The following is a 57,671-nucleotide window of genomic DNA, read 5'->3' as shown; positions in this document are numbered from 1 at the left end:
AGAGCCTTTGCTAGTTGGGTTTTTCCAGAACCGGCATCGCCTTCCAACAATACGTTGAAAATTTTCATTTCGGGATCGTGCCAATTTTCTTTGATTTCAGAAGCAATCCGTAATTCCTCTTCGCTATCCTGATGACTTTCAGGTTTCTGCCAAATCATTTGTTTTTCTAACTTTGAAAAGAGCCGGTCCGCTGTTACTTCGTAGGGACTATTCATTTTTTTCACCCCTTAATAACCTAAATCATCTAATAACCGTTTTAAAATTTTGAAACGCTCACCGATTAATTCGCCGTCTTTTTGTAAAGTATCATAATATAAAAGAATATCTTCATCAATCATTGGATTGTCAGTATCCACCTCGACTGTCATTCGGTTGCCTTGCAGACCGATGATATCAATCAGTGGATTTTCGGGATCGTAAAATTTTTCATGACGATACGCATCTTGAAAATAAAGACTTGCTTGACTGACTAAAATCGCTAAATCCAGAATTCGCGTGATAGGCAATTCTTCGGATTGTCGCGACCATTTTTCACCGGTATGACGCCAAACTTTTCCAGAAATTTCGACCTTTCCTCTATCATTCCATTGTGCCAAGCCAAGAGAAAGACCTTTTGCATCGGTATTTAGGGCATTTTTTCCATCTACCTTATCGTAGTCTTCCACCACGATCACGGGTTTATGTTTTAAATTTGTTGGTATTTTCATTTTTTTCACTCCTTCTATCCTTCCACTAATTTTTTTGAAAACGAAGAAAGGACAGTTTTTAGTAATTTACTAAATTACTGCTTTACTAGAGTATAAAAGAAGCCTGTCCACCTTACAACTAATCTGTTCAAAAAAACAGCACCCCTCATTACGAGGCGGTGCTGCCGGTTACTTTCACTTCATAAATTAAAAAAATTATTGCGCAGAAATTGCGATTCCAATCGCTTTTTCACCTAGATGGGTGCCGATGACCGGACCAAAATGACCGATTTCAATCGTAGCTTCTGGATATTTTTCCTGTAGCCGTTTTTTCTCTTCTTCGGCAACCGTTAAATTGTTGGCATGAATCACGTAAAATTTAGTGGTGGCAGTGATTTCCTGATCTCGTTGTCCAATAATTTCTTCTGCCCGATTAAAAGCTTTTTTACTAGAACGGATTTTTTCAAACAAGACGATTTTTCCTTGATCAAAGGTCAGGACTGGTTTGATTTTTAAGAGTCCACCGATTAATGCCGCTCCGTTGGTTAAACGTCCCCCGCGAACGAGATTATTTAAATCATCAACGATCATGTAGGCATAGGTATTGTCACGAATCAAATCCAAATGCGCGACGATTTCTTCTAATGATTTTTCTTCCTCATTCATCTGCAAGGCAGATTCTACCATGTGACCCATCGGCATACTGGTAATTTTTGAATCATAAGGAAGGATCGTGACCCCTTCAATGTCTTCTTTGATTCCATGAAGAGTAGAAACAAAACCTGAGATTCCACCGGACAAATGAATACTTAAAATCGTATCATAGCCCTTGTTTTTCAGGGATTCATACAAACCCATCACCTCACCTAAAGCTGGCTGAGAGGTAGTGGGAAATTCTTTGCTGTTTTTCAATAAATCATAATAAGCATCTGCTTCAATATCGATTCCTTCGTTATAAATCTTACCATCGATGATTACGGGAATCGGAATGATGTACAGGTCTTGGTGACTACGGACCGGCTCAGGCAGATAGGCTGAGCTGTCAGTTACAATTGCTAACTTCATCTAACTTCCTCGTTTCAAGAATTTTCAAGCGACATAATAAATATAGCATAAATGAAAGTTCATTCAAACTAGAAATCGGTACTTATTTCGCTAAAAATTCTGTGATTGCTTTTTTATTCATGTCTTGGTCGATAACTAAGACACTGCCGGCTTCCCAAGTATTACCATAACTCCAAGAATCATCAACAGGAACGGTCAAACGATCGATCCCTCCGGCTCCTTTTGCCATGGATAACGTATTTTTTAGTAAAAAGCTCATCGGCAGATCAGTTGCCGCATACCCCATAACTTTTCCTGCGGCGTAAGGCAGTTTTGCAATCGCCAAAGGATTTTTCAATTCACTAAAGATGCCGTTCATCACCTGTTGTTGTCTGCGAACACGACCGAAATCTCCTTCTTCATCCATTCGGAAACGTGCGTATTGCAGCAAGGTCAGACCATCCATTTTTTGAGGTCCTTTTTTGATGGCAACTTCGATATTTTTGCTCATATCTTTTTCTGCATCGATTTGAACACCGCTAGGAAATAACGTATCGATTACTTTTTCAAAGGTTTTGAAATCGACCATCGTGTAATATTTACAGTCAATTCCAAAATTTTGAGAAAGTGTTTTACGCACGAGCTCTGCCCCGCCATAGGCATAGGCGGCATTCAATTTATTCTGCCCAACGCCGGGAATATCGACATAGGTATCCCGCATAAAGGAAAGGAGTTTTGGTTTTTTGCTGGGACCATCCAATTGCAGTACCATGATGGAGTCCGAACGAGCGTTTTCCCCCTCTCGGCTATCACTACCTAGCAGTAAAATATTATTTGATCCGTCAGAAGAAGCAAAACCGTTAAAGGTCTCGGTTTCTTGTGTAACAGAATCGTCATTGCTGGCAACCATCTTCCCCGCAGCAAAAGCAACCCCTGAATAAATGGCTAGAATTAAAATAAGTTTCAATAAAAAACTAAGAATGGGGTGCTTGCGCTTGCGTTTTGGTTTTTTACCCTGTTTTGGTGCTTTGGGTAATTTGGTTTTCTTTTTGTTTTTGTCTTTAGCAAAGGAAGGCTGGGTTTGAGGTCTTTCTTGGTAAACCGGCTCCTCCCATTCCTCTTGTTCAGGGGGGAATGCCTGCTCCGTTTCCTGATGATGAATCTCTTTTCGGGCAAAAATATTTTTCTTTTCTTCTGATTCTTCATGAATATGCTTGTAGCGGTCCATTCGACTCATAAACGATCCTCCAAATTTCTTCACTCTCGTTTTAAGGATACCTTAGCATAAAAATAAAGAAAGAACTTCCTAAAAAATTTAAGAAGTTCTTAGCCTTTTTAGCCTAATCAAAATATTTTACGGGATAGCCGCCCAGATTTTGGACTTTGCCCCCTAACAATTCGATTTCGGTGATGGCGTTGTCGATCAGTTCATAGGGGCGATCCAACAGTAAATCAATCACGAAGAAATATTCTCCCAAACTGGTTTTTAATGGTCGGGATTCGATTTTACTTAAATTGATTTCCCGCCAGCCGAAAGCCGCCAACATTTTATGGAGCATTCCCGGCTGATTCGCAGGCAAGGTTAAGATTAAACTCATTTTTGAAGGTGTTTCTTCTAAAAAGTGAGTGGTTGGTTTTCCCAACAGCCAAAATCGCGTTTGATTGAGATCGTTGTCTTGGATATTTCCATAAAGAATCTTCAAGTTAAAATAAGCGGCCGTTTCTTCCGAGGCGATTGCCGCAACGCTTTCTTTGGGATGATTTGCTACATATTCTGCTGCAGCCGTAGTGGAAGGCATGGGAACCAACTCAACCTCCGGATAGTTCTCTTCTAAAAAAAGTTGTGACTGAGCTAACGCTTGAGGATGAGACAAGATTTTTTTGATTTCTTTGCCATCAAGAAAAGGATGAATCAGAAATTGCTGCTTGATTGGCAAAACGACTTCATTTTTCACTTGCAGCTCTGGTTCATGGGAAAGCAGATCAATCGTATGATGGACCGAACCTTCCAAAGAATTTTCGATAGGAACAATGGCTAAATCTACTTCATCCTTCAACAAGGCCTTCAAACAAGCAGGAATTGAGGCATAGGCAAATAAATTCGTTGAAAATTGTTTTCTTGCGGCTTGATGTGTAAAGGAGCTTTCTGGTCCTAAATAACCGACTTTCATAGGTCACCCAGCCTTTCAATAATTTCTGAAACGATTTCCTCTGGTGTCTTATTTGTCGTATCTAGAATATGCCTGGCACTTTCTTCGTAAAAAGCAATCCGCTGGTCTAAAATTGCCGCGATTTCTGCAGGTTGTTTATTTTCTGCTAACGGTCGAATATTTTCTGTATCTTGTTGGATTCTTTCAATCAAGACCTGCGTGTCGGCGGTCAAGTAAATGACAGCGGGCTGCTGTTTTAGGAGTGTGCGATTTTCTGGACGTAAAACAATTCCGCCGCCGGTTGCTAAAATTCCATCTTTTGTGGCTAGCTCTGCTAAAATAGCAGTTTCCTGTTCTCGAAAGGCTGCTTCGCCAAATTGATCGAAATAATCTGCGATGGGCATGTGGATGGCTTCCACGATTTGCGCATCAAGATCAATCAATTCCTTTGATAGACGCCGAGCCAACTGCCGACCAATTGTTGATTTTCCCGCACCCATGAAGCCAATTAAAATAATACTAGACAATTTATTTCCCTCCTGTCACCAAGTCGGCTACATCTTGGAAAAATTGTGGATAAGAAATGGCTACCGCTTCTGCGTCTTCCAATTCACAAGGTTCATCTACTAATAACGCCGCAATCTGCAACATCATCCCGATTCGATGATCTCCGCGACTGGAAACACTGGCAGCGTGTAAAGGCGTGGGTCCATGGATAATCAAGCCGTCTTCTGTTGGCTGGATATCAGCACCCATTTTTTTCAATTCCTCGGCAGTTGCATCGATTCGGTTGGTTTCTTTGACCTTCAATTCTTCCGCATCCTTAATGATTGTGGTTCCTTTTGCCTGAGTAGCTAGTAATGCAATAATTGGTAATTCGTCAATCAATCTAGGAATAATCTCTCCTTCAATCGTTGTGGCAGTTAAAGAGCTGAAACGAACTGTTAAATCTGCTGCTTGATTGTGGGAATCTTCGTTGGTTTGTTCGATCACCGCACCCATTGCCTGTAAAACATCCAAAATTCCTGTTCGCGTGGGATTGATGCCAACATTTTTCAAAAGCAGCTGACTGTTTGGTACCAAAACACCAGCAGCCAAAAAGAAAGCGGCGGAAGAAATGTCACCTGGGACAGTGAGCGCTTGACCGGTAAACTGTTGTGGTCCGGTAATCATAATTTCTTTTCCTCTAACGGAGATGGAACCGCCAAATTGACGAATCATTTCTTCTGTATGGTTGCGGGAAAGTTCTTTTTCGAGAATCGTTGAGGTTCCTTTTGTCTGCATTGCTGCAAAAAGAATCGCTGATTTGACCTGAGCGCTGGCAACCGGCATTTCGTAATGAATCGGAGTCAAATCTACCACACCATCAATCGTAATGGGAGGAAATTCTGTTTCTTCATCCCCATGAAGGCGCCCACCCATTTCGCGCAAAGGAAGCATCACCCGATTCATTGGCCGTTTGTTTAAAGAACTATCCCCATAAAGCTGGGTCTTGAAAGGTTGACCGGCTAAAATCCCCATCATCAATCGGATCGTTGTGCCGGAATTTCCGATATTAATTGGCGCATCTGCAGCTTTTAATCCAGAAAAACCTTGTCCATGAACGGTGATGATTTCACCATCATCTTCGATTTCTACACCTAGTTGTCGAAAGGCATGGAGGGTGCTTAAACAGTCCTCCCCCCGCAAAAAATTTCTGATCGTTGTTGTTCCGTTTGCTAAAGCACCAAACATAATACTGCGGTGAGAGATTGACTTATCCGCCGGAATCGTCAACGTTCCTTTTAGACCGTGATTATTTTCCACTAATTTCATTTTTTTCCTCCCCGATTATTTGGTCCAACAATGATAATCCGTGTTGGTTTCGATACACTTTTGTGCAGCAAGCAAATCTTTTTGATTTTTAAAACTGATTTGCAATACACCGATAATATCTTCTCTTGTTTCCTGAATTTTCAGATTAATCAAGGACAACTTCGCAGCTCCCAAAAGTCCGGTAACCTCTGCGATGACTCCCGGCACATCCGGTACATCAATCAACAAGTCATAAAATGCCGGGATTGCTCCATGCTGATGAACGGGTAATTGATCCCGAGTATCCTTTGCCCGATTAAAAAAAGCAAAAATTTCTTGTTGATTATCTTCTTTGAGCCATCCCGCAATTTGTTCCATCTCCTGCTGCCATTGTGTCAGGCCTTCCAGCAAAAATTTCTTGTTGCTTAGAAGAATATCTGTCCACATGACTGGATCAGAAGAAGCAATTCGGGTAATATCCCGAAAACCGCCGGCAGCCAATTGTTTTGCCCGTGGATGTTCCTGATTAAAAAGATCTGCTTGATTCACTAAACCGGCGGCAATGATATGGGGCAGGTGACTCAACATTCCTGTAATGCGGTCGTGTTCTTCTGCTGAAAGCACTACATATTTTGCCCTTGTTCCTTGAAAAAGTTCCTGCAACAAAGCGACATCTGAGCTTTGTTCTTTGACCGGGGTAAAAATATAATAGGCATTTTCAAAAAGATCACTGTCTGCCGCCTGCACACCGGATTTGTGGGAGCCTGCCATCGGATGTCCTCCGACAAACCGAAATTTTTTCGTTTGGGCAGCATGAACGATTTGTTGCTTGGTACTGCTGACATCGGTTACCAGCAAATTTTCTTTTACCGGTAATTGCTCCAATTGATCGAGAAAATTTCTAGCTGCATTGACGGGTACCGCAAGCAAAATAAGATCTGCCTGCGTGGCTCCCTCAGCGAAATCGGCTGGAATCAAATCCACGATTTTTTTTTCTTTTGCAATGTTGCGGGTGGTTTCAAGTTTGTCCCACCCTATCAGTACCGTTTGCGGATGTTGCTTCTTGATACATAATGCCATCGAAGCGCCAATCAATCCCAGACCAACGATCAATATTCGTTGTTTCATTCTCAGCGCCTCCTAGTAATTTTTCAAGTACTCCCGATATTCTGTAACACTGGTTTTTAGTTCGGCGAAGGAATCGCTTGGAAATTTTTGTAAGAGTTCATTTGCCACGACAGTAGCGACGACGCTTTCAGCAACGACGCTGGCAGCCGGAACAGCCGTACTATCAGATCGTTCAACACTTGCTTTATAGGGTTCTTTTGTATCGATATCGACACTTTGCAAGGGTTTATACAAAGTTGGGATTGGTTTCATCACTCCTCGAACAACGATCGGTTCTCCGTTTGTCATGCCCCCTTCAAATCCACCAAGGTTATTACTCCGGCGAGTGTAGCCATCTTGCTCATCCCAAAGAATTTCATCCATGACTTGTGATCCGGGCAATGAACCGGCTTCAAAACCAACACCAAATTCCACACCTTTAAACGCGTTGATACTTACTACGGCTTGTGCGATTTTAGCATCTAATTTAGTATCCCATTGCACATAACTGCCCAATCCAGCGGGAACACCGCCGACAAGGACTTCGACGATGCCGCCAATTGTATCCCCTTTTTTCTTCGTTTCATCAATGAGATCCTTCATTTCTTGCTCTACATCGGGATCGATTACTCGAACATCAGAAGTATTGGAGATTTTTTGTATTTCTTGAATACTCAAGTTTTCCGGTAATTTCGCATGGATACCGCCAAGGCAAGTAACATGACCCGCAACGATGATTCCAAGTTCTGAAAGAATCTTTTTGGCGACAGCACCGATTGCTACCCGCATTGTGGTTTCTCGTGCAGAGGAGCGTTCCAAAACATTCCGTAAATCGTCGTGATGGTATTTCATGCCACCGACAAGATCGGCATGACCGGGACGTGGGCGGGCAACTCTTCGTAATTTTTTATCTTTTTCAGGGACTTCTGCCACGGACATTACCGTTGTCCAGTTTTTCCAATCGTTGTTTTCAACAACCAGAGTAACTGGCGAGCCCAGCGTTTTTCCGTGACGAATGCCAGAGGTGATCCGTACTTGATCTTTTTCAATTTTCATTCGTCCACCGCGACCATAACCGGTTTGTCTTCTAGCAAGTTCAAGATTAATATCTTCTTCTGTCAAAGGTAGTCCGGCAGGTAAACCTTCAATAATTGCAGTTAACTCAGGACCGTGTGATTCACCAGCTGTTATATAACGCATATTAATTTCCTCCTAAATATTCCTTGATGTCGGCGATGGGAATCGGGTGAATCTTAGCTTCCCCGATTTTTTCTAATAAAATAATTTTTAATTGGTTCCCACGAGCTTTTTTATCATGAGTGATCGCATGATACAGTTGATCTGTCTGCCAGTTATCATAATGAATTGGCAAATGAAATTTTTGAATCATTGTTATTAGTTGTTGTGTACTTCCGCTAGGAGATAAACCGATTGCTTCGGCATGACGATTGATAGCAACCATTCCAATAGCTACCCCTTCTCCATGACTCACGATACCATAGCCGGCGGTTTTTTCGATGGCGTGACCGATTGTGTGCCCAAAATTTAGAATCAAGCGATTGCCTTGATCAAATTCATCTTCTTCCACCACTTTACGCTTGATTTTCAAGGTTGCGGTAATAATGGCTTCAGCGTGAGCCAATAAATCTGCTTCGTCTTTCAAGGAAGAAAGCAGTTGCCATAAATCGATATCGGCGATTGCGGCGGATTTGATGATTTCTGCGATGCCTTCCCGAACACGGCGAGGTTCTAAGGTTTTTAACACCAATGGATCAATCAAAACAGCATCCGGCTGACTGAAAGTTCCCACCAGATTTTTTGCGTTCGCTGTGTTGACGGCTGTTTTTCCACCAATGCTAGAATCCACCTGTGCCAAAAGAGTCGTGGGAATTTGTACAAAATGAATGCCCCGCATAAAAGTTGAAGCAACAAATGCTGCCAAATCACCAACAACACCTCCTCCTAAAGCTAAAACACCATCACTGCGGGTAAAACCATTCTCTGCTAAAAAATCGTAAAGCAACGCTGCTTGATCAAGGGATTTGCTTTTTTCACCGGCAGGAACCACGGTCAAAACTGGGTGAAATCCACTTTTCTCTACTTGTTGCATAACTATTTCTGCATAAAGAGGAGCGACATTGCTATCGGTAATAACCGCAACTTTCTGAGGTTTCCAGATTGTTTTCAGCCATTTTCCTGTTTGTTGTAGTGCTCCTTGATTGATAAGAATATCGTATTGATGATTTGCTAAATGAACCGTAAGCATAGCTTCCACTTCTTTCCTAAATTAGAAATTATTTTGATAAAGCCTTGATTTCCTGCATGGCTTTTTCCATGATTCCCACTTCTTTCATCATGCGCAGGTAAGTTTTTTCATTTAAGGATTGGGGACCGTCTGACCAAGCATTAGCAGGATCAGGGTGGATTTCAACGATCATACCATCTGCTCCGCTGGCAACTCCTGCACGAGCCATAGGTGGTACTAAATCCCAAATGCCTGTTCCATGACTTGGATCGACGATAATCGGAAAGTGACTAAGTTTTTTGATCAACGGAACAGCACTTAAATCAAACGTATTTCGGGTAGCTGTTTCGTAAGTACGAATCCCACGCTCGATGAAAATCACCGGCGATTTGTCCTCTACTGCAACGTATTCTGCTGCATTCAACCATTCATCAATTGTTCCTGAAATTCCTCGTTTTAAGCCGATTGGTTTACCTGTTTTCCCCACAGCAGATAATAATTTAAAGTTTTGCATGTTGCGGGCACCAATTTGTAAAATGTCACTGTATTCGGCAATCATATCGATATGCCCTTCATCCATAACTTCCGTAATTACTTTCATGCCAAACTCATCGGCAGCTTGACGAATGTATTTCAAACCTTCTTCTTCTAATCCTTGAAACGCGTAAGGAGAGGTGCGAGGTTTAAATGCCCCCCCACGTAAAATTTTTGCTCCGCCGGCTTTTGCCATTCGGGCACATTCTCTGATTTGATCCAGTCCTTCAATCGAGCAAGGTCCAGCCATTGTAACAAAACTGCCGTCACCGATTTTTACTCCGTCAACATCAACGACGGTATCGCCGGGATGAAATTCGCGAGAAGTTAATTTGTAAGTTTTAGAAATTTTAACGGTATTCTCTACACCTTCAAAACTATTGAATGCCACGTCCTGCATGCCGCGAGTATCGCCTTTTAATCCAATGACGATGTGTTCTGTTCCTTGATCAATATTCACTTCTAAGCCTTCTTTTTTGATACGGTTCACCACGGACTCAACCTGTTCTTTGGTGGCATCTTTCTTCATAATCACGATCATTCTTTTTTCCTACTCTCTTTTAATTATTTTCAACGATTGGTTTAATTTTTTCTACCGGCATCTTTTGTCCGGTCCATAATTCAAATGAAGCAGCACCTTGATACAACAGCATGCCCAAACCGTTTGCGGTTTTTAATCCTTTTTCTCTTGCAAGTCGAAGCAATTTTGTTTCCCGGGGTTCGTAGATGACATCATAGACTGCTAATTCATCGTGTAAAAAGGAAACATCCGTTAATGCCATTGCACCATCATTTGGTTTCATTCCTACCCGTGTTGCATTAACCAAGAGAACACTGGTTGCGATAGCCTGCTGTAATGCTGAATGATCTTCAAGGTCTGCTAAATGAATCTCACAGTTGGTGTGACGACTGATTTCTGCTAATTTTACGGCAATTTGATCATAAAAGGCATCTTTTCGATTAAAGACGTGAATTTTTTTGACTCCGTCTAAAGCCGCTTGAGAAATAATCGCTGTCGCTGCGCCGCCTGCCCCCATCAGGGTAATTTCTTTGCCGATAATCGAGATACCAGCATCGGTTAAACTGGCCATAAAGCCAATTCCGTCTGTATTGTGACCAATCAATTTTCCTTCATGGTGGACGATTGTGTTGATGGCACCAATCAATTGTGCGGCTTCGCTTAATTCGTCCATCAAAGGAACAGCCGCCATTTTATGAGGCATTGATAAATTGACACCCAATAACTGCAATGTCCGAATCGCTTCAACGCTGGTTTTAAGATCCTCAGGTTCTACATCAAATGCAAGATATCTGGCATCGATTCCTTTTTCAATAAAGGCTGCGTTGTGCATCATTGGTGAGATACTGTGGCGAGCAGGCTTGGCATATAACCCGGCCAAATGGGTGTGTCCTGTGATTTCCATTTTTATTCCTCCTATTTTTTACAGCAAAACCAACAAAAAAAGATGTTGACTGTAGTAAATCATCCCTCTACAGTGAACATCTTCTAAGGAGCCTGAAAAGCTCGGTAAAATTAAAATAGCCACTATAGATTTCTTATCTACGTGGCTGTAAGTCGTGTCAAAAATCTCTAGCCATCATAGATACAAACTTGGTCTGTTTGCACCCATGAAATCATGAATACAAACCTATCTAAAATAGCTAAAGTAATAATTATTCAGTTGTGCGTGTTGTACTAATTTCATTAGAATCGCTCCAAGCTGATGTAAGATTGTTCTTAGTATAGACATAAAAAAAGTAGCTGTCAATTATTTTTTGAAAATTTTTTCAATTTTTCTGAGAGCTTACAACTCTTCTTCAAAAAATAAAAGCAGATCGTGTAAGGTCAGTTTCGCTTTTTCTGCAGCATTCAGGTCTTTGACGATTTTTCCTTTTTGCAAAAGAATCAGACGATTTCCATAATGCAAAGCATCTTCCATTCGGTGAGTAATCATCATGCAGGTCAATTGCTGCTCGGCTACTCGTTGTGCTGTGAGGGCCATCAATTGTTTGGAAGTTTTGGGATCAAGGGCTGCTGTATGTTCATCCAACAAAAGCAACTGTGGCGGGCGAATGGTTGCCATTAGTAAGCTCAATGCCTGCCGTTGTCCCCCAGAAAGATTACCGGTCGGAACATCCAGATGATTTTCCAATCCATTACCGACTTGTTGACAGAGATCAAAATAACCAGCTTTTTTCTCATTGATTTTTCGTGAAACCAAGCGTCGTTGAACACCGCGTTTCTCTGCCAGCAAAAGATTTTCCGCCACCGTCATCCGAGGAGCCGTCCCCATTTTCGGATCTTGAAAAACTCGTGAAATATACGCTGCCCGTTTTTCTTCGGAAGCTTTGGTCACATCGACACCGTCAATGGTGATGCTGCCGGTGGTTACAGGCAATGTTCCAGAAACTATATTAAACAAGGTACTTTTTCCGGCACCATTTCCCCCTAGAACCGTAACAAAATCTCCCGCTTGTAAGGTTAGATCAATCTGATCCAAAAGTATTTTTTGTTCATTGACGCCATTTTTGATTACTTTTGAAACGTTTTTGATTTCTAAAACACTCATTTGGACGCCTCCTTTTCCAACCCGGTTTTCAAATTCAGGGCTTGTCTGAAACGAGGAACCATCAGACAAATAGCTAGAATTCCAGAAGAAATAATTTTTAGATAAGTTGTATCAAAGCCAGCCCAGATGATGACAAAAATCAATAATTGATAAATGATACTGCCAATCACCACTGCTGCCAATCGTTCAGCAAAACTTAGTTCTCCAAACAATACTTCACCAATAATAATTGAAGCCAAACCGATGACGATGACCCCGATTCCTTTTGAAACATCCGCATAGCCGTCATTTTGAGAAATCAAGGCACCGGATAAAGCAATCACACCGTTTGACAAGGTCAATCCAAGAATCTTCATGCGATCGGTCTTGATTCCTAATGAACGAGCCATTTCTTCATTATCACCGGTGGCAATATACGCTTGTCCAAGTTCTGTGTAAAAAAACAATAGCAATAAACCAATTGTCACCAATACCGCAACAACTCCCAGCAGCACGATATCAAAATAGTTTGGTAAATGTAGCCCTTGAAAAATATCTTGAATACGGGGAAATTTCATCAAGCCTTTATTGGGGCTTTGCATAACGAATAAAATCACGGAATTTAAACCAGACATAACAAGAATACCGGCTAAAATCACTGGAATTTTGCCCTTAGTGAAAAGCAGACCGGTCACTAAACCAGCTGCCATTCCCGCCAAAACACCCAACAATGTTGCCAAAATTGGATGAATTCCACTGGTGATTGCAGTCACACAGACCGCCCCTCCCAATGGGAAAGAACCTTCTGTGGTCATATCAGGAAAATTTAAAATACGATAGGTCATAAAAATTCCCAGTCCCAGCAACGACCAAAGTAGTCCCTGCCCAATTGTTGAAACAATCATTTATTCTTCTCCTCCCGTCGTGACAAGGGTTGCTGTGTCTGCTTTATCGCCAAGATCGATATTAAACCGTTTTGCTTGATCCGTATTGATGATAGTATCCCCATCGGTAAAAGTGTAAACGGGGGTGGTCGCTGGTTCTGCTTCGCCTTTTAGGATTGCCGCAGCCATTTTTCCGGTTTGGATACCTAATTCTTTTTGATTGATACCGACAGTTGCTAATCCTCCTTGCTGAACCATAGTGTCAACAGAGGGAATGATCGGTACATTATTTTTATCTGCTTCGGAAACCACTGTCTCCATTGCACTTGCAACCGTATTATCTAATGGAATATAAATGAAATCAACGGATTGAGCCAAAACTTGAACTGCTTGAGCAATTTCATTTGTAGAAGAAACAGCTTTTTTTTCTGCCGTCAAACCCAGACCGGTGACTGCTTCTTCTGCCTGTGCTACTTGGAATTTTGAATTAGCTTCCAACGAAGAATACAAGATGCCGACTTTTTTTGCTTCTGGTAATAATTCATGGGCCAATTTGATTTGAGCAGCAACGGGTGGTTGATCCGAAACACCGGTGATATTTCCACCAGGTTTTTCATTGCTCTTTACTAAACCGGCACCTAAGGGATCGGTAACTGCACCAAGCAGAATCGGTAGTTTATCTGTTGTGTTGGCCAATGCTTGGGCCGCAGGTGTTGCTACCCCAATCAGAACATCGGATTTGTCCTGCACTAACTGTTGACTCATTGTATCTAATTTACTTTGATCGGCTTGCCCGTTTTGGAAGTTGATTTTTAGGTTTTTTCCTTCTTCAAAGCCTTCTTTTTTCAATCCTTCTTTGATTCCTTCAGTGATTTGATCCAATGCCGGATGACTGACGAACTGTAAAATACCTACAGATTTAACGGTTTCTGCGGTCTTTTTTTCCGGTTCTTTGTTCATTCCTTCAAAAATAGCAAAACCTGCCAAAATAATTACTAATCCAATAACTGTTGCGATTAACCCTTTGTTTTTTATCATTTTCTTCATCCTCCTAATAAGTAAAAAGACTAGCCATCTCCCTGCGGAAATTGCTAGTCGCAACTAAAAAACCGCATAGAACGTTTCTATGCGGCAATAATTTCAAAATTATTTGGCATAGACACAACATTAGAATGTTCTCTAAAAAGTTGTATCTATGGATTTTTTTCCATCAATACAACTATCTACGCCAGTTTTGCCAACTCTTCAATTGTCCTTGAGTTTGTAATGTAAATAGTTTCATGATGGTCACCCCTTCGTTTGTGTTGAAAATAGAATACCTGATTGTTTTTTATTCGTCAATAGAAAAATGACTGTTTTCTGAATTTTTTCTATTTTTCCTCAATTTCTTTGATGCTCCACATTGGTAGCCGATTCAACTCAGGAATAAATTCTTCTCCAAAATCAGTCAATTGCTCTACGACAAACCGATTTTTTTCTTTTCCTTTTTCAAAAAAGACAATTGTCACCTGATCGGGATTGACGCCGTACTTTTCTTGAATCCCCGCTGTATTATAGACAATCGGATAATAGAAAACTTGCCGATTAAATTCTTGCGCTTTTTCACTATCCAAAAGATCAAGGACCTGTTGATAGGTTTTTCCCTGGGGTTTGCTGAACATAACAGAAATCGCCTGTGACTTGCTGATTTGATGATCTCCACTTTGATAGCTCAAAGGCTGGATTTTTTTTGACGGAAGCGCGGAAAAAACCAGATTTTCGTATTCTGATTGGCGAATATGCCGTTGCGACCAAAGCATGCCGCCGGCAAAGAGTAACGAACAGGCAAGCAGACTGGCTCCCGTGAGCATTGCTCGTTTTGGTTCTCTGTCTACCCAGTCAGCCAGCTGATCCCAATGATCAAGAACCTGTGTTTTTATAGTTTCAAGCCATTTTTTTACCTCCAACGCTTTTCCCCCCTTTCCGTCACTTCTACATGGTTTATATCTATTATCCCATACTAGCAATTAATCACTATTAACGTCAAGAATCTTTCCATCTTTTCAAATCTTTTGTATGATAGAGGAAACGACTTTTAATAAAAAGCTTTCCCTATTTTTTTCTTTTACATAGTGGATGGACTTGAGTCAGAATCAGCAAAAAAAGGACACAGGAGGAACCCGATGATTCATTTAAGTGACAATATTATGGAGATTTTAACCCCGATTTTTGAAATTATGATCCTTTGTTTAAATTTTCTCTCCATTATCGTTTTAGTTTGGGGTGTCATTATCTCCGGATATGATTTCATCCGATCAGAATCGACCCATATCGATCACGTTCGTGCCGCCCGCAACAACAATTTCATCAAAAACTTTTTAGGCAGTTACATCCTGCTCAGTCTGGAAATTTTGATTGCTGCAGATATCATCGAATCAATCATCAATCCTACGACCGAGGATATTTTGCGTTTGGCTGCTGTCGTCGTCATTCGCACGGTGATCTCCTTCTTCTTGCATCGAGAATTGCAGGATGCATTGGATGATGAGGAAGAAAATAAAATCAAAAAAATCAAACGCTAGTGTTATAATAAGCATTTAACAGGTAATTTATGAAAAGAGGAAAAAAAGATGTCATTTGACGGCGTATTTACTCATTTAATGATTGAAGAACTTTCGAAAGAATTAGTGCGGGGACGCATTTCAAAAATCCATCAGCCTTATACAAACGAAATCATATTGGTGATTCGTAACCAAGGAAAGAATAAAAAACTGCTCTTGTCCGCCCACCCCAGTTATGCCCGGGTGCAACTGACCAACATCGCATATGCCAATCCAGATACACCGCCGAATTTTATTATGATGCTGCGAAAGTATCTGGATGGCGCAATTTTGGAACGAATCCATCAGATTAACAATGACCGGGTAATTCATTTCACTTTTAGTCGTCGAGATGAATTGGGAGACTTGCAAAATATTGTATTGATCGTCGAATTGATGGGACGTCACAGCACGATTTTATTGATGAATCAAGAGACTGGAAAAATTTTAGATGCCATCAAACATATCGGTGCATCGCAAAATACGTATCGTTCCCTTTTACCGGGAGTCGATTATGTTGAACCGCCAAAACAGGACCTTTTGAATCCTTTTACCACAAGTGATCCTGTGATTTTCGACCGGCTTTCAAAAGCCCCAGAACTGACAAAAAACTATTTGCAACAACAATTTCAGGGATTGGGGGCCGATACTGCAACAGAACTTGCTTTTCGCTTGAACCAAGCACCAAATGAAAAATTGCGTGTCTGGCATGATTTCTTCCAAACCCTAGAGGAAAAGCTTTCCCCCACGCTCGTCTTACAAGAAAAAAAAGATTTCTTCACACCTGTTCCCTATCAAACGCTGATTGAAGATGCAGAAATACAAACCACCGAAACCCTCAGTCAGCTTTTAGATCTTTACTATCATGACAAAGCGGAACGGGATCGAGTTAAGCAGCAAGGCAGTGAATTGTTACGAAAAATGGAAAACGAGCTGACTCGGAATAAGAAGAAATTGATGAAGCGTGAAAAAACACTGGCTGATTCAGAAAACGCAGAAGAATTTCGACAAAAAGGCGAATTGTTGACTACCTTCATGACTCAGGTACCAAGAGGCGCAACCTCCGTCGAGTTGCCCAATTATTATGAAGAGGACCGTCTGATGACAATCGCCTTGAATCCGGCATGGTCACCCAATCAAAATGCTCAAAAATATTTTCAACGGTATCAAAAATTACGGAATGCGGTCAAACTGATTGGTGAACAAATTCGAGAAACCAAAGAAGAAATCGCTTATCTTGAATCTGTGCTGGCGCAATTGGAAATCGCCGGACCGATGGATGTAGAGATTATTCGGGAGGAACTCCAAGATCAAGGCTATTTGAAGAAACCGGCAAAGCGTCAGAAAAAAAATAAAAAATCACAACCAGAAATTTTTTACGCAACTGATGGGACAGAGATTCTGGTTGGTAAAAACAATTTGCAAAATGACCAACTAACCTTGCGTACTGCCCGCAAAACGGATTTTTGGCTTCATGCCAAAAACATTCCCGGTTCTCATGTCATTATCCGCTCCAATACGCCTTCAGAAGAAACCATTTTGGAGGCTGCCGAGCTGGCTGCTTATTTTTCAAAATACCGTTATTCTGCCCAAGTTCCGGTGGATTTGGTACAGGTCAAATACATCCACAAGCCAAATGGGGCAAAACCTGGCTACGTGATTTACGAGAATCAAAAAACCTATTTTATCACGCCAGAAGAAGAAGCCATTCAGGAACGTACAAAAAAACCAACTGCCTAAGCGGTTGGTTTTTTGCTGTTGATGATGAAGGTCCGCACATCGAAAAAAAATTCTTCTGCGATCTCCGAAAGTTTTGTTTGTTTTGGATAAATACCATAAAGATGATTCAGGGGTTCTTCTGCTAATGGGATCAAGCGGATTTGTTCTTTCGTTCCCCGATCGACGATGCCAGAGCCGGATGCATACGCATCACTGGTTCGTAAAATATTGGTTAAGGTTCCCCGATCATTGGTAACGATACAGCTTTTTGTTTGATTTTTCAGAGGATCTTCCTCAAAATAATCAAAATTACCCCCCTCTTGATTAAAACGAACTTGAGAATAGTCTTTCAACTGTGTCGTTGCGATTTCTTTTTGCTCGGCTAACGGATGCTGTTTACCGACAAAAATATGCGTGCGAAAAGTACCGAGATCAACTTTTGCCAAGCCTGCCTGTTCTAAATAACGTTCCAGCCCATTTTGATTTTTTTCATTCATATACAACAAGCCGATTTCGCTATGGCCTTCAGCTACTTCTTCAATTACCTTAGCAGTCGTTGTCTCCATGATCCGGTACTCTTCGTACTGAGGAAAACGCTGGATCAGACCGCCGATAATCGAGCCCAAAAAATCATAATGCTGGGAAGCAATAGAAAAACGTTCGGTGGGTTCTTTTTTTTGATAACGCGTCTCCAAACGATCCATTTGTACCAGAATTTTTTCTGCCCGCGCCAAAAAATCCTTTCCGTCGGCTGTCAAGACAGCACCTTGGTTGGTACGGACAAAAAGGCTCAATCCTAGTTCTTTTTCTAATTCTTTGATGCCGTTTGACAGGCTCGGCTGAGTGATAAACATTTTCCGAGCAGCTTCGCGAAAACTGCCATTATTCGCGACTGCTACCACATAACGCAACTGTTGAAGATTCATTTGTTCCTACTCCTCAAAATAGAAAATTCCCCGATCCAATTTTTCTTGTAGTGGACGATTGTTATTTTCTAAAACTTCTTCTCTAAATTCTTCAATAAAACGTCGGGACATTTTCCCCACTTCATCAAAAACGAACCAATTGATTGGTCCCTTCGTAGGTGGTGTGGTCAATGAACCGACATAATGAAAGTGACTTCTTCGACGTGGTAAAAAAATCGTTGGATCAAAAATCTCCAGATGATTGTCAAAATCCCACGAATCGCCTGCTTTAAAAGGCATTTCTTGTTCACACAATTGAAATAAAACGCCAACGACCAGGTTGTTTCCTGCTTTATCCATATGGACCAAATGAAATTCGATTTCCTTTTGTTCTCCATCAAGCCAATGTTCACTAGGCATGTGGTAATGAATATCTGTCAGCAGATATTTTTTTTCTTCAAAAAGGACATAGCTGGTGCAATCATAGGGAACGAAATGAATCGTATTTTTAAATTCTTTTTCCGTAAAACGTTCTTTTTGATAGTGAAAACTGATTGGCTTAATTCCTTTTTGTTGCGTCTCTGATCGAACCAATGAAATTGGTGATTGAAAAGGAAATTCTGCTCCTTCCTGATACCAATCACATAGGGTGTGCCAATATTCTGGTCCATTTTCTCCTTGATAACTCCAAGGAACATCCATGTTTCGCTTCAACCTGTTACCTCCTAAGTTTAAGAAATAAGGATTTCATTGATTTCTTCTAAAAATTTCTGATCACCGTAAAAGCGCTCATCCAGTAATTCTGGAAAAATGTTTTTAAAGAAATATTCGACACTTGGACGATGTTGAAACTGCTTAATCGTCTGTACCGATTCTAAAAACATTTCTTCGAATACCTTTTCCGGATTATTTTTATTGATTTCTTCAAAGGATTCATACAAAAGATCTACCTTATCGGCGATCGCCAAAATTTCCCCTTCCACCGTTTCATCTTTTCCTTCCGACAAGCGGCGTCGGTAGATTGCTTGAAACTCAGAGGGAATTTCTTGGTGAATAAATTCATCCGTCATTTTTTCTTCCACATGTTGCAACATTGCCCGCAATTCAGGACTGGCGTATTTGACGGGTGTTTTGATATCACCGATAAAACGCTCTGTATAATCATGATTCAACGCTTTTTCATAAAGGGATTTCCAGTCGATTGCGATACCGTTCATCTCCTCAATATCCCCTAAAACTTGTGCAATAGAAGCGACGCGATAGGAGTGTGCTGCAACACTGTGTTCGGTAAATTTAAAAAAACCTGGTGCTCGGTAAATTTTTTCCAGATTGTTCAATCCTAGCAAATATTCATTCAATCCCATAACGTTCCCCGCTTTCCTATTGAGTTGTTTCCATCCTACCAAAAAAATTTCTGAAAATAAACAAAAAGAGACTAAAAATTGTTTAGTCTCAAAAAATCCATCACTGCAACCAATTCTCTGGATTTTCTTTCCATTTTTCCAATAATACAAGATCTTTTTGGTCGATATAGTTGGTTTCCAGAGCAGTTGCGACCAAGGCACTATAATTTGTCAGAGTTACCAAAGGCATTGCTGCTTTTTCAAAATTTTCTTTTCCTTTTGGTAGTTCATAAGTAAAAATTGCGGCTACGCCTAAGACATCCGCACCTTCTTTTTTTGCTGCTTCGCAGGCTTCCAGTACACTGCCGCCGGTGGAAATCAAATCTTCAATAACTACCATTTTTTGATTTTTAGTGATCCGACCTTCAATCTGGTTGCCTTTTCCATGATCTTTCGCCTTACTGCGGATATAAACCATTGGCAACTCAAGAATTTCTGCCACCCAAGCGGCATGAGGAATACCAGCAGTTGCCGTTCCGGCAATGACTTCTACTTCTGGGTAAAAGTCTTTGATTTTTTCTGCCAAACCTCTGGCGATTTGCTTGCGAACAGCAGGATAACTCATCGTGATTCGATTGTCACAATAAATCGGACTTTTGATGCCACTCGCCCAAGTAAAAGGTGCACTAGGACTCAAAAAAACCGCTTCAATCTCCAATAAATCTTTTGCAATGGTCATTTCTAAGGTCATTGATTTTCTCCGTTCCATTCATTTTTGATTTTCAAATACGCCTCATATGGGTCGGCTGCTTGGGTAATAGGACGACCGACAACGATGTAACTTGCCCCATTTTTGCGGGCATCTCCGGGAGTAACCACTCGTTTTTGATCTCCAATTTCACTGCCTGTCGGACGAATACCGGGCGTGAGACAAACAAAATCAGAAGCAGTTGACTGTTTGATTTTTTCAACTTCCAATGCCGACGAAACAACACCGTCCAAACCAGCCTGTTGGGCACATTGGGCGTAATGAATGACACTTTCTTCCAGAGATACATTAATCCATTGATCTTCTTGCATTTGTTTTTCTGTCGTGGAGGTCAACTGAGTAATTGCCAATAACTTAGGACGTTGTTTTCCCATGGGCGTTCCTTCTTCCAGTCCCCGTAAAGCAGCTTCCATCATTTTGACGCCGCCTGCCGCATGGACACATGTGATGTCGACGCCTAAGTCGGCCAATCCCCGCATAGCTTTTTCGACGGTATTTGGGATATCATGCAATTTTAAATCCAAGAAAACATCATGACCATTGCGCTTTAACCAGCGAACGGTTTCCGGTCCTTCTTGATAAAACAGCTCCATACCAATTTTGACAAACAGCGGTTCATTTTTTGGGAATTTTTTAAAGAAAAGTTCGACTTCGCCGCGACTGGAAAAATCCAAGGCGATAATTGGTCGTTGATTCATTTGCGTTCCTCCACTTCTTGAATAAGTTGTTGGATTGATTCAATCCCCAGCTCTGCCATCCGTAGTGGCAATCCCTCGATAAGTTTGGGACAAATATAGGGATCAGTAAAATTTGCAGTTCCGACAGCTACCGCACTGGCACCGGCCATAATCATTTCCAGTATATCATCCACCGTCATGACGCCGCCCATACCGATGATTGGCAAATCCGACACAGCTGCGACTTGGTGAATCAATTGGATTGCGACAGGCTTGATTGCCGGTCCGGATAATCCCCCTGTTTGATTGGCTAAAATCGGTTTGCGGGTTTTTAAATCGATTCGCATCCCTAATAGAGTATTAATCATGGTGAAGCCATCTGCTCCGCCCTTTTCAATTGCTTGTGCAATAGGAACGATGTCGGTGACATTAGGAGATAATTTAACGTAGACCGGAACCGTTGCCACTTTTTTAACAGCCTTCGTCAGTTCGTAAGCAACTTTGGGATCTGTACCAAAAGCAATACCCCCATGTTTCACATTCGGACAGGAAATATTTAACTCAATAGCACGAACATTTGGTGCATCTCCAATTCGTTCACAAACAGCAACGTAATCTTCTTCACAAGCACCGGCAACATTTGCAATGATTGGTAGTTCCGGATATTTTTGTTGCAATTCCGGCAAATAGTCTTCCATCACGACATTCATTCCAGGATTTTGCAATCCGATGGCGTTCAACATTCCACTAGGGGTCTCAGCCACACGAGGAGTTTCGTTGCCAAATCGAGGTTGAGGAGTCGTTGCTTTGATCATAATACTTCCTAATTGATTCAAATCATAATATTCCCCGTATTCTTTGCCAAAACCGAAACAGCCGCTTGCCGGCATGATCGGGTTCTTCAAGGTTAAACCGGGAAGTTTTACTGAAAGATCCATTATAAAACCACCTTTCCAACGGAGAAAATGGGCCCCTCATCACAAACCTTCATGCTTTTTTCTCCTGTTTCATCCTCTTGCAAATGACAAACACAGGCATAACAAGCACCGATGCCACAAGCCATTCGTGATTCTAAAGAAAGCTGCGTGTTGGGATGTTGCTGGTAGAGTTGTTCGACTGTTTTCAATAAGCCATTGCTTCCACAGGCAAAAACAGCAGCCGGCGGAGCTGAGGAATCGGCTAACAAAAGATTGCCGACGTTGCCGTGAACACCGTAGCTGCCATCATCTGTGGCAATTCGGGTCTCACCCAATGCACAAAATTCTTTTTCGTAATATAAAACTTCTTTTGACGCAAATCCCAAAAAATGAACGGGGGTGACGCCTCGTTTCACCAATTGGCGGGAAAGTTCATATAAAGGGGGAATACCGATTCCTCCCCCGATGATGTATGCCTGATCTCCTGCTGCCAACTGACTTAAATCAAAACCATTTCCCAACGGTCCCAAAACATCTAGAAAATCACCAGCTTTTAATTCAGAAAAGACTCTGGTTCCATCTCCTTCGACTCGATAAATGATGCGACAGGTATTTTGAGAAAGATCGATTTGATTTAGACTGATGGGTCTGCGTAAAAGCAAATCTTGTCTTGGAACGCGAATATGCAAGAATTGTCCCGGAGTCTTCATTTCTTGAACTAGTTTTCCCGAAAGCGTCATTTCATAAATTTTCGGAGCCAAATTTTTCTGAGAGACAATAGTCATTAATTCCTGTTTCATGAGTTCCTCCTGCATCCTTTGCTTTCAAAAAAAGCATGTAGATTTCTTGCTTGTCCGTAATGATTTTGTTCAGTAAAAACAGCCGTGTTAGATTGCCGAGGTAGTAAAGGCACGAGCTTCCATCACCTTCAAAATTGCTCCCGCAGTATCTAATGATGTACATAATGGTACACCATGTTCGACAGCCTCCCGCCGAATTAAAAAGCCGTTTTGTGAGCTGCCTTGGCGATTTTTATCCATCGTATTGACTACCAACTGCGCTTTTCCTCTTAGATAAGCGAGAGCGTTTGGCTCTTTGTCACTATCAGAAAGTTTGCCTACTGCCTTGACACGAATACCAAGATTTTCAAAATAGGCCGCAGTTCCTTCTGTTGCAACGATGCTAAAGCCGATTTCTGAAAAACGCTGCGCTAATTCTGCCGCCTCTTCCTTCGTATCATCAGCGATGGTAAACAAGACTGTACCAAATTCAGGAATATGCAGCCCAGCTGCTTCAAATGCTTTATAAAGTGCTTTTTCCAAAGTCTTGTCCGATCCCATCACTTCGCCAGTAGATTTCATTTCTGGTCCCAGATGGGTTTCCACCTTTTGCAGTTTTGTAAAGGAAAAGACTGGTGCTTTTACGTGAACCGTGGTGCTTTCTGGATAAAGACCATTTTGATAACCCAATGTGGTTAATTTTGTTCCTAAAATTGCTTTAGTCGCCAGCTGTGCCATCGGAATGCCAGTTACTTTGCTTAAGAAAGGAACCGTTCGACTTGCCCGTGGATTAACTTCGATCACATAGACCTGATTTTCATGAATCACAAATTGGATATTCATCATTCCGATACAATTCAGACCCAAAGCTAATTTGATGGTGTAGTCGGTAATGGTTTGTTTGATTTCTTCTGATAATTTTTGTGGTGGATAGACCGCCATTGAATCACCGGAATGAACACCGGCTCGTTCGATATGTTCCATGATCCCCGGTATCAGAACTGTTTCTCCGTCACAAATTGCATCTACCTCGCACTCGCTACCAATGAGATAGCTATCTACTAAAACTGGATGTTCCGGAGATGCTTTGACTGCGTGTTCCATGTAATCTTCTAAATCTGCTTGATTTTCAACGATTTCCATTGCTCGTCCGCCTAATACATAGCTGGGACGAACTAGAACCGGATAACCGATTCGTTGAGCAATTGCGACTGCTTCTTGTTTATTCGTTGCGGTATCCCCTGGCGGTTGCGGAATATCCAATTCTTTTAATGCCTGTTCAAATAAATCACGGCTTTCCGCCCGATCCAAATCTTCAATGCTGGTTCCAAGAATTTTCACACCGGCTTTTTCCAGCGGCTCTGCTAAGTTGATTGCTGTTTGTCCACCAAATTGAACGATCACGCCCATTGGCTTTTCCAAGTCGATCACATTTTGAACATCTTCCAGTGTCAATGGTTCAAAATAAAGTTTGTCCGAGATTGAAAAATCAGTTGAAACTGTTTCGGGATTACTATTAATAATAATAGCTTCATAACCAGCGGCTTGAATGGCTTGGACCGAATGGACGGTGGCGTAATCAAACTCCACTCCTTGTCCGATTCGAATGGGACCTGATCCCAAGACCAAGACAGAATCTTTGTCGGATTTCATACTTTCATTTTCAAATTCATAGGTGCTGTAAAAATAAGGTGTTGTGGACTCAAACTCTGCCGCACAGGTATCCACCATTTTATATACCGGTAAAATTTGTGCATCTTTACGTGTTTGCCGAATGATTTCTGTTTCACTCCCCCAAAGCTCAGCGATTTTACGATCTGCAAAGCCATGTTGTTTCGCCTTTTTCAAAAGAGGGAGAGCAAATGGTTGTTCCCTTAATTGGTCTTCGATCTCTGTGATGTGCAAAAGTTTATCCAAAAAGAATAAATCAATTTTCGTCATTTCGGCAATATCCTGGATTGTATACCCCCGACGAATAGCTTCAGCAACGTAGAACAATCGATCATCTTGCGCTTTGACCATTTTTGTGGTCACATCATTATCTGAAAGAGTTTTTAAGATGGGCAACTCCACGTGATAGGTACCTATTTCCAGAGAACGAACGGCTTTTAACAAAGACTCCTCAATATTTCGCCCAATCGCCATCACTTCCCCAGTGGCTTTCATCTGGGTTCCTAGAGTTCTTTCCCCATGTTCAAATTTATCAAAAGGCCAGCGAGGGATTTTGGTTACGACATAATCTAAAGTTGGTTCAAACTCAGCATAGGTCGTTCCGGTTACCGGATTTTTCATTTCATCCAGCGTTAAGCCTACTGCGATTTTTGCTGCTAATTTTGCAATCGGATAACCGGTTGCTTTACTTGCTAAAGCGGAAGAACGAGAAACCCTCGGATTGACCTCGATAACATAATAATTGAAGCTGTGGGGATCAAGCGCCAATTGAACGTTACAGCCTCCTTCGATTTTCAAGGCGCGGATGATTTTAAGGGATGCATCCCGCAGCAACTGATATTCATGATCGGCTAAAGTTTGACTTGGAGCAAAAACAATTGAGTCGCCAGTATGAATTCCAACAGGATCAAAATTTTCCATGTTGCAGACGACAATTGCATTATCTGCTGAATCCCGCATCACTTCATATTCAATTTCTTTAAAACCAGCGATACTGCGTTCAATCAAACATTGGGTTGCCGGTGATAACTTCAATCCGTTTTCAGCAATCTGCCGCAGTTCTTCTTCGTCGTCACACATTCCGCCGCCGGTACCCCCAAGGGTGAAGGCCGGACGAACAATGACTGGATAGCCGATGGTTTTGGCAAACACGACCGCTTCTTCTACCGTAGTAATGATTGCTGATTCAGGAATCGGCTGTTCTAATTCTTCCATCAATTTTTTAAATAAATCCCGATCTTCCGCTTGATCGATGGCAGCTAATTTAGTGCCTAATAATTCAATACCTAATTCATCAAGGATTCCTGAATTGGCTAATTCAATCGCCATATTTAATCCAGTTTGTCCACCTAATGTTGGCAGCAAAGCATCTGGATGTTCCTTTCGCAAAATTCGAGAAACGAATTCAAACGTAATTGGTTCAATGTAGACTTGATCAGCAATATCTTTATCTGTCATAATTGTCGCCGGATTAGAATTGACCAGCACAACTTCATAGCCTTCTTCTTTCAATGCAAGGCAGGCTTGTGTCCCGGCATAATCAAATTCAGCTGCTTGACCAATCACGATAGGTCCAGAGCCAATCACCATGATTTTTTTTATATCTGTCCGTTTTGCCATTGATGCTGCCCCTTCCATGTATCCATCATTTCTATAAATTCATCAAATAAATGCAAGGCATCATGTGGTCCCGGAGCCGCATCCGGGTGAAATTGCACACTGAATGCCGGATAATTTTTGTGACGAATCCCTTCGATCGTTCCATCATTGACCTCGGTATGGGTAACCATTAGGACCTCTGGATTAATAGATGCTTCGGTAACAGCATAGCCATGATTCTGTGAAGTAAAATCAATTCTGCCGGTAGCAATTTCTCGAACCGGATGATTTAATCCCCGGTGTCCAAAGGGCATTTTATAAGTATCTGCACCATTGGCTAAGGCAAAAAGCTGATGTCCTAAACAAATCCCAAAAATCGGCACCTTTCCTTGAATGTTTCGAATCATTTCAATGGCTTCCGGTACATCTTTGGGATCTCCCGGTCCATTGGTCAGCATTACGCCATCCGGTGATAATTCTAAAATCGTTTTTGCAGGAGTATTGTAAGGTAAAACCGTAAGATTACATTGACGATTAGAAAGTTCGCGTAAAATACTGTGTTTCAGCCCAAAATCGATCACCACGACATTATGGCCGATTCCAGGACTAGGATAAGGTTTTGAAGTAGAAACCTGTGCCACTTGATTTGTTGGCAGTACAGCTGCCTTCAATTGGTCGTAAGCATGAGTGAAATTTTCCTCTGTAACGATACTGGCCTTCATGGTTCCGTACTTACGCAATTTTTTTGTTAATGCCCGGGTGTCGATACCAGAAATTCCAGGGATGCCTTTTTGTTTCAAAAATTCTGCTAAAGTCCATTGATTCCGCCAATTACTGGCTAAACGGGCGTGTTCCTTGACTACAACCGCCTTGCAGGTTGGGGCAATTGATTCATAATCATCTCGATTGATTCCATAATTTCCAATCATCGGATAGGTAAAAGCAATGATCTGTCCATTAAAACTTTGATCCGTGATCGTTTCTTGATAACCGGTCATACTTGTTGTAAACACAATTTCACCGAATACATTCGTTTCTGCGCCGAACCCTTCACCTTCAAAATAAGTGCCATCTTCTAAAATCAACCAACGCTTCATTTTTCTTCACCTTTTTTCCAAACAAGTTGTCCATTTACGAAAGTATAAAGGGTATCACCATATACCTCCCATTGATCAAAAGGCGTGTTGACTGCCTTTGATTCAAACTGATCTGCTGCGATGCGATGCGCATGTTGAAGATCAAAAACTGCCAAATCAGCTTTTCCGCCAATCGTCAATCGACCAGTCCCCAAACCGAATATTTCTGCCGGTTTAACGGCCATCCATTCAATGACCTGCGCCAATGTAAAGCGGCCGGTTTTTACAAAATGGGTATAAATCAACTGAAATGCGTATTCCGAACCCACAATACCAAATGGTGCTTTTAAAAAACTTTGATTTTTTTCTTCAAATCCATGGGGGGCGTGATCCGTGGCGATGCAATCAATTGTTCCATCTAAAAGACCTTCAATCAGCGCTTCTTGATCTTCTTTTCCTCGTAATGGTGGGTTCATTTTCCAATAACCAAAATCATTCGGAATATCGTTTTCGTTAAGAATTAAATGATGAGGGGAAACTTCTGCGGTAACGTGAATTCCGGCTTTTTTCGCATCTCGGATCACTCGTACACTTTCTTTTGTTGAAACGTGGCAGACATGGTAATGGCATCCAGTTTCTTCCGCCAGTAGTAAATCACGAGCAATCTGAGATGATTCCGTGGCGCTGAGAATACCCGGTAAATCTAATTCTTTCGCTTTATTTCCTGCGTGCATCACACCACCGAAGAGTAAGGACTCATCTTCCGTATGGGCAACCAGAGCCATATTGTTTGCGGCAGCGGCTTTCATTGCCAGATACATCGTTCCAGCAGTTTGAACGCCGACACCGTCATTGGTAAAAGCAAAGGCTCCCGCTTTTTTTAGAGCTTTTTGATCCGTCAAAACTTCACTACGAAGTTTTTCAGTGATGGGTGCATATTGTAAAATATTGACAACGGCATCTTTTTTGATAATTTCATATACGGCAGTCAATTTTTCTGCTGTATCTGGAACCGGATCAAGATTTGGCATCGCACAAACCGTGGTAAATCCTCCTCGAGCCGCAGCCTTACTGCCGGTTTTAATCGTTTCCTTATAAGTGTAGCCGGGTTCTCTTAAATGGACGTGAACGTCGACTAATCCTTGGGTGATCAATTGTCCTTGGGCATCGAATTCCTCATCAAAAACGGTATCAAACGCCGTTCCGATTGCCTTGATTTTTCCCTCTTCGATCCAAATTTCTACAGGGATCAACTGATTGTCGTGGGAAATGATCTTCCCATTTTTAATGAGTGTTTTCATCTGCAACTTCCTCCAATTTTTAGGCTTTTCCTGCTAGAACAGCTTCTAATATCGCCATTCGGACAAAAACACCGTTTGTCATTTGTTCAATAATTCGTGATTGCAGTCCTTCCACTAAGGAATCTGCTAACTCGACATCTCGATTCACTGGTGCCGGGTGCATGATGATTGCTTTTGGACGCATTTTTTTCGCCCGTTCTATGGTTAAACCATAAGCTTCGTGATACTCTTCTTTTGAAAAACTTTCTTCTTCTCCGTGGCGTTCATGCTGTACCCGTAGCATCATCATAACGTCCACTTCAGAAACAAGTTCGTCAAGAGGGAGAAAATGACCGTAAACTTCAAATTCAGGGTCGTACCATTCCTCTGGTCCGGAGAAAAAGACTTTCGCGCCTAAACGTTTCAACATCTGCATATTTGATTTTGCTACACGAGAATGGGTGATGTCTCCTACGATGGCTACTTTTAGTCCATCAAAATGACCGAACTCTTCGTAAATTGTCATCAAATCTAGTAAGCATTGCGTTGGATGTTGGCCACTGCCATCTCCACCGTTGATAATCGAACATTGGATGGTTTTACTTTGGATCAATTCATCGTAGTAATTCTCATCTCCATGACGAATGACAGCCACATCTACTCCCAAAGCCGACATCGTCAAAACGGTGTCATAAAGCGTTTCGCCCTTTTGAACTGAACTGGTAGATGCTTCAAATTCAATGACTTCCAGCCCTAATTTTTTTTCTGCTACATCAAAACTTTTATGAGTCCGAGTGCTATTTTCAAAAAATAGGTTTGTCGCAAAATACTGCTGCTTTTCTGGTGTCCATTTTGCACCGGCTTTAAATTCTTGCCCGCGTCGGATCAATCCCATAACTTCCTGATCGGTCAATGCCTCAACGGTTAATAGATGTTTCAAACTGATTCTCTCTGACTGAATGATCATGTTCTACTTCCTCCTGTTCGCTTCTGGATGTTTCCGGTAAGATCAGATTTAAGATGATGCCTAAGACAGTTGCTAAAGCCATTGCTGAAAGTGTGAAGGTTCCAAATTCGAAGATCAATCCGCCGATACCGATGACCAAGATCACCGAAGCAATTAAAAGATTTTTCTTTTTATCAAAGTTGATTTTATTTTCAATCAGTATTTTCAATCCGCTTGCTGCAATAACCCCGAAGAGGATAAAGCTGATACCTGCAATAACTGGACCAGGAACGCTCAGGATCAAGGCACTAAGTTTACCGACAAATCCCAAGACAACCGCAAAAGCCGCGGCTCCCCCGATAACGAAAACGCTGTGTACCCGTGTAATTGCCAGCACACCGATATTTTCGCCGTAACTGGTTACCGGAGGTCCACCGACGAAACCGGCTACGATTTGAGCCAAGCCGTCCCCCATCAAGGTCTTATGCAAGCCCGGTTCTTCGAAAAAGTTTCGCTTAGTCAATTTATTTAAAACCATTAAATGACCAATGTGTTCCGTCATAGTAACGAAGGCAATGGGTGCCATCGTCGTGATTGCATTGATATGAAGCTTTGGTGTGTACTGTAGAAAAGGAACTTCGAAGTTTGGCATGGCAAACCAAGGAGCGTCAATAATTGGTTGTGTATCAACGATTCCAACCAGCAATGCGATCAAATAGCCGCTGACGATGCCCAGAAGAATCGGAATCAATCCCAAGAATCCTTTTAGCCACATGTTGAAGAATATTGTTAATCCCAGTGTCATTAAAGCGACTAAAACATATTTGAAATCATAGTGATCGCCATTGTACATGGCATTGTTGGCGGCATTTGCTGCTAGTCCCAACCCAATTACCATGACTACCGGTCCAACGACGATTGGCGGTAGGATTCTATCCAACCAAGCAGAACCGATTTTTCTAACAATCAGAGAAACAAGGAGATAAACCAGCCCCGTGGTGATGGCTCCTTGCGCGATTGCCGGATAGCCATCTGATTTCATTAAAAGCTGCATTGCAGCGATAAAAGCGAAACTGCTTCCTAAGTAAGCGGGAATTTTTCCTTTTGTTGTTGTGAGATAGACCAAGGTTCCAAGTCCAGAGCTGACAAGTGCAATTCCCGGATCGATACCCACTAGAATAGGTACTAAAACTGTTGCGCCAAACATCGTGAATAAATGTTGCAGGCTGAGCCCCACCCAGTGAAGCGGCTTTGGTTTATCATGAATATCCAGTACAGCATCTTCATTGCGAAATTCTTTTGCCAATCAAATCATCTCCTAGTCGTTTTCTTTATTAATTAAAATTCGGTCTTGTCCATCTACTTCTTCCATTTCAACGATGATTTCCTCAGTCAATGACGTAGGAATGTTTTTTCCGACATAATCAGCACGGATCGGCAGTTCCCGGTGTCCTCGGTCAACCAGCACCGCCAATGAAATTTTTCGTGGACGGCCAAAATCCATGATTGCGTCCAGTGCTGCACGAATTGTTCGACCGGTAAATAATACATCGTCGATAACAATGACTTCCTTGCCTTCTAATGCAATGGGAATCGATGAAGAATGGACTTCTGGATCTTCATTTGTTATTTTATGATCATCCCGGTAAAGGGTAATATCTAATTCTCCAACCGGTACCTCGATTTCTTCTAATTGTTTCAAACGTTCTGCAATTCGTTGTGCAAGATAAATGCCCCGCGTTTTGATTCCTACTAGCACCAAATCCTCGATTCCATGGTTTCTTTCGATAATTTCGTAGGTGATTCGAGTCAACGCCCGTTTCATAGTAACTGCATCCACGACTTCTTTTCTTGACATATTTATTCCCTCCTAATTTTTGACACAAAAAAACTCCTACCCGTTTATCAGGTAGGAGGTATGTTTTCAGAGCAACCACTGTATGTCCTTAGGCAGATTATTCTGTCTCCAAGGGTATACGGATGTCATCCAGCAAGGTGTGACAGTAGCGCACTACTCACACGTCTCACTCATCTCCTTCCTAGCCTCACAGGACTACATTAAAGGATAACTATTAAATTTTTTGTTAAGACAACGATACACTTTTTGTTATGAAAAAGCAATGCCTTCTCGTAATTTTTTTAAAGTTTTTTCAAAAATCTCTGGTAGAGGTGCTTCAAAAACCATTTTTTCACCGGTTCTAGGGTGAGTAAAGCCTAACAATTTTGCATGGAGAAATTGTCCATTGCCCTTCAATGTTTTACGAGGGCCATAGATAGGGTCCCCAGCAACTGGATAGCCAATATATTGCATATGAACTCGAATTTGATGAGTTCTCCCCGTCTCCAATTGTAATTCCACCAAAGTGAAGCCTTCAAATCGTTCCAAAACAGTGAAGTGAGTAGTTGCCGGTTTTCCCTCTTCCGTGACCGCCTGTGTTTTACGATCAACTTTTGAACGGCCAATAGGTGCTTCAATCGTGCCTTTTTCATGTGAAATCACACCATGAACTAATGCGACATACTTGCGCAAAGAAGTTTTTTCTTTTAATTGTTTAGCAAGCGCTTCATGTGCAAAATCATTTTTTGCAATCATCAACAAACCGGAAGTATCTTTATCGATTCGATGGACGATTCCTGGACGAACAACGTCATTGATGGTTGAAAGATCTTTTAACTGATAAAGCAGTCCATTTACCAACGTGCCATGGGAATGCCCTGCTGCTGGATGCACCACCATTCCTTGAGGCTTATTTACTACTGCAACATCCTCGTCCTGATAAACGATGTCAAGATGCAAATTTTCAGGAATCAGATCCAAGGTCTCTGGATCGGGAATCGTAATGAGGTATTTTTCACCCGCTTTGACTTTTGCATTGGCTTTGACTGGTACACCCTCTAATGAAACTGCCTGACTTTTCAGCCATTGTTGGATTTGGGAACGACTATAATCTGGCAAGCGTTCAGCCAAAATCTTGTCCAAACGCCCTTTTTCCTCTTGAATCGTGACGCTAATTTGTTTAGGCATGGGATTTCTCCTTCGTTTTTTCATCCCAAATGCTATAGATGAAAATCATGATTACTCCGATAACTAGCGACATATCCGCAACATTGAAAATCGGGAAATTGATAAAATCGGTTTGGAACATATCGACAACGTAACCTAAACGAACCCGATCAATAAAATTGCCTAATGCACCAGCAATAATCAAGGTCAGCCCAAAGGTAAAAAATTTGTTGCCGTGACGATTTTTAACTAACAGATAGCCACATACGCTGACAGCAATGATGGTTACGACAGCAAAAAAAACAATTTGCCCTTCCATCATGCTCCAAGCCGCACCAGTATTACGAATATGAGTTAAAGAAAAAATATTTGGAATGACGGTTTGACTTTCACCCAGCGCAAAATTCGCCACCGTCCACCACTTGACAATTTGATCCAGAATCAGAATCAACAAACAGGTAAGTAAATAAATGATTAACAAAAAATTCAACTCTTTTCTAAAGGGGTCTATAAATCACGAGGTCGAATGATACCTAAAAGGTTGCCATTCGGATCCCCATCTTTGGTAATTAAAATAGCTTCAATTAGTCCGTCACCATGAAACAATGTCTCGATTTCAGCAACCGTTGTTTCGGCGGAAACAAACCGGTAGTTCGTTTTTTTGCCGTCAGAAATAATCAAATCACGAGCAGTTCTCCCATTTAATTTGATTTCCCCCTTCAAGCTTTCTCGGGCAAACCAGTAACCCAACGCCCGTAAAGTAATCAAGCCTTCAAAACGCCCCTTCGTATATAAAGGAAACTGGGAATATTTCTCCTCCGCAATAGTCGCTAAAATATCTGTAATGGGCATTGAAATCTCAAATCCAGTCACATTTTTCCTGAAACGAGGCAAAACTTTTTCCGGTTGCAACAGTTCCTGTTCGATTTGTTTGATTTTATCAACTGCCCATTGATTCGGTTCAGCAATGATAAAATCTTCGTCAATTCGATCATGAACGATGGCGTTTCTAAGCTGAGCCATCTGCAAAAGATCTTCTGCATGATTGCCCACTGGCAAATTTCGCTGCTTGGATAAACGGCGCACCATTTCGCTAAATCCCATATTTCGGGGATTGCCTAAAATATCTCGCAACCACTTTTCAATTCGATTAAAACTTATTAAAAACGCATCAGCTTGTTTGGCCATTTTTATTCTCCTCACCTATACTATTGTTACGAACTTCTTTTATCACGTAGGCTTTTTGCAGAAAACGCCATAAAAAGAGAAAAAAGAAAAGGATTAAAATCAAACTTAGGATCAGACTTCTAAACATCAACGGTAAAAACAGCATCAGAATAAAAAACGCAAGATAAATCTGCACCATCTGAGGATTCATTTCGATAATTAGGTCCAATACCTCTTTTTGAGAATGAAAATGATACACTTTGCTTTTCAGGAGATAAAAAGAAACTTGGATTGAACAGCTGGCTGTCGGAATATCTTGTTCTTTGGTTTGATCATGATTGATAAAAAAAGCATTTTTATTCAAAAGAACTTTCAACGGACTGCCCATTCCATAAAATCCAGTTTTTCGAGTGACACGAACTTTCATGCTGAACCTCCTTATTATCCGGTACATACGGAAAAATTACAATAGAAAAATCAATCCTTGTTCTCTAAATGCCTGCATTTTGTTCATTTTATTACTACTACTCTTAGTTTAGTAGAGACAAGCAAAAAAAGCAAAAAGTCTGCGAAAGTCCCAAAACAACAGAAAAAAATCTGGTCAATTAAGTCCAGATTTTTTATCTTTACTATCCATTTATTCTTTAGAACAATCCAATTGCGTGTCCGTCTTCATCAACGTCCATATTCAAGGCGGCTGGTTTTTTCGGCAAGCCCGGCATGGTCATAACGTTGCCCGTCAGAGCAACAATGAAACCTGCACCTAGTTTAGGAATGAATTCCCGAATCGTCAAGGTGAAGTCCACTGGTGCACCCAATTTCGTAGGATCATCAGAAAATGAGTACTGCGTTTTCGCCATACAAAGTGGTAGTTTGTCCCATCCTTCCTTTGTGAATTCAAGCAGCTGTTTCCTTGCTTTAGGTGTGAATTGAACATCTGACCCACCATAAATCTCAGTAACAATCTTGCGGGCTTTTTCCTCAAGGGATAGTTGATTACCATACAAAGGCTGAAAATCGGTTGGTTGTACAGCAATCCCGGCAATCACTGCCTCTGCAAGTTCTGTGCCACCCGCACCGCCTTTTTCCCAAACTGCGGTTCGCTTAACTGTAACACCTAATTTTTCACAAGCTTCTTCGATCAATGTCATTTCGGCATCGGTATCCGTAAGGAACTCATTGATCGCAACAACAACTGGAATACCATAGCGTTGCATATTTTTAATATGTCGCTCTAAATTAACAAATCCACGGTCAACCGCTTCGACATTTTCTTGTTGTAACTCATCCTTCGCAATACCACCATGAAGCTTCAATGCACGAATAGTGGCAACGACGACAATCGCATCAGGTGCCTTTTTTAAATTAGGAACTTTGATGTCTAAAAATTTCTCTGCCCCTAAATCTGCCCCAAAGCCTGCTTCAGTAACGGTGTATTCCCCCAACCGCAACGCAAGTTTTGTCGCCATCACGCTGTTACACCCGTGAGCGATATTTGCAAAAGGACCGCCATGGACAAATGCCGGGGTTCCCTCGATGGTTTGAACCAGATTAGGTTTTAGTGCATCCTTCAGTAATAAAGTTAAAGCTCCCTCAACATTTAAGTCGGATACAAAAACCGGTTTTTTTTCAAAAGTATAACCAATCACGATTTTACTTAATCGGTGTTTTAAGTTTTGCAAATCAGTTGCTAAGCATAAAATCGCCATGATCTCACTGGCAACGGTGATATCAAAACCATCTTCTCGAGGAACCCCTTGAATTGGACCACCCAGACCTACAATGACCTGGCGCAAGGCACGGTCATTCAAATCTACTACCCGTTTCCAGATCACTCGCCGGGCATCGAGCCCCAATTCATTTCCCTGTTGGATATGATTGTCGATCAACGCCGCTAATGCATTGTTTGCAGTCGTGATAGCGTGCATATCGCCGGTAAAATGAAGATTGATGTCTTCCATCGGTAATACTTGCGCCTGTCCGCCACCGGTCGCTCCGCCTTTAATTCCCATTACAGGGCCAAGAGAAGGTTCCCGCAAGGCAATCACGGTTTTTTTATTCAATTTATTTAAGGCATCTGCTAAACCGATTGTTACGGTAGATTTCCCTTCACCGGCTGCGGTTGGATTGATGGAAGTGACTAGAATCAGTTTTCCTTCCGGTTGTTGTTCTAAGCGTTGAATAGCCGGCCAATCGATTTTTGCTTTGTATTTGCCGTATAACTCCAAATCATCTTCTGTCAAGCCAATTTTTTCAGCGATTTTTCTGATTGGCTGTAAGGCTGCTGCTTGTGCGATCTCAATATCTATTTTCATGAAGGAACCCCTTTTTTACGAACTATTTTCATTTTATCACTACTATTTGTTCAGTTATTTACCATTATAACGAAAAATAAATAAAAATACAGCAGAAATTTATGTATTTTATCAAAAAATCCCGCTCGTCACTGATGACAAGCGGGTCAAAGAAGGAATTAATCCTCGGATGGAGCAGACTGCTGTGAAAAAAGATCCGCTGAGACATGTTTTTCAAGTTCTTTCAGCAGATTGTCTCGCGTTTTTTTTCTCATCAAAAAATGATGAGTTTTATTCTTATAGGTCAGTTCTATTCCGTTTGGCAGTGAACAAATTTTCTGAATACCTTGGTAATAAAATCTGTCTCGCTTCCAAAAACGGGAATAATAAACTAACAGATAGGTCTCTTTAACAAAGAACCAGCGCAAAAAACCGATAATCGCCATAAAAAAGAAAAATAGCAACACCAGATTGCTTTTCCAATAAGGACGTGTATTTTCTAGCGAAAGTGTTAAACTATAAAAAAGAATCATCAGTGTAACTGACCAATAAATAATTGAAATGGATAATTCTGGTTGCCAATGGTATTTTTTTGCTTTCATTTACAATTCCTTTCAATCAACTTACACTATTTATTCTAACACAAAACAAGAAAAGGTGGTCAAATGATCAAAGCGTATATCGATGCCGCAACAAAAGGTGATCCTGGATTGAGCGGCGGCGGAATCTTATTGGTGGGTACAGAATTGCATCAGCAACATGCCCTACCATTACCAATTTTAACCAATCATCAGGCAGAATTCACGATTTTTCTGGAATTGTTGCAGTTGCTGCTTGAAAAGCAATGGCAGGATCAAACGATTATGGTCTACTCCGACAGTAAGGTTCTTGTTCAGACTGTAGATAAAAATTATACCGGAAATCCTGCTTTTCAGCCGATTTTTGAACAGATTCAGCAACAATTGCCGAAATTTTCTTTGCTGATTTTACAATGGATTCCGGAAAATCAAAACAAAGGTGCCGACCGTCTTGCCCGGCAAGGATTGCAAAAGGCTGTAAAATTACAAAATCGGCGACAATAATCGGGAAAAATTTTGTTTAAATCGCAGCCACCAGGACTGATTTTCAATGATTTCATCTGTCAAAAGGGTACAGTTCATCCGATCTTTTTCAAAGATTTCCTGCATTTGCTTGGTTATTTCTTCGTCATACACAAAGGCGCTGACTTCAAAATTAAGCGAATAGCTGCGAATATCTTGATTGGTGGAGCCAAAAGAAGAAATCAAATCATCCATGAGAATCGTTTTTGCATGTAAAAAGCCATTATTGTAGGAATAAATTTTTACCCCTCGCTTGTGGAGATAGTTGGCATAGTGCTGTGTTGCTCGGAAGATAAAGGCATGGTCTGGCATATCAGGAATCATAATACGAACATCTACTCCTGAACGAACCGCCACTAAAAGCGCGTTGATCATCGTATCATCGGGAATCAGATAAGGTGTTTGAATCCAAATTTTTTCTTCTGCTGCAAGGATCATTTTTACAAAGCCGCTTTTTAGAATTTCCTCTTCCGTTTCCGGGCCATCCGACACGATTTGCATGCTGACATTACCTTCTGTTTCCGGCAATACGAAATAACGATCTTCATATTCTAATTGATCGTCATCCTCTTGAACCGAGGCATTCCAGTCCTTAATAAAAATTTCCTGTAAGCTAAAACTGGCTGTTCCCACGATTCTGCCATGAGTATCCCGCCAGTAACCGAATTTTTCACTGCGACTTAAATATTGGTCACCAACATTAAAACCTCCTGTCCAAGCAATCCTACCATCAATTACCACAATTTTTCGATGCAGGTGATAATTTAAGCGGGTCTTTCGAATTAAATCCCGGGAGGTAATAAAAGGTGTCACTTTTCCTCCGGCGGCTACTAAAGGATCAAAGAATTTTGGACTTGAACCTTTTGCTCCCCACGGATCGAAGATTACCCGAACTTCTACCCCTTCTTTCGCTTTTTCCACTAATAAATTTAAAAAGTCATTTCCAATCTGGTCATCAAAAAAAGCATAATATTCAACATGCACATTGTCTTTCGCCTGCTTAATATCCGCAAATAATGCTGCAAATTTTTCTTTCCCATCGGTGTAAAACGACAAATCGTTCCCCTTCGCCAGAGGGGACTCCTCCACGTTGCGTAAATACCGTTCCAATAATTCAGAACCCGAAGTTTTAACGGTACGATGGTATTTTTTATTGTTTTGATGAATCAATTGATTGATTTCCTTGATTCGGCTCCGATGTTCTTGATTAAATCGATACACCGTTTCTCCGTCAATTCCTCGTCCGCAAAATAAATAGACCAAAAAGCCGATGACTGGAAAAAAGACCAACGTCAGCAACCATGCTAAGACACTGGTAATCGATCTCGGTTTGCGAAAAACCGTAACAATAGCCCCTAACGTATTGACAAGCAACAGCCCGGCAATCACCCAATTAATGATGGACATATCCATTTCAATAGTCATTTTTTTCTCCTACTTTTCATTTATAAAAGATAATTGTGATCAAACGTGATATCTAATTTGAATTTCCCAATGGAATGATTGATTGTTTTCTCCAACGTTTCACGAATCTCGTCATCAGAAAGACTGATTTTTTGAGGAACAACAACATCAAAGGACAGTGTACCGGCTTCAATGCGAAAATCATGGACCCGCAAATCAGGATCAATGCGAAACAGCAATTCTTTTAAGATCAGTAAATTACTTTGGTATTCTTCATCATGAATCGCCACTGGATCTAAATGACACACCAATGCTACATGTAAATGCGTCCAAAAGTCTTTTTCAATTGCGTCGATAATATCATGGGCATGGTTTAAACTCCAAGTTTCATCTACTTCGATATGGACAGAGGCAAAGCGTTTCTCAGGACCGTAGCTGTGAACCAACAGATCATGATAGCCTAAAATCGTCTGATAATTATCCAATCGCCGCTCCATTTCTTTGATTTCATTATCTGTGGGACGATTGCCCATTAGTTCATTGACAAATTCCCTAACCATCGACAACCCGCTGTACAAAATATACAGCGCAATCAACAGACCCACATATCCATCTACACGCCAACCAGTCAGCCCTTCAACCCCCGCCGAAACTAAAACCGCTACCGTGGTAATTACATCATTTAAACTGTCTTGAGAAGTCGCCTTCAAGGTTGTCGATTGAATTTTGTCACTGATTTTAAGGTACATTCGACTTTGCCAAAACTTGATTAAGATCGAAATCAGCAACACCAAAAAAAGCCATGGAGAGAGATTAAGATGGACCGGTTGGATGATTTTTTTGATCGCACTTGTTAAAAATTGAAATCCAACAACTGTAATGATGATCGAGATCACAAAGCCGCTGATATATTCAAACCGTTCATGACCATAGGGATGTTCACTGTCCGCTGGTTTAGCAGCCACTTGAAAACCGAATAAAGTTACAACAGAGGAAGCTGCATCGGACAAATTGTTGATGGCATCTGCCATAATTGAAACACTACGAGCAGAAAGCCCGATAAAAAATTTCATCAAAAATAAAAGCAGATTTGAAGCCAAGCCAAGACTGCCGGATAAAACACCATAATTTTTCCGTAACTTTTTGTCAGATGATTTTTTTTCAATGAGGTGTAAGAGTAAATTTAACATAGCTGTTCCTTCTAACTGATTTAAAGACTTCTTCTTATTGTACACTTTTGGCTGGTGAACCGACAAGTCGCAGCTCTAAAAATTATATAAAGATCCGTTTTATTGACAAAAATTAGGACAGCAATCCTAACAGTCGCTGTCTTCGAAAGACGTGTCGCTTCTGCTGGATTTACTGTCCCAAATAATCAATTAATTTGCCAGCCAGTGTTGAACTTCAGCTAATGCCTCCGCAATACCCTCTGGATTTTTCCCGCCAGCTTGGGCCATATCCGGACGACCGCCGCCGCCACCGCCAACTTTCGGTGCAATGGCTTTGATCAAGTCGCCAGCCTTCAATCCTTTTTGATTGGCACTTGCACTCATTGCCGCCAAAAGACTGACTTTTCCTTCATTGGCTGTTGCTAAAACAAGTACCTCTGAAGTTGCCTTTTGTTTCCATTGATCTGCTAATTGCCGCAATTGGTTCATGTCTTTAACCTTGACCTGTGCAGCTATATATGTGATACCATTGCTTTCTTTTACGTCTTGGAAAATATCTGCGGCTTGCTGATTGGCTAATTTGCTTGCCAGTGCTTCGTTTTCTTTTTGCAGTTCCCGCAATTGTTGTTGCAGTTGTTCTGTTTTCGAAACAACTTCTTTGATTTGCGGTGATTTCACAATAGCAGCGATTTCTTTTAGCTGTTGTTCTTCACTATGCAACAATTCAAAGGCTTCTTTGCTGGTCACAGCTTCGATCCGACGGACACCAGCACCGATTCCTGACTCAGAAACGATTTTGAAAATGCCGATATCTTCCGTGTTTGCCACGTGAGTACCACCGCAAAGTTCAATAGACCAGTCCGCAACGTTAACTACCCGAACGTCATGACCGTATTTTTCACCAAAAAGAGCCATAGCGCCCATGCCTTTAGCTGTATCGATATCAGTTTCAATCGTTACAACTGGCAGTGCTTCCCAGATTTTTTGGTTGACAATTGCTTCCATTTCTTGCAATTCTTCGGCAGTAACTTGTCCAAAATGAGTAAAATCAAAACGTAAATGACCCGGTGCTACCAAGGAACCTGCTTGATTGGCGTGATTGCCCAATACTTCTTTTAACGCTTTGTGCAGTAAATGAGTCGCTGTATGATTTTTGATGATTCGATTGCGACGGGCAACATTGACTTGCAAGAAATAGCGTTGGCCTTCTGCAAGTGGGCTGTTAACGGTCACTTTGTGTAAAAATTGACCATTTGGTGCCTTTTGTACGTCATGTACCGTGGCAACTAAATTGCCGTTTTCATCCGCAATGATTCCTTCGTCTGCAACCTGTCCACCCATTTCAGCATAAAACGGTGTTTCCGCAAAAATAAGTTGTGCTTCACCGGAAGAGATTGAGTCAATCAGATTTTCTTCTTGAATAATCACCAGCAGTTCGCTTTCTGCTTCATGGTGTTCATAGCCGACAAAGCGACTGGTTACTTTGATATCTGTCAATAGTGCTGACTGAACACCCATCGAATGTTCGGTACTGCGGGCAGCTCTTGCTCGATCACGCTGCGCCTGCATTTCTTTTTCAAAACCGGCGTGATCGACTTTCAGTCCTTCATCTTCAGCAACTTCTTCCGTTAATTCAACTGGGAAGCCATAGGTATCGTAGAGTTTAAAAATATCGGCACCGTCTAAAGTATCTGCTTTTTGTTTTTTGACTTGTGAAATAAGCTGAGTCAAAATTTCCAGTCCTTCATTGATGGTTTCGTGGAAACGTTCTTCTTCATTACGAACAACTTTTTCAATAAAAGCTTGTTGAGCCACTACTTCTGGGTAGTAGCTTTCCATAATTTTTCCGACAACCGGCACTAATTTATACAAGAAAGCCTCATCGATACCCAGTTTTTTTCCATGCATAACCGCCCGACGTAACAATCGGCGAAGAACATAACCACGCCCTTCGTTAGATGGCAACGCTCCATCACCGATGGCAAAAGATAAAGCTCGGATGTGGTCGGCGATCACTTTAAAGGAAATATCGGTTTGAGCCGTTTCACCGTACTTAAATTTTCCGCTTAAGCGTTCAGTTTCGTGAATAATTGGTAAAAACAGATCAGTTTCAAAATTCGTTGGTGCATTTTGAACGATGGAAACCATCCGTTCAAGTCCCATGCCCGTATCAATGTTTTTATGTGGCAGTGGTTCATAAGTATCGTCCGCTTTATGATTAAACTCAGAAAAGACCAAGTTCCAGATTTCTAAATAGCGTTCGTTTTCGCCACCAGGATAGTTTTCAGGATCATCTTCTGCGACATCGTTGTATTCTGGTCCACGATCGTAAAAGATTTCGGTATCGGGACCACTTGGACCAGCACCGATATCCCAGAAATTGTCTTCGATTTCAACAATATGCGCTAAAGGCAGGCCAACTTCTTCGTGCCAAATCCGTTTTGCTTCGGTATCTTTAGGATAAACCGTCACATAAAGTTTCTCCGGATCAAATGCCATCCATTTGTCATCTGTTAAAAATTCCCATGCCCAATGAATAGCTTCTTCTTTAAAATAATCACCAATTGAAAAATTCCCCAACATTTCAAACATCGTATGATGGCGAGCAGTTTTACCAACATTCTCAATATCATTGGTTCGAATGGATTTTTGTGCGTTAGTGATTCGAGGGTTTTCCGGAACGACAGAACCGTCAAAATATTTTTTTAAGGTTGCAACACCTGAGTTGATCCATAGCAAAGTAGGATCGTTGACAGGAACAAGCGAAGCACTTGGTTCAATCGTATGTCCCTTTGATTTAAAGAAATCCAAAAACAACTGCCGAACTTGTACACTGGTTAATTCTTTCATTTTATTTCCTTCTTTCTTTTTCTAATTGAAGATATAAACAAAAAAAGACATCCTTGCAACCCAAGGACGTGAACACGCGGTACCACCTTGATTGCAATGATGTCGAATCATTACCTCTTCAGCTCGTTAACGCAGAGACGCGTTGATATTTCTATCAAGAAGCATAAGGGAGCAATAAAAGCGTTTCTTATTCTTCTCTCAGCAATGAAGAACTTTCTGTAAAGAGTGACACTTGTTACCATGTCCTTATTCTTTTAAAAGTATAGGGCATCACCAAATGATTGTCAACGGCTTGCCAAAGATTCCTTTCCTATTTTTTAATCAGAATCGTTTTGCGATATAAAAATTCTGTCGGAGAAATCTCTTCTTCAACAGTGAGTTCACGGGAAGAACGGTAATACGTGGCAAAAGGCAACAAATCCAGTAAAGGAATACCGGAATTTTCCCACTGTTCCATTTTTAATTTGTTCCCGTCTGTCACCTCGTAACGATTCAGATGAGGAGAAAAAACTAAGCCAAACATATTTTCTCCCTTGATATGTTTTTTCACCTGATTGCCCCAATAAGAATCATCTGCATCCAGATCATTGCCCCAGCGAAATAGTCGGCGTGTGCCGCCACCTACCGCATATTCCCACTGCTCTTCTGTCAATAAATCGAAGCCGTTACGGCGAACCCGCTTGCGTAATTGTTCTTGGGTACAACTGGTATGTTCAAATACATAGTAATCGTCACTATTTTCCCCAAGTTCAAGATAATAGTGATCTTTTTTTAAATCTGTTTTTGGCAAAGACCAGGTCAAACTTTCTTCAAATGACTGTGGTGGAATAAATGTGGCTCGTATCGCTTCTTCCATTTTTTCAAATCGATCCACCTCACCGGTAAATTCTCCCGTGATTGTATTTAGGTTTCCTAAATAGGTTGTTCCAGCCGGTAAAGGAAACTTTTGAACCAGCATGGGAGGAATCACCGCTTTGCGAAGGTCAGAGGTTGAATGATTGACGAAGGCTTGCCAATCCTCACTGGTTTCCAGCTGATAACGTTTAATAAGCGCATTCATTTTCTCAGATTGCTTCTCTGGACGGGGGTGATTCCATGCGGGCGTTGGTAAGCCTTGGATGCCTAAATCCCAACCCAAGATTGCTTCTTGATTTCCCGGTACAAAAACAAAATGTTCATTATCAATTAAAATTTCAAAGGTACGGCACTTGATTCCCGCCAATTCAAAATCAACCAGTTTTACTTCGTTGATTTTTCGTAAAGGACTGACAAAATACATCAAGACTTGGCGAAACATCTGATTCTTCACTTCATCACTCAGGTTTTTCCAGTTGCTCCATTCTAACGATTCAAAAAAATCCATGACGACTCCTCTTTTCCAACTTACTATCTCTTGTTAGAATAAGTATAGCATGAAAAGGAGAAAAACAATGACCCAAATTCATTTCGGTAACACCCCTTGGCTACAAGCAACAGCCTTTTATTTACGCTATTCAGTATTTGTATTGGAGCAAAATATTTTACCAATAGATGAGTTCGATTAGTTGGATCAATCCGATCGAAATTATTTCATCGCAATGACAAAAGGAAAACCTTCCGGTACGATTCGCTATCAAAGAAAAGGAAAACAGCTGCAACCGGATCGTTTCTGTATTCTCAACGAGTTTCGTCACCAAGGAATTGGTACCCAACTGATTAGAGCTTGTGAAAACAGAGGAAAAAGTGAAGGGTGCAGCATTTCTCGCTTGTCTGCAGAAACAAGTGCAGAATCTTTTTATAAAAAATTGGGGTATCAGCGAGTGTCATCGCCTTTTTTTGAAGATGGTATCCTTTGTGTGACAATGGAAAAAAAGCTTTAAACAAAAAAACGGAGTTCGCTCAAGAAGGAAAGCTTAAAGAGAACCTTCCTTTTTAAGAGCAAACTCCGACTCAATTATTTACTGGAATCTTTTTTATTTTTGCGAATGGCGCGACCTTGCTGCCGGCGTTCGACTTTTCGTTTCTGTTTATTGCTTTTATCAACTGCCCATTGAATTTTTTTCTTGTAGCCGGGCTTGATTTTTTTCTTCTTCTTTTTCACCAAACCAATCAACGTTGGGTCCAACTCATCTCGAGATTTTTCCCGCTTTTGTCGCCGATTTCGATCATAACCGTCAACGATTTCATCATTCTTGATTTCTTTTGGTTTAAAAACGACTCCGGTTCCTTCAATATCGCTGATAGCTTTTTCATCAGCCGGGTCGTATAACGTAATAGCTGTTCCAGGCAGATTGTTTCGTCCTGTTCTTCCAACTCGATGGATGAAGAAATCCAAATCAGCCGGAATTTCTGCATTAATTACATGAGAAACACCTTCAATGTCGATTCCTCTTGCGGCTAAATCAGTCGCAACTACATATTGATATTCCAAATTTTGGACTTGCCGCATAACCCGTTTCCGTTCTCTTGGAGGAACATCTCCGTGAATTTTGGCTACCCGCAGTCCCTTTTCTTTTAAGTAATCGGTGATTTCATCTACTCGCTGTTTTGTATTTGCAAAAACAATCGCCATATATGGATGACCCACTGTTAATAATTGATAGATCAATCGATTTTTATTTTTTCCTTTAGTCGAAATCAACCAATTATCAATCGTTTCGGAAATGACTGCTTTGGGCTTGATTTCTTCAATTAACGGATTTTGCATGTATTTTTTCAAAAAAGGACGCAATTTTTCTGGAATTGTTGCGGAAAATACTAGCATTTGCAATTTTTCAGGCAAACGTCCGGCGATTTGATCTACCTCAGCTAAAAAGCCCATGTCTAATGTCATGTCTGCTTCATCGACAACAAATGCTTTTGCTGTATGAACAGAAAGCGCCTGTTCATTCATCATGTCTAAAATTCTTCCTGGTGTTCCAATCACTACTTGTGGTTGTTGGTGCTTCAAGCGATCTAATTGTCGCTGTTTATCTGTACCGCCAACAAAATTTGTGACCCGAATTTCAGGATCAGAAAATTGTGCAATCTGTTTGGCTGCTTGATAAATCTGGCTGGCTAGTTCACGACTTGGTGCCGTGATCACCACCTGAACTTCCTCCCGTGAATCAATCAAATCAAAAAGTGGAAGCAAAAAGGTATGGGTCTTTCCACTACCTGTTTGAGACTGTCCTACGACACTCCGTCCTTTTTGAATAACGGGAATCAATTTTTTCTGTACTTCGGTCGGCTCGCTAAAGCCTTTATCTGCTAATGCAGTCATAATAAATGGTTGGAAATTAAATTCTTCAAAACTCATCTGAGCACCTTCTTTCATTAGATATTCCTTGGGCATTATAGCACAATTTTTAGCGTTCACCTATTTTTCTTTAGTAGAAATCGTACTGATCGTATAGGTATGGCTGCTTCGTTCATAAAATAATTGACGTCGTTTTTTCAAAAATGACCATAGAATCGTAATCAGAAAGACAAGCTGTAAAGCGACACCGGTCAGCGTTATAAGAATAGAAATCACCATCAAAAAATGATTTTTGCTTTGAACAAAAGGAGCAAGTAAGGCAGTGAAACGACCGATTCCTCCGTAAAAGAAGTACAAAATGCCGTAACGTTTTACCAAGGAACTGAAACGGATTCGTTTGTCTCCCTCCACCACTTGGATACGAACAATTTTTTTCCCGATAGTTTGTCCATTGCAAAGATAAGCAAAGCAGACGAAATAAAGAAAGACTTCAGCAAAATACCAGCCTAAAGAATTGGTGAAATTGATGGAATAGTCCTTGGAAAACCAACGATACATAATCAGAATTATTAAAGAAAGAATCCGTAGAAATCCCCAATCCAGCGCAAATGCTACCAATCGACGGAACAAGGTTACTTCTTTGCCCTTTGCATACGCAAGCTGATCGATTTCTTTTCGACTCGGCAGCACAAAAGTCAGCAAAGGTTCAATGACAAAACCTATCAGTCCACCTAACGTATTGTGAAGCAGATCGTTCACATCTGCCAATCGATACGGCCGCGGATAAATAAAATATAATCCGGTATATTGCGTCACCTCAAAGAAGAGAGATAACAAGAAACTTAGTAGAATTGTTTTGATCAAAGAAAATTTGAAGTAATACCGCAAATAAACCCCAAAGGGCACCACCAGTAAAATATTAAATACTGGTTCTAAAAACACATTTTGCTTCATCGCCGGCAAGTAAGTAGAGGGATCACCGAGAGATAAAACGGTCTGCTGCAAAAAATGTTCAAAGCTTGCACCAAGATGCCACTCTACCGTAGGAGTGGTATACTGTGCCACCTCACTGATCGGCGGTAGTGGCAGAATAACCAGGAAAAAAGCACACAAGAGATAAAAAATAAACGAATATAAGATAATTGCGCGGGATAATACGAAAGTTCCATATTTACGGTATTCATGAATAAGAAAAAAAGCAGAAAGGAATAACGCTAAAAATGGAAAAATTACGATTGCCCATTTAATTGGTACGATATAGGCAGACATTGGTTCCCTCCTTTGATAAAATTAATAGGATTTTTTTGCTGATTTTTTCACTCCTCAAACGCCTCTATTTCCCAAAATCTTTCCTTTGAAGTATGATAGAAATAGGAGGTGGTTTGATGTTAAATGTATATTTTGCTTTAGGTGTCCCTGTTTTTTTACTCCTTCTCTATTTAGGTATCGCCCTTTTTCGCAGAAAAAAAAGGATTCCCTATTTAGGATTTGCTCTTTTTATTATTGCCGGATTTCTAACGGCTTTCAGCTTTCAAGTAATCCAATTTGCGTTCCATCAGTTACGAACGATTTCAAAACTAAATCTTGAAGCACAAATTGGTTATCCAATCGTTTTACTAGGATTTCCCCTTGTTCTTGGCATTATTTTAGTAGTTCTTAATATTTATCGCGGCTATCTTCGAGTAAAGGGTACACAACACAAGTAAGGGTCATCCTCTAAATGAATGGGTCGAAAAAAGGCTGGAACAAGCGCTGTTCCGGCCTTTTTGAACTACTCTGCTTCCGTTGTTTCTGAAACAAACTGCTCTTTTTCTTCCTCATCGAGTTTACTGATTAAATAATCAAAATCCGCAAGCGAAATTACCATGGCATCCACGTCATTGTTTTCATCAATCAATTCCAGTGCAGCATACTCATCACCGACATTTTGTAAAAGATCAATAAAATTCCGATCGCTAAAGCTTATATATTCCGTTCGTTTCATTTTATCACTTCCTAATCAACAAATTCATAATATTGTATCTCCAAAGTAGCAGAAGTTTCTGCCAATTTGGACAGTGTTGCTAAATCCAGCAGAACGAACCCTTCATCTACGACAAAATAAAAATTGTCTTCCATCGCTTCTTCAATGTAAGGCAAAATTTGATTTTCGTCCCCTTGATGGGCTGACTTCATAACAGCCGCTCGTGAGTATAGACGATCATCCGTCAGCAAAAAAAATTCTTTTTCATACTTATAGACCGCTGCTTTGTAAAAACGATCTGAGAGCTGACCTTCGATCACAAAAAAGCACTCTCCGACATGGGGCAAAACACTCAATAATTCTTTTGGCTTCAACGCCTGCTGATAAAACATCCTAAATCCTCTCCTATAGCTTGATTATAGGGGAAGTTTCAAGAAAAATAAAATAATTGAGGTTCTTCATTAAGAAATAATTAAACAAACAGCAAAGAGGAAAAAAATTCTCTTTTTTCTTCAATTAATCCGCCCATTCTTGATAAAATTCTGCCAAAAAATCTGTCATGAATTTCTTTCGTCGCATGGCTTCTTCTTTACCTAATCTTGTATTCATTGAATCAGCCAAAAGAAATAGTTTTTCATAGAAATGATTGATAACAGTCGATCCTTTGCGATAGGTCGCTTTATCTTGATAATTTTCCGGTTTAATCTCAGGATCATAAATAGGATGACCGTGAGAACCGCCAAAATAGGCAGTGCGCATAATCCCCAGTGCCCCCAATGCATCCAACCGATCCGCATCTTGAACGATTTGTCCTTCTATCGATAAAACGGCTTTTCCTTTTTCCAACTCTCGAGAAAAAGATAAGTGGGTGATGATATACAAGATTTCAGTGACTTGTTCTTGCGTCAGCGTAAGAGAGTGCAGAAAAGCCTCAACCTCCTGCAACGCTTTTGCCGAATCAGCCACCACTTTATCATCGATGGTGTCATGTAAAAGTGCAGCGCCTTGAATAATCAGCGGGTCACCAGACTGCTCCTCTGTGATTTTCCTAGCCAATCTTGCAACACGTTGGGCATGATCAAATCCATGTCCGGTATGATCCTGCCCTAAACGCATTTTTGCAAATTCTGTGATTTTTTCGATTTGTTTGTCCATGCTAACGCCCCTATGATTTCTATCGGCTATTTCTTAATCTTGTACCTTGTAGACAGAATAGTAGATTTTTTTAAGGTAATCAATCAGATATTGCGGATTCAAAGCTTCACCAGTTGCATCCAATATCAATTGATTTGGTTTGCGAGAAGCCCCATATTGATGAATGTTTTGACACAACCAGTTTTTGATTGGTTGATAGTCCTCAGAAGCAAGCACCGCATCAACATCGAGGTCTTTTTTCATTGCATGGTGTAATTGCGCCGCATACATATAGCCTAACGCATAGGATGGGAAGTAACCAAAACTTGCCCCAGACCAATGTACATCTTGCAAAATGCCTTCCAAATCATTTTCTGGTCGAATTCCCAAATATTCTTCGTATTTTTGATTCCACAGTTCTGGCAATTGATCAACAGTTGCATCACCATTAAAAATCAGTTTTTCTAATTCATAACGAATAATGATATGCAGCGGATAAGTCAGACTATCTGCTTCGATTCGGATTAGGCTTGCTCTTGTCCGTTTCAATGAATCATAAAAAGCATCAAAGGACACATCATCAAAGGTTCCTTCCGCACATTCTTGGAAAAATGGGTATTGTTTTTTCCAAAATGCACGATTGCTGCCGACGATAATTTCATTAAACAAAGATTGTGATTCATGAATCCCCATTGAAGCCCCTTGGTGAACAGGTGTATATTCATACTTTTTATCAATATCTTGTTCATACATACCGTGACCCGCTTCGTGAATTACACCAAAAATTCCCATTGAAAAATCGTGTTCATTCCACCGAGTTGTTAAACGGACATCATTATGATTGATGCCAGTGGCAAAGGGATGGATTGTATCATCCAAGCGTCCACGGGAAAAATCGTAACCGAGTTCTGTCACCACTTTTGTAATGAATTTTCGTTGTTGCTCTTTGGTCATCTTCCGTGAAAGAAAAGAAGTATCTGGTTCGGTTCCCTTTTCTGCCAATGTTTTACGAATAGCCATAATCCCATCACGCAGTTGAGCAAAGACTTGATCTAAGATTTCCACCGTCATTTTCGGTTCATACTGATTCAATAAAACATCGTAATTGGTCGCTTCGTCTTTTTTCCAGTAAGGAATCAATTCTTTTGTCAAACGGATATTTTCAGATAATTCTTCTCGAAAATCAGCAAAATCCTTTGTTTTACGGGCTTTTTGCCATGCAGCATGCGCTTTTGATGTGGCCGCTGAATGTTCCACCATTTTTTCTGATGGAACAGCTTGGTTCAAATCATAGTCTTCTTTTGCAACCATGTAGGCAGCTTTTCCAACTTCAGAAAGTTCTTCTTGATGATCAGAAAAATAAGTCAAGGCTTCTTTCATCTTAGGTCCGATCATTTTATCAAAATAAAGTCCATAAAGATAACTGTCCACCTCGCTGCGTTCTTCACTTGCCGCTTCCGGCATTCCTGTTTGAGAATCCCAATCCAAAATAGCGAAGGCCTGCATCAGTAAATTCATTTCTTTTAATTCTTGTAAAAATTCTTGTTCCTTCATTTCTTTCAGCTCCCTACTCTTTCATCCTGTATTTTTTTAGGCGGACGTTGCCCCCAATATTGGAAGAAATCCGTTCGCAAAGCCCCGTTATATAATTTACGTTTTTTGGTGGCTTTTTCCCCATAAAATTCCTCAAAGAGCAAATCACTTGTCAAAATGTACTTACTCCATGTTTTCAAAGGGCGAAACACCTCGCCCATCTCCTGATACAATCGGCGGACACTTTCTTCTTCCCCTAAACGTTCTCCATAAGGGGGATTAGCAACGATCACACCGTATTCTTTCTCTGTTTTAAAATCCTTGACAGCTTGTTGCTTAAAAACAATCGAATCACCTAATCCAATTTCTTCCGCATTGGCTTGGGCAATTTCGATCATTTTGCCATTGATATCGGTACCCATGATATCCAATACATAATCGTAATCTGCTTGAGCTTCAGCATCTTCCCGAACTTTTGTAAAAATTTCTTTAGAAAACCAATCCCATGATTCGCAAGCAAAGGCGCGGTTAAATCCAGGAGCGATATTATGACCGATCAAAGCGGCTTCAATACAAAGTGTTCCTGATCCGCAAACTGGATCAACGAAAGGACGGTCTCTACGCCAATTCGTCAACATAACTAAAGCTGCTGCCATATTTTCTTTTAACGGTGCTCCACCTTTTTCTAACCGGTAACCACGTTTAAACAAGCTTGGTCCAGTGGTGTCTAGTGTCACTAACACGTGGTCTTTTAATAGCGCAACTTCCAATTGAAACAAAGCCCCAGTTTCTGCTAAGGGAACGGTCGCTGGACGATGATAAAATTCCCGTAGCCGGTTTACGATTGCTTTTTTTGTGATTGCCTGACAATCCGGTACACTGTAAAGCTTGGATTTGATGGATCTTCCTGCAACAGGAAAAGCGGCATCCAATGGGAGAAAATCTTCCCACGGCAATGCTTTGACACTTTCAAATAATTCATCGAAACTGAAGGCGTCAAATTCACCAACAACGATTTTAACCCGATCCGCTGTTCGCAACCATAAATTTGCTTTGGCAATTGTTTCCATTGTTCCCTTGAACCGCGCCCGACCATTTTCCACCTGACAATCGATTCCTAAATCACGTAATTCTTTCCCTACTAAGGCTTCTAAACCACTTGCAGCTGTCGCAAGCAAGTGAAATTCCTGATTATTTTCCATGAGCACTCCTTGTTCGTTTTAATGTATTAAATTTTCTTATAGAAAATTTCGTTTTATTCTCACACCGTATATCATTCCACTAGACTTCTTAGAATAAGTGGAACTGACATCCTTGTTCGTTTTAATGTATTAAATTTTCTTATAGAAAATTTAATTTTATTCTCACACCGTATATCATTCCACTAGACTTCTTAGAATAAGTGGAACTGACATCCTGAAATTAGTGGAACGGGCATCCTTGTTCGTTCTGATATACTAACTTTTGTTTGTTTCACTTTTTTTATTTCCAGATTTTCCAATAAAAAAGCCTTAGTTACAAAAAAAACCTTCCATTTTGGAAGGATTCCCTGAATACCTGTGATTTTCTGTAAGCCATGTTTTGTCCGACTACTTCTCAGGGAGTAAGCAATCGGGGTAATCATCTATCTGCAAAAAATTGCCCTCTTGGTCCGTTCATTTCCGTCCAAGAAGCGCCCCTACCATCGTTTGGGTTGCTCGCTCGAGGGGTTTACCGCGTTCCACCAACGGAGTTTCCTCCAGTTGCTTCGTCACTGTGGCACTTTCAAGGATACTCCAGCATAGCCGAAACCTTAGCTTGTTTTTCCTGCCGTTACATAAACATGTACCTTGGCTTATTTTTTCGCCAAGCACGAACACTACAGACATCTCAGTCTGTGCGAGCATGGACTTTCCTCAGCTTGAATACTCAAGCCGCGATTACCCGAAAATCACAGAATGTATTCTTAATTAAAATTGACGCGTTTTTTCATTGTCATCACTATCATCTGCCTGAGAATAGTTTCGGCTGAAATTTTGTGAAGAACGTGTCGTTTCATTGCTATACGCATCTTGATCCAATTTTTTGCCAAAAACTTCTTTTTCAAGATTTGACAAACGTTTCAAAATGTCAAAATTGGTGACCGTTTGACTCTTAGGCGCTTCTGTTTGAACACGAGCAGTTACTGCTTGGCTCTTGGATAATTGAGCAACTTTGGCATTCAACCGGTCATTTTCTTCTTGTAAAGCAAGGATTTCTTTGTTGTAGCCTTCATAATCCTTGATGATGTTGTCTAAAAATTCATCAACCTCAACAGGATCATATCCCCGCATCTTTGTTTTGAATTCTTGTTGTAAAATGTCTTTGGGACTGTAAATTAAATTTGCCATCTTTTACACCTCATTAGTTTTCATCGATTCATTCAACTAGCTTTCTAAATTATTTTATCAAAAAATAGCGAGAAATCAAACAGAATCACTCATTTATTACATTTTGTAAATCATCCATTGTAATTTTATCAATAAGATAAGGATTATTCTGTGAAAATTCCATTGCTTCTTTAAGAAAATACTGTGTTTTTCCAGGAAATTCTTCATCATAAACCATAATCACGCCGCCAGAATGCTCTAGAAAAAAACGTGTATGGTTGCGTAATTGGCTCGGATTTTTATATCCTTCATGACTTGTTGCGTTCACATAGTCGGCTTTGCTGCGAAGTTCAAACAGTTTTTCCCGATTTTTTTCGTTCCATTGTTCTCCAAATCCCTCGAACGGAAAAATCAGACCCAACTTTAAAGAAGGATACTCTTTCTTAAGGGAAAAAACAACCTCTGCTCCCCAAAATTCAGTTCCTAAATTGCCACCAATCAAGATCCACTCTAATCCCTCATCCAAATAACGCAACAAAACATTTTTTATACTTTTCTTAATGATTGCGATTTTCGGGTCTTTTTCTTGAAAAATCCCTAATTCATAGCTGCGATAACCGGTTAATAGCATTGTTTTAATGGTTTCCATGGCCGATACCTTTTCTTTCTAATTCTCTTTTTGGTATAATGACTCGGTAGGAGCGTGAAAAATATGGTTTTAAGATATCCTAATGGGCAAATCTATTCCAAAAATCCTTCACAAACTAAGCATACACAAACCGTTAAAGAAAAACAACGGGCAGTGGACTTTAGTAATCGTGGCATGCGATTTGAAGAAGCCATCAACCTCAGTAACGAGTATTATCTTAATCACCAATTAGCAGTGGTTCATAAGAAACCGACCCCCATCCAAATCGTAAAGGTCGATTATCCTCGACGCAGTGCTGCAGTTATCAAAGAAGCCTATTTCAAAGAAGCCTCAACCACCGACTACAATGGTGTTTTCCAAGGACATTACTTGGATTTTGAAGCAAAAGAAACGCAGAATAAAACCTCATTTCCTTTTAAAAATTTTCATGACCATCAAATTCGCCACATGAAAAATTGTTTGCAGCAATCTGGCGTGTGTTTTGTCCTGCTGTGGTTTTCAGCATTAAATCGCTGCTTCTTTTTGGATAGCACACATTTGATCACACATTGGGATCTGCAAAAAAGTACGGGAAAAAAATCACTTTCCCTTTCATTGATTGAAGAAATCGGTATTGAGATTCAACCGGGCATTGCACCAAGAATTCCCTATCTCGATGCTGTTCAATACCATTTAGACAACAAAGGAGTTTTGTAAATTATGCCGAATGACAGTCAATCTCGTATGGCAAGACGTTCTACAGGAAATACAACAGGAAACAAAAAACCACAACCGAAGAAAAAACGTTCGGTAGGTTCCGTGATTCTAAAAATTTTCGGTGGATTGATTATTTTAGGCTGTATCGCCTTTCTATCCGGTTTGGGATTATTTTGGTTCTACGCAAAAGATTCACCAAAACTTGTTGAAAGTGAGCTGGATGCTGCCGCTTCTTCAAAATTCTACGCTACAAATGGTGACCTTCTAATGGATTTAGGTTCAGAAAGTCGTGATAAAATCGCGCCGCAAGATGTTCCTCAACTATTGGAGGATGCGATTGTTTCAGTGGAAGATCGCCGATTTTATAAACATATCGGTGTGGATCCCATTCGGATTGCCGGTTCTGCCCTGTCAAACGTCACCACTGGCGGGTTGCAAGGTGCCAGCACTCTGACTCAGCAGTTGATTAAGCTTTCTTTCTTTTCAACGAAGGCTTCTGATCAAACGCTGAAAAGAAAAGCACAAGAAGCATGGCTGGCTTTGCAATTGGAACAGAAAAAATCCAAGCAGGAAATTTTGACCTACTATATCAACAAAGTGTATCTTTCAAACGGCGTGTATGGAATGGAAACCGCAGCAAAAACGTATTACAACAAGGAATTAAAAGATCTTTCTCTTGCTCAGACCGCATTGATTGCCGGTATTCCTCAAGCACCAAGTTATTATGATCCTTATCAAAATCCGGAACAGGCCAAGGAACGCCGAGATACTGTTTTGTATACCATGTTGGACAACGATAAAATTACCGAAGCAGAATACAAAAAAGCAAAAGCTACAAAAATCGATGATGGTTTGGTTGATTTTGAATCCTTGAAGAAAAAAGCAGTTAATTCAAAAGTTGCTGACAACTATATCAAAGAAGCAATTGCTGAAATTTCAGAAAAAACTGGGAAAGATGTGTACACTGATGGCTTAGAAGTTCATTTGAACATTGATATGAATGCGCAAAATCGGTTGTATGATATCGTTAATAGTGAGGACTATATCGATTACCCTGATGAAGAAATGCAGGTTGCCAGCACATTGGTGGATACAAATTCAGGGAAGGTTTTAGCACAAATCGGCGGACGGAATATTTCTGATGATGTGGTGTTTGGATACAACCGCGCGACGAACACCAGTCGGGACTTTGGTTCAACGATGAAACCAGTCACTGATTACGGTCCTGCCTTCCAAGAATTAAAATACTCTACTGGTAAAACGATTGTGGATGGTCCTTATCAATACGAAGGCACCGATATCGATGTAAAAAACTGGGATAATCAATATATGGGCTCCATCAGCCTACGAACCGCATTGTATGAATCTCGAAACGTTCCGGCGGCGAAACTTTTTGATGAGATTGGCGGCGATAAAGTTGCTGATTTCCTCAGTGGTTTAGGAATCAGCTATAAATCCATCGTTCAATCCAATGCGATTTCTAGTAATACGGATACGCAGGATGGTACAAAGTACGGAGCTTCGTCCTTAAAAATGGCTGCGGCTTATGCAGCATTTGCCAACGGCGGTATGTATTATGAACCGCAATATGTCAGCAAAATTGTTTACCAAGACGGCTCTGTGGATGAATTTAAACCAAGTGGTAAAAAAGCCATGGATGAAGGAACTGCTTATATGGTGACGGACGTCTTAAAAGATGTTATTACTAAAGGAACCGGTACGAATGCGTTGATCGATGGCTTAATTCAAGCAGGAAAAACCGGAACTTCTAACTATACAGATGATCAATTAGAAAAAATCGGTCAAACGCAAGGTGTCTATCCCGATATTACTTTCGTAGGTTACACACCACAATATTCATTATCCGTTTGGACCGGTTATGATCAGGATGAAAAGCTGACACCAATTACCGATTCATCTACCCATGTTGCCACTGATGTCTATCGTGAATTGATGCAGTACGTTTCTGCAAGTGCGGACAATAAAGACTGGAAATTGCCTGATGATTTGATTCGTGTAGGCGGCGAATTGTATTGGGAAGACAACTATCAACCGCAAGTTGTGCCATCCTCTACTTCGACGACAACAACGGAATCAAGCAGTTCAAGTACCGAAAGCAGTACGACCAGCGAGAGTTCCACAGAAAGCTCTTCAGAAACGCAACCATCGTCATCATCCAGTGAATCAAGTTCACAGCCAGAAACAACGCCTCCTTCCAGCAGTGTCACTGAACCAAGTAGCAGCTCTTCGGAAGAAAACAACCCTGGAGGCGACCCTGGTAATAACGAAAATGGTGGCAATAATGGTGATAACGATTCATAAGAGCCAAAAAATCACTGACCCAGAAAAAGCGGTCAGTGATTTTTTTAATTTATTTTCCCCTTCATCCGTTCTTTTCCCTCTTGACACATGAACAACAGTGGACAACTGGCACATTTTGGGGCGCGCGCAGTACAATGGTAGCGGCCAAAGAAAATCATCGTATGATGGGCATCAACCCATGTTTCTTTAGGAAGTTTGCGCATTAAGGTCTCCTCTACCTCGAGAACCGTGGCATTCAGTTTACAAATACGCAATCGTTTAGATACTCGTTCTACATGGGTATCCACTGCAATTCCAGGCACCCCAAACGCATCCCCCAATACCACATTTGCCGTTTTTCGACCGACACCGGGCAACTGCATTAATGCTTCGCGGGTTTTAGGAATTTTACCCTCAAAATCCGTCAAAAGCATCTTCGCACAAGCTTTAATGTTTTTAGCTTTATTGCGATACAATCCGATAGTACGAATTTTTTCAATGATTTCTTCTAATGGTGCTTCTGCCAATGCTTCCGGTGTAGGAAAAGCTTGAAATAAAGCAGGCGTCGCTTTATTGACAGATACATCTGTCGCTTGTGCACTCAAAATTACTGCAATCAATAGCTGAAACGCATTTTCATGCTGTAACTCGCCATGGGCATCGGGAAACATTTCAGCCATCAAATGAATGGCTTCTTGGGTTTTTTCTTTACTTAACATTAGTCATCACCATCTAACCAATTATGTAATGAAACTTTGGGTAATTGTTTTGTTGCAGTAGGTTCTTTTTGCATTTGCTGCCGTTTTCTTCTCTTTCGTTCCGCATCGACTTGCTCTTTCGTGTTTATCTGGTTTTTTTCCCAGCTCAATAAAATAGAGTCGATATAATTAAAGTTATATTTTTGATTCAAAACAGCTTCCTTTAATGCTAATAAAATCAACTCTGGACTGTAATGGTCTTCTTCTAGCCATTGCCCGATTCGTTGATATTGAATCGGTGATAAAGTACGCCCAAATTCCTCTTCAAAAGTTCGATACAGTGTAGTTACCTTATCTTCTTTTTCCTGATTCACTGTTTGTTGTTGCTGTTGGGTCATTAATTGTTCTAGCTTATCAAATATAAGTTCAAAGTTATAGCGATCATTTTTTTTTCCATAAACATCTGTAATCGTTTCAATCGTAAGAAATTGTTTTTTTACTAGTTGATTCAGCAACAGCAAAATTTCTGGCTGTTTCATCTGTAAATCATCTGCCACGATGGACAAGTCGGGAAAATCATTTCCCATTTGATGATGGCGATAGAGCTGTAGCCAAAACAAAAATTCTTCATTCGTCATACCGATTCGACGGTAATTGGCTAAAATAAGGTTAGCAAGAGTCGTTTGTCCGCTTTCCAAGTAGTCTTTTAAAGATATCATGCACTTCTCCTCTTTCTTTCCCTAGTATACTTCATAGCAAAAAAATTCACTACTCAAAGCCTTATCAAAAAAGGATTGCTACCGGTAATGGGCAGCAATCCTGCTTTTTAAAGCATCCCTATTTTCAGATTTATCGTTGAGGAACAGCCGCGATAACTTCTACCTCAACTAA

At 40.8% G+C, this 57,671-nt stretch carries 58 protein-coding genes and 1 other RNA gene (2 of these 59 only partly in view); 7 read left to right on the top strand and 52 right to left on the bottom strand.

The features are described from left to right. The 16 genes from FFM66_RS05155 to FFM66_RS05080 form a co-directional block, all read right to left on the bottom strand. Window positions 1-215, bottom strand: the 5' portion of a protein-coding gene (locus FFM66_RS05155) for an AAA family ATPase (RefSeq protein WP_137605207.1). 2,011 nt of this gene lie to the left of the window's left edge; the window shows 215 of its 2,226 coding nt (coding positions 1-215); it begins with the start codon at window positions 213-215; its stop codon lies beyond the left edge, outside the window. A 12-nt stretch (window positions 216-227) separates the two neighbouring features. Continuing rightward, window positions 228-707: a DUF6530 family protein gene (locus tag FFM66_RS05150; protein ID WP_048605257.1), complete on the bottom strand. Its 480-nt coding sequence runs from the start codon at window positions 705-707 to the stop codon at window positions 228-230. A 195-nt stretch (window positions 708-902) separates the two neighbouring features. Continuing rightward, the gene (locus tag FFM66_RS05145) at window positions 903-1,751 is read right to left on the bottom strand and encodes a DegV family protein (RefSeq protein WP_137605206.1); all 849 of its coding nucleotides are present in this window, start codon (window positions 1,749-1,751) and stop codon (window positions 903-905) included. A gap of 82 nt (window positions 1,752-1,833) precedes the next feature. Further along, window positions 1,834-2,967, bottom strand: a complete 1,134-nt coding sequence (locus FFM66_RS05140; RefSeq protein WP_137605205.1) for an LCP family protein — start codon at window positions 2,965-2,967, stop codon at window positions 1,834-1,836. A 103-nt stretch (window positions 2,968-3,070) separates the two neighbouring features. Continuing rightward, window positions 3,071-3,901 (bottom strand): prephenate dehydratase, encoded by an 831-nt coding sequence (gene pheA / locus FFM66_RS05135; protein ID WP_137605204.1) that lies wholly within the window; start codon window positions 3,899-3,901, stop codon window positions 3,071-3,073. Continuing rightward, window positions 3,898-4,407 carry a shikimate kinase gene (locus FFM66_RS05130; protein WP_137605203.1) on the bottom strand — a complete coding sequence of 170 codons (510 nt, stop codon included), beginning with the start codon at window positions 4,405-4,407 and terminating at the stop codon, window positions 3,898-3,900. The genes pheA and FFM66_RS05130 overlap by 4 nt, the downstream gene beginning before the upstream one ends. A gap of 1 nt (window position 4,408) precedes the next feature. Next, window positions 4,409-5,695: a 3-phosphoshikimate 1-carboxyvinyltransferase gene (gene aroA, locus FFM66_RS05125; protein ID WP_137605202.1), complete on the bottom strand. Its 1,287-nt coding sequence runs from the start codon at window positions 5,693-5,695 to the stop codon at window positions 4,409-4,411. Between the two features lie 15 nt (window positions 5,696-5,710). Next, window positions 5,711-6,802: a prephenate dehydrogenase gene (locus FFM66_RS05120; RefSeq protein WP_048605251.1), complete on the bottom strand. Its 1,092-nt coding sequence runs from the start codon at window positions 6,800-6,802 to the stop codon at window positions 5,711-5,713. 12 nt (window positions 6,803-6,814) lie between these two features. Beyond that, complete coding sequence (aroC, locus tag FFM66_RS05115; RefSeq protein WP_137605201.1) at window positions 6,815-7,981, bottom strand: chorismate synthase; 1,167 nt, start codon at window positions 7,979-7,981, stop codon at window positions 6,815-6,817. 1 nt (window position 7,982) lies between these two features. Continuing rightward, a complete protein-coding gene (gene aroB, locus FFM66_RS05110) occupies window positions 7,983-9,047 on the bottom strand; it encodes a 3-dehydroquinate synthase (RefSeq protein ID WP_137605223.1) in 1,065 nt (354 codons plus the stop codon). A 28-nt stretch (window positions 9,048-9,075) separates the two neighbouring features. After that, window positions 9,076-10,101: a 3-deoxy-7-phosphoheptulonate synthase gene (gene aroF, locus FFM66_RS05105; RefSeq protein ID WP_137605200.1), complete on the bottom strand. Its 1,026-nt coding sequence runs from the start codon at window positions 10,099-10,101 to the stop codon at window positions 9,076-9,078. Window positions 10,102-10,120: 19 nt separating this feature from the next. After that, window positions 10,121-10,990 carry a shikimate dehydrogenase gene (gene aroE / locus FFM66_RS05100; protein ID WP_171000799.1) on the bottom strand — a complete coding sequence of 290 codons (870 nt, stop codon included), beginning with the start codon at window positions 10,988-10,990 and terminating at the stop codon, window positions 10,121-10,123. A gap of 375 nt (window positions 10,991-11,365) precedes the next feature. Further along, window positions 11,366-12,130, bottom strand: coding sequence for an ABC transporter ATP-binding protein (locus FFM66_RS05095; protein ID WP_137605198.1), 765 nt, complete (start codon window positions 12,128-12,130; stop codon window positions 11,366-11,368). Continuing rightward, a complete protein-coding gene (locus FFM66_RS05090; protein ID WP_137605197.1) occupies window positions 12,127-13,014 on the bottom strand; it encodes an ABC transporter permease in 888 nt (295 codons plus the stop codon). The genes FFM66_RS05095 and FFM66_RS05090 overlap by 4 nt, the downstream gene beginning before the upstream one ends. Then, window positions 13,015-14,028 (bottom strand): tryptophan ABC transporter substrate-binding protein, encoded by a 1,014-nt coding sequence (gene trpX / locus FFM66_RS05085; RefSeq protein WP_137605222.1) that lies wholly within the window; start codon window positions 14,026-14,028, stop codon window positions 13,015-13,017. It lies immediately after the preceding gene. A 335-nt stretch (window positions 14,029-14,363) separates the two neighbouring features. Further along, on the bottom strand, window positions 14,364-14,939 hold the full coding sequence (locus tag FFM66_RS05080) for a hypothetical protein (protein ID WP_137605196.1): 576 nt from the start codon (window positions 14,937-14,939) through the stop codon (window positions 14,364-14,366). A gap of 216 nt (window positions 14,940-15,155) precedes the next feature. Between FFM66_RS05080 and FFM66_RS05075 the strand changes: the two genes are divergently transcribed. Both FFM66_RS05075 and efbA read left to right on the top strand, forming a co-directional pair. Beyond that, window positions 15,156-15,554: a DUF1622 domain-containing protein gene (locus tag FFM66_RS05075; protein ID WP_048605244.1), complete on the top strand. Its 399-nt coding sequence runs from the start codon at window positions 15,156-15,158 to the stop codon at window positions 15,552-15,554. Window positions 15,555-15,602: 48 nt separating this feature from the next. Further along, window positions 15,603-17,312 carry a fibronectin-binding protein EfbA gene (gene efbA / locus FFM66_RS05070; RefSeq protein WP_137605195.1) on the top strand — a complete coding sequence of 570 codons (1,710 nt, stop codon included), beginning with the start codon at window positions 15,603-15,605 and terminating at the stop codon, window positions 17,310-17,312. Here efbA and FFM66_RS05065 read toward each other — a convergent pair. From FFM66_RS05065 to FFM66_RS04975, 19 genes are all read right to left on the bottom strand, one after another. After that, the gene (locus FFM66_RS05065; RefSeq protein WP_137605194.1) at window positions 17,309-18,217 is read right to left on the bottom strand and encodes a LysR family transcriptional regulator; all 909 of its coding nucleotides are present in this window, start codon (window positions 18,215-18,217) and stop codon (window positions 17,309-17,311) included. The two genes, efbA and FFM66_RS05065, sit on opposite strands and share 4 nt — an antisense overlap. A gap of 6 nt (window positions 18,218-18,223) precedes the next feature. Next, window positions 18,224-18,910 (bottom strand): carbonic anhydrase family protein, encoded by a 687-nt coding sequence (locus FFM66_RS05060; RefSeq protein ID WP_237579221.1) that lies wholly within the window; start codon window positions 18,908-18,910, stop codon window positions 18,224-18,226. 17 nt (window positions 18,911-18,927) lie between these two features. After that, on the bottom strand, window positions 18,928-19,560 hold the full coding sequence (locus FFM66_RS05055) for a YfbR-like 5'-deoxynucleotidase (protein WP_137605193.1): 633 nt from the start codon (window positions 19,558-19,560) through the stop codon (window positions 18,928-18,930). 100 nt (window positions 19,561-19,660) lie between these two features. Continuing rightward, complete coding sequence (gene pyrE / locus FFM66_RS05050) at window positions 19,661-20,290, bottom strand: orotate phosphoribosyltransferase (protein ID WP_048605239.1); 630 nt, start codon at window positions 20,288-20,290, stop codon at window positions 19,661-19,663. Then, window positions 20,287-21,006 (bottom strand): orotidine-5'-phosphate decarboxylase, encoded by a 720-nt coding sequence (pyrF, locus tag FFM66_RS05045; protein ID WP_048605238.1) that lies wholly within the window; start codon window positions 21,004-21,006, stop codon window positions 20,287-20,289. The genes pyrE and pyrF overlap by 4 nt, the downstream gene beginning before the upstream one ends. Continuing rightward, on the bottom strand, window positions 21,003-21,923 hold the full coding sequence (locus tag FFM66_RS05040) for a dihydroorotate dehydrogenase (protein WP_137605192.1): 921 nt from the start codon (window positions 21,921-21,923) through the stop codon (window positions 21,003-21,005). The genes pyrF and FFM66_RS05040 overlap by 4 nt, the downstream gene beginning before the upstream one ends. Next, entirely contained in the window at window positions 21,923-22,702 is a 780-nt protein-coding gene (locus FFM66_RS05035) for a dihydroorotate dehydrogenase electron transfer subunit (RefSeq protein WP_137605191.1), read from the bottom strand. The genes FFM66_RS05040 and FFM66_RS05035 overlap by 1 nt, the downstream gene beginning before the upstream one ends. Before the next feature lie 87 nt (window positions 22,703-22,789). Next, window positions 22,790-25,972 (bottom strand): carbamoyl-phosphate synthase large subunit, encoded by a 3,183-nt coding sequence (gene carB / locus FFM66_RS05030; protein ID WP_137605190.1) that lies wholly within the window; start codon window positions 25,970-25,972, stop codon window positions 22,790-22,792. After that, window positions 25,951-27,048, bottom strand: coding sequence for a carbamoyl phosphate synthase small subunit (locus FFM66_RS05025; RefSeq protein WP_048605234.1), 1,098 nt, complete (start codon window positions 27,046-27,048; stop codon window positions 25,951-25,953). Before FFM66_RS05025 ends, carB begins: the two co-directional genes overlap by 22 nt. Next, on the bottom strand, window positions 27,045-28,328 hold the full coding sequence (gene pyrC / locus FFM66_RS05020) for a dihydroorotase (RefSeq protein ID WP_137605189.1): 1,284 nt from the start codon (window positions 28,326-28,328) through the stop codon (window positions 27,045-27,047). The genes FFM66_RS05025 and pyrC overlap by 4 nt, the downstream gene beginning before the upstream one ends. Before the next feature lie 19 nt (window positions 28,329-28,347). Continuing rightward, window positions 28,348-29,274 (bottom strand): aspartate carbamoyltransferase catalytic subunit, encoded by a 927-nt coding sequence (locus FFM66_RS05015; RefSeq protein ID WP_048605232.1) that lies wholly within the window; start codon window positions 29,272-29,274, stop codon window positions 28,348-28,350. After that, window positions 29,225-30,559: a uracil permease gene (gene uraA / locus FFM66_RS05010; protein WP_137605188.1), complete on the bottom strand. Its 1,335-nt coding sequence runs from the start codon at window positions 30,557-30,559 to the stop codon at window positions 29,225-29,227. Before uraA ends, FFM66_RS05015 begins: the two co-directional genes overlap by 50 nt. 12 nt (window positions 30,560-30,571) lie before the next feature. Further along, entirely contained in the window at window positions 30,572-31,111 is a 540-nt protein-coding gene (pyrR, locus tag FFM66_RS05005; RefSeq protein ID WP_048605230.1) for a bifunctional pyr operon transcriptional regulator/uracil phosphoribosyltransferase PyrR, read from the bottom strand. A gap of 249 nt (window positions 31,112-31,360) precedes the next feature. After that, window positions 31,361-32,278: an RluA family pseudouridine synthase gene (locus FFM66_RS05000; protein ID WP_048605229.1), complete on the bottom strand. Its 918-nt coding sequence runs from the start codon at window positions 32,276-32,278 to the stop codon at window positions 31,361-31,363. Then, a complete protein-coding gene (gene lspA / locus FFM66_RS04995) occupies window positions 32,271-32,738 on the bottom strand; it encodes a signal peptidase II (RefSeq protein ID WP_048605228.1) in 468 nt (155 codons plus the stop codon). Before lspA ends, FFM66_RS05000 begins: the two co-directional genes overlap by 8 nt. A gap of 26 nt (window positions 32,739-32,764) precedes the next feature. Continuing rightward, window positions 32,765-33,445: a CBS domain-containing protein gene (locus tag FFM66_RS04990; RefSeq protein ID WP_048605227.1), complete on the bottom strand. Its 681-nt coding sequence runs from the start codon at window positions 33,443-33,445 to the stop codon at window positions 32,765-32,767. Then, window positions 33,429-33,851 carry a hypothetical protein gene (locus FFM66_RS04985; RefSeq protein WP_137605187.1) on the bottom strand — a complete coding sequence of 141 codons (423 nt, stop codon included), beginning with the start codon at window positions 33,849-33,851 and terminating at the stop codon, window positions 33,429-33,431. The genes FFM66_RS04990 and FFM66_RS04985 overlap by 17 nt, the downstream gene beginning before the upstream one ends. Window positions 33,852-34,068: 217 nt before the next feature. Continuing rightward, window positions 34,069-35,739 carry a formate--tetrahydrofolate ligase gene (locus FFM66_RS04980; protein WP_137605186.1) on the bottom strand — a complete coding sequence of 557 codons (1,671 nt, stop codon included), beginning with the start codon at window positions 35,737-35,739 and terminating at the stop codon, window positions 34,069-34,071. Between the two features lie 158 nt (window positions 35,740-35,897). Further along, window positions 35,898-36,320 carry an EbsA family protein gene (locus tag FFM66_RS04975; RefSeq protein ID WP_137605185.1) on the bottom strand — a complete coding sequence of 141 codons (423 nt, stop codon included), beginning with the start codon at window positions 36,318-36,320 and terminating at the stop codon, window positions 35,898-35,900. Window positions 36,321-36,383: 63 nt separating this feature from the next. Here FFM66_RS04975 and FFM66_RS04970 point away from each other — a divergent pair, with 63 nt between their 5' ends. Further along, window positions 36,384-36,800 (top strand): ribonuclease HI family protein, encoded by a 417-nt coding sequence (locus FFM66_RS04970; protein WP_048605223.1) that lies wholly within the window; start codon window positions 36,384-36,386, stop codon window positions 36,798-36,800. Here FFM66_RS04970 and cls read toward each other — a convergent pair. The 4 genes from cls to FFM66_RS04950 all read right to left on the bottom strand — a co-directional run bounded on the left by cls (window position 36,780) and on the right by FFM66_RS04950 (window position 43,604). After that, window positions 36,780-38,243: a cardiolipin synthase gene (cls, locus tag FFM66_RS04965; protein ID WP_048605222.1), complete on the bottom strand. Its 1,464-nt coding sequence runs from the start codon at window positions 38,241-38,243 to the stop codon at window positions 36,780-36,782. The genes FFM66_RS04970 and cls overlap by 21 nt on opposite strands. A 20-nt stretch (window positions 38,244-38,263) precedes the next feature. Continuing rightward, window positions 38,264-39,412, bottom strand: a complete 1,149-nt coding sequence (locus FFM66_RS04960; RefSeq protein ID WP_137605184.1) for a cation diffusion facilitator family transporter — start codon at window positions 39,410-39,412, stop codon at window positions 38,264-38,266. Between the two features lie 189 nt (window positions 39,413-39,601). Beyond that, window positions 39,602-42,241 carry an alanine--tRNA ligase gene (gene alaS / locus FFM66_RS04955; RefSeq protein ID WP_137605183.1) on the bottom strand — a complete coding sequence of 880 codons (2,640 nt, stop codon included), beginning with the start codon at window positions 42,239-42,241 and terminating at the stop codon, window positions 39,602-39,604. A 310-nt stretch (window positions 42,242-42,551) separates the two neighbouring features. Then, entirely contained in the window at window positions 42,552-43,604 is a 1,053-nt protein-coding gene (locus FFM66_RS04950; RefSeq protein WP_048605219.1) for a DUF7278 family profilin-like fold-containing protein, read from the bottom strand. Between the two features lie 181 nt (window positions 43,605-43,785). Between FFM66_RS04950 and FFM66_RS04945 the strand changes: the two genes are divergently transcribed. Further along, window positions 43,786-44,100: a GNAT family N-acetyltransferase gene (locus FFM66_RS04945; protein WP_307723025.1), complete on the top strand. Its 315-nt coding sequence runs from the start codon at window positions 43,786-43,788 to the stop codon at window positions 44,098-44,100. A 74-nt stretch (window positions 44,101-44,174) separates the two neighbouring features. Here FFM66_RS04945 and FFM66_RS04940 read toward each other — a convergent pair whose 3' ends face one another. Further along, window positions 44,175-45,518, bottom strand: coding sequence for a DEAD/DEAH box helicase (locus FFM66_RS04940; protein ID WP_048605353.1), 1,344 nt, complete (start codon window positions 45,516-45,518; stop codon window positions 44,175-44,177). Between the two features lie 60 nt (window positions 45,519-45,578). Beyond that, window positions 45,579-46,727, bottom strand: a complete 1,149-nt coding sequence (locus tag FFM66_RS04935) for a VanZ family protein (RefSeq protein WP_137605182.1) — start codon at window positions 46,725-46,727, stop codon at window positions 45,579-45,581. A gap of 116 nt (window positions 46,728-46,843) precedes the next feature. On the opposite strand from FFM66_RS04935, the gene FFM66_RS04930 reads away from it, so the two are divergent. Further along, entirely contained in the window at window positions 46,844-47,164 is a 321-nt protein-coding gene (locus FFM66_RS04930) for a hypothetical protein (protein WP_137605181.1), read from the top strand. A gap of 65 nt (window positions 47,165-47,229) precedes the next feature. On the opposite strand, the gene FFM66_RS04925 is transcribed toward FFM66_RS04930, so the two are convergent. The 8 genes from FFM66_RS04925 to FFM66_RS04890 all read right to left on the bottom strand — a co-directional run bounded on the left by FFM66_RS04925 (window position 47,230) and on the right by FFM66_RS04890 (window position 53,085). After that, window positions 47,230-47,442, bottom strand: coding sequence for a hypothetical protein (locus tag FFM66_RS04925; protein ID WP_048605215.1), 213 nt, complete (start codon window positions 47,440-47,442; stop codon window positions 47,230-47,232). A gap of 11 nt (window positions 47,443-47,453) precedes the next feature. Beyond that, complete coding sequence (locus tag FFM66_RS04920; RefSeq protein ID WP_137605180.1) at window positions 47,454-47,813, bottom strand: hypothetical protein; 360 nt, start codon at window positions 47,811-47,813, stop codon at window positions 47,454-47,456. Window positions 47,814-47,937: 124 nt separating this feature from the next. Further along, complete coding sequence (locus FFM66_RS04915; RefSeq protein WP_137605179.1) at window positions 47,938-48,576, bottom strand: HD domain-containing protein; 639 nt, start codon at window positions 48,574-48,576, stop codon at window positions 47,938-47,940. A 33-nt stretch (window positions 48,577-48,609) separates the two neighbouring features. Then, on the bottom strand, window positions 48,610-50,109 hold the full coding sequence (locus FFM66_RS04910; protein ID WP_137605178.1) for a carboxypeptidase M32: 1,500 nt from the start codon (window positions 50,107-50,109) through the stop codon (window positions 48,610-48,612). 5 nt (window positions 50,110-50,114) lie between these two features. Continuing rightward, window positions 50,115-51,290 (bottom strand): THUMP domain-containing class I SAM-dependent RNA methyltransferase, encoded by a 1,176-nt coding sequence (locus tag FFM66_RS04905; protein ID WP_137605177.1) that lies wholly within the window; start codon window positions 51,288-51,290, stop codon window positions 50,115-50,117. A 363-nt stretch (window positions 51,291-51,653) separates the two neighbouring features. After that, an RNA gene (gene rnpB, locus FFM66_RS04900) (RNase P RNA component class B) lies at window positions 51,654-52,019 on the bottom strand. Window positions 52,020-52,037: 18 nt separating this feature from the next. After that, window positions 52,038-52,457, bottom strand: a complete 420-nt coding sequence (gene gpsB, locus FFM66_RS04895; RefSeq protein WP_048605209.1) for a cell division regulator GpsB — start codon at window positions 52,455-52,457, stop codon at window positions 52,038-52,040. 85 nt (window positions 52,458-52,542) lie between these two features. Further along, on the bottom strand, window positions 52,543-53,085 hold the full coding sequence (locus FFM66_RS04890) for an SLOG family protein (protein WP_048605208.1): 543 nt from the start codon (window positions 53,083-53,085) through the stop codon (window positions 52,543-52,545). 63 nt (window positions 53,086-53,148) lie between these two features. On the opposite strand from FFM66_RS04890, the gene recU reads away from it, so the two are divergent. Both recU and FFM66_RS04880 read left to right on the top strand, forming a co-directional pair. Continuing rightward, a complete protein-coding gene (recU, locus tag FFM66_RS04885) occupies window positions 53,149-53,781 on the top strand; it encodes a Holliday junction resolvase RecU (RefSeq protein WP_048605207.1) in 633 nt (210 codons plus the stop codon). A gap of 27 nt (window positions 53,782-53,808) precedes the next feature. After that, window positions 53,809-56,103 (top strand): PBP1A family penicillin-binding protein, encoded by a 2,295-nt coding sequence (locus FFM66_RS04880; RefSeq protein WP_171000797.1) that lies wholly within the window; start codon window positions 53,809-53,811, stop codon window positions 56,101-56,103. Between the two features lie 44 nt (window positions 56,104-56,147). On the opposite strand, the gene nth is transcribed toward FFM66_RS04880, so the two are convergent. The 3 genes from nth to FFM66_RS04865 form a co-directional block, all read right to left on the bottom strand. Next, window positions 56,148-56,801, bottom strand: coding sequence for an endonuclease III (gene nth / locus FFM66_RS04875; protein WP_048605205.1), 654 nt, complete (start codon window positions 56,799-56,801; stop codon window positions 56,148-56,150). Further along, entirely contained in the window at window positions 56,801-57,499 is a 699-nt protein-coding gene (locus FFM66_RS04870; protein ID WP_048605204.1) for a DnaD domain-containing protein, read from the bottom strand. Before FFM66_RS04870 ends, nth begins: the two co-directional genes overlap by 1 nt. A gap of 130 nt (window positions 57,500-57,629) precedes the next feature. Further along, window positions 57,630-57,671: the final stretch of a RidA family protein gene (locus FFM66_RS04865; RefSeq protein ID WP_137605175.1), read on the bottom strand. Its footprint extends 345 nt past the window's final position; only the last 42 of its 387 coding nucleotides appear in the window; its start codon lies off the right edge, out of view; it ends in the stop codon at window positions 57,630-57,632.

This window comes from Enterococcus songbeiensis (assembly GCF_005405265.1).
GTDB lineage: Bacteria > Bacillota > Bacilli > Lactobacillales > Enterococcaceae > Enterococcus_C > Enterococcus_C songbeiensis.
The sequence above is the reverse complement of the archived record's forward strand: the minus strand, read 5'-3'. Positions and strand labels throughout refer to the sequence as shown.

What these genes read in the sequence shown, in the direction of transcription:
- FFM66_RS05055 (WP_137605193.1), bottom strand. Translation starts at nt 19,560, where the DNA reads ATGGGATTGAATGAATATTTGCTAGGATTGAACAATCTGGAAAAAATT.
- FFM66_RS05090 (WP_137605197.1), bottom strand. Translation starts at nt 13,014, where the DNA reads ATGATTGTTTCAACAATTGGGCAGGGACTACTTTGGTCGTTGCTGGGA.
- FFM66_RS05150 (WP_048605257.1), bottom strand. Translation starts at nt 707, where the DNA reads ATGAAAATACCAACAAATTTAAAACATAAACCCGTGATCGTGGTGGAA.
- FFM66_RS05145 (WP_137605206.1), bottom strand. Translation starts at nt 1,751, where the DNA reads ATGAAGTTAGCAATTGTAACTGACAGCTCAGCCTATCTGCCTGAGCCG.
- FFM66_RS05025 (WP_048605234.1), bottom strand. Translation starts at nt 27,048, where the DNA reads ATGAAGCGTTGGTTGATTTTAGAAGATGGCACTTATTTTGAAGGTGAA.
- aroB (WP_137605223.1), bottom strand. Translation starts at nt 9,047, where the DNA reads ATGCTTACGGTTCATTTAGCAAATCATCAATACGATATTCTTATCAAT.
- FFM66_RS04985 (WP_137605187.1), bottom strand. Translation starts at nt 33,851, where the DNA reads ATGAAAGTTCGTGTCACTCGAAAAACTGGATTTTATGGAATGGGCAGT.
- FFM66_RS04880 (WP_171000797.1), top strand. Translation starts at nt 53,809, where the DNA reads ATGGCAAGACGTTCTACAGGAAATACAACAGGAAACAAAAAACCACAA.
- FFM66_RS04990 (WP_048605227.1), bottom strand. Translation starts at nt 33,445, where the DNA reads ATGGCCAAACAAGCTGATGCGTTTTTAATAAGTTTTAATCGAATTGAA.
- FFM66_RS04890 (WP_048605208.1), bottom strand. Translation starts at nt 53,085, where the DNA reads ATGGAAACCATTAAAACAATGCTATTAACCGGTTATCGCAGCTATGAA.
- FFM66_RS04950 (WP_048605219.1), bottom strand. Translation starts at nt 43,604, where the DNA reads ATGGATTTTTTTGAATCGTTAGAATGGAGCAACTGGAAAAACCTGAGT.
- gpsB (WP_048605209.1), bottom strand. Translation starts at nt 52,457, where the DNA reads ATGGCAAATTTAATTTACAGTCCCAAAGACATTTTACAACAAGAATTC.
- cls (WP_048605222.1), bottom strand. Translation starts at nt 38,243, where the DNA reads ATGACTATTGAAATGGATATGTCCATCATTAATTGGGTGATTGCCGGG.
- FFM66_RS05015 (WP_048605232.1), bottom strand. Translation starts at nt 29,274, where the DNA reads ATGATCATTCAGTCAGAGAGAATCAGTTTGAAACATCTATTAACCGTT.
- aroF (WP_137605200.1), bottom strand. Translation starts at nt 10,101, where the DNA reads ATGATCGTGATTATGAAGAAAGATGCCACCAAAGAACAGGTTGAGTCC.
- aroA (WP_137605202.1), bottom strand. Translation starts at nt 5,695, where the DNA reads ATGAAATTAGTGGAAAATAATCACGGTCTAAAAGGAACGTTGACGATT.
- FFM66_RS04980 (WP_137605186.1), bottom strand. Translation starts at nt 35,739, where the DNA reads ATGAAAATAGATATTGAGATCGCACAAGCAGCAGCCTTACAGCCAATC.
- recU (WP_048605207.1), top strand. Translation starts at nt 53,149, where the DNA reads ATGGTTTTAAGATATCCTAATGGGCAAATCTATTCCAAAAATCCTTCA.
- FFM66_RS04935 (WP_137605182.1), bottom strand. Translation starts at nt 46,727, where the DNA reads ATGTCTGCCTATATCGTACCAATTAAATGGGCAATCGTAATTTTTCCA.
- FFM66_RS05140 (WP_137605205.1), bottom strand. Translation starts at nt 2,967, where the DNA reads ATGAGTCGAATGGACCGCTACAAGCATATTCATGAAGAATCAGAAGAA.
- FFM66_RS05035 (WP_137605191.1), bottom strand. Translation starts at nt 22,702, where the DNA reads ATGAAACAGGAATTAATGACTATTGTCTCTCAGAAAAATTTGGCTCCG.
- FFM66_RS04930 (WP_137605181.1), top strand. Translation starts at nt 46,844, where the DNA reads ATGTTAAATGTATATTTTGCTTTAGGTGTCCCTGTTTTTTTACTCCTT.
- aroC (WP_137605201.1), bottom strand. Translation starts at nt 7,981, where the DNA reads ATGCGTTATATAACAGCTGGTGAATCACACGGTCCTGAGTTAACTGCA.
- FFM66_RS05000 (WP_048605229.1), bottom strand. Translation starts at nt 32,278, where the DNA reads ATGCCTAAACAAATTAGCGTCACGATTCAAGAGGAAAAAGGGCGTTTG.
- efbA (WP_137605195.1), top strand. Translation starts at nt 15,603, where the DNA reads ATGTCATTTGACGGCGTATTTACTCATTTAATGATTGAAGAACTTTCG.
- FFM66_RS04925 (WP_048605215.1), bottom strand. Translation starts at nt 47,442, where the DNA reads ATGAAACGAACGGAATATATAAGCTTTAGCGATCGGAATTTTATTGAT.
- FFM66_RS04975 (WP_137605185.1), bottom strand. Translation starts at nt 36,320, where the DNA reads ATGAAAGCAAAAAAATACCATTGGCAACCAGAATTATCCATTTCAATT.
- FFM66_RS05095 (WP_137605198.1), bottom strand. Translation starts at nt 12,130, where the DNA reads ATGAGTGTTTTAGAAATCAAAAACGTTTCAAAAGTAATCAAAAATGGC.
- pyrF (WP_048605238.1), bottom strand. Translation starts at nt 21,006, where the DNA reads ATGAATCAACGACCAATTATCGCCTTGGATTTTTCCAGTCGCGGCGAA.
- FFM66_RS04940 (WP_048605353.1), bottom strand. Translation starts at nt 45,518, where the DNA reads ATGAGTTTTGAAGAATTTAATTTCCAACCATTTATTATGACTGCATTA.
- FFM66_RS05075 (WP_048605244.1), top strand. Translation starts at nt 15,156, where the DNA reads ATGATTCATTTAAGTGACAATATTATGGAGATTTTAACCCCGATTTTT.
- FFM66_RS04960 (WP_137605184.1), bottom strand. Translation starts at nt 39,412, where the DNA reads ATGTTAAATTTACTCTTACACCTCATTGAAAAAAAATCATCTGACAAA.
- FFM66_RS05040 (WP_137605192.1), bottom strand. Translation starts at nt 21,923, where the DNA reads ATGGATCTTTCAGTAAAACTTCCCGGTTTAACCTTGAAGAACCCGATC.
- alaS (WP_137605183.1), bottom strand. Translation starts at nt 42,241, where the DNA reads ATGAAAGAATTAACCAGTGTACAAGTTCGGCAGTTGTTTTTGGATTTC.
- FFM66_RS04870 (WP_048605204.1), bottom strand. Translation starts at nt 57,499, where the DNA reads ATGATATCTTTAAAAGACTACTTGGAAAGCGGACAAACGACTCTTGCT.
- nth (WP_048605205.1), bottom strand. Translation starts at nt 56,801, where the DNA reads ATGTTAAGTAAAGAAAAAACCCAAGAAGCCATTCATTTGATGGCTGAA.
- FFM66_RS04905 (WP_137605177.1), bottom strand. Translation starts at nt 51,290, where the DNA reads ATGGAAAATAATCAGGAATTTCACTTGCTTGCGACAGCTGCAAGTGGT.
- pheA (WP_137605204.1), bottom strand. Translation starts at nt 3,901, where the DNA reads ATGAAAGTCGGTTATTTAGGACCAGAAAGCTCCTTTACACATCAAGCC.
- FFM66_RS04920 (WP_137605180.1), bottom strand. Translation starts at nt 47,813, where the DNA reads ATGTTTTATCAGCAGGCGTTGAAGCCAAAAGAATTATTGAGTGTTTTG.
- pyrR (WP_048605230.1), bottom strand. Translation starts at nt 31,111, where the DNA reads ATGTCAAGAAAAGAAGTCGTGGATGCAGTTACTATGAAACGGGCGTTG.
- FFM66_RS04915 (WP_137605179.1), bottom strand. Translation starts at nt 48,576, where the DNA reads ATGGACAAACAAATCGAAAAAATCACAGAATTTGCAAAAATGCGTTTA.
- pyrE (WP_048605239.1), bottom strand. Translation starts at nt 20,290, where the DNA reads ATGACCTTAGAAATGACCATTGCAAAAGATTTATTGGAGATTGAAGCG.
- FFM66_RS04910 (WP_137605178.1), bottom strand. Translation starts at nt 50,109, where the DNA reads ATGAAGGAACAAGAATTTTTACAAGAATTAAAAGAAATGAATTTACTG.
- carB (WP_137605190.1), bottom strand. Translation starts at nt 25,972, where the DNA reads ATGGCAAAACGGACAGATATAAAAAAAATCATGGTGATTGGCTCTGGA.
- FFM66_RS05120 (WP_048605251.1), bottom strand. Translation starts at nt 6,802, where the DNA reads ATGAAACAACGAATATTGATCGTTGGTCTGGGATTGATTGGCGCTTCG.
- FFM66_RS05065 (WP_137605194.1), bottom strand. Translation starts at nt 18,217, where the DNA reads ATGAATCTTCAACAGTTGCGTTATGTGGTAGCAGTCGCGAATAATGGC.
- pyrC (WP_137605189.1), bottom strand. Translation starts at nt 28,328, where the DNA reads ATGAAAACACTCATTAAAAATGGGAAGATCATTTCCCACGACAATCAG.
- FFM66_RS04970 (WP_048605223.1), top strand. Translation starts at nt 36,384, where the DNA reads ATGATCAAAGCGTATATCGATGCCGCAACAAAAGGTGATCCTGGATTG.